Origin of the sequence: Agrobacterium sp. S7/73 (assembly GCF_019355535.1) — a bacterium.
GTDB lineage: Bacteria > Pseudomonadota > Alphaproteobacteria > Rhizobiales > Rhizobiaceae > Agrobacterium > Agrobacterium tumefaciens.
The window spans coordinates 1382501-1439365 of record NZ_CP072137.1; the positions used below are offsets into that span (position 1 = coordinate 1382501).

Here is a 56865-nt window from a genome sequence, read left to right on the forward strand (position 1 = left end):
TGAGCAGGGTTAGCCGGCCCCTAAGACGAGGCGGACACGCGTAGTCGATGGGAACCACGTTAATATTCGTGGGCCTGGTGGTAGTGACGGATCTCGTGTGTTGTACATTCTTACTGGATTGAATGTGCGGCGAAGAGGTTCCAGGAAATAGCTCCACCGTATAGACCGTACCCGAAACCGACACAGGTGGTCAGGTAGAGTATACCAAGGCGCTTGAGAGAACTATGTTGAAGGAACTCGGCAAATTGCACGCGTAACTTCGGAAGAAGCGTGACCCCATTTTACGCAAGTATGATGGGGTGGCACAGACCAGGGGGTAGCGACTGTTTATCAAAAACACAGGGCTCTGCGAAGTAGCAATACGACGTATAGGGTCTGACGCCTGCCCGGTGCTGGAAGGTTAAAGGGAGGGGTGCAAGCTCTGAACTGAAGCCCCAGTAAACGGCGGCCGTAACTATAACGGTCCTAAGGTAGCGAAATTCCTTGTCGGGTAAGTTCCGACCTGCACGAATGGCGTAACGACTTCCCCGCTGTCTCCAACATAGACTCAGTGAAATTGAATTCCCCGTGAAGATGCGGGGTTCCTGCGGTCAGACGGAAAGACCCCGTGCACCTTTACTATAGCTTTACACTGGCATTCGCCAAGGCATGTGTAGGATAGGTGGTAGGCTTTGAAGCAGGGACGCCAGTTCTTGTGGAGCCATCCTTGAAATACCACCCTTATCTTCGTGGATGTCTAACCGCGGTCCGTTATCCGGATCCGGGACAGTGTATGGTGGGTAGTTTGACTGGGGCGGTCGCCTCCGAAAGAGTAACGGAGGCGCGCGATGGTGGGCTCAGACCGGTCGGAAATCGGTCGTCGAGTGCAATGGCATAAGCCCGCCTGACTGCGAGACTGACAAGTCGAGCAGAGACGAAAGTCGGTCATAGTGATCCGGTGGTCCCGTGTGGAAGGGCCATCGCTCAACGGATAAAAGGTACGCCGGGGATAACAGGCTGATGACCCCCAAGAGTCCATATCGACGGGGTTGTTTGGCACCTCGATGTCGACTCATCGCATCCTGGGGCTGGAGCAGGTCCCAAGGGTATGGCTGTTCGCCATTTAAAGCGGTACGTGAGTTGGGTTCAGAACGTCGTGAGACAGTTCGGTCCCTATCTGCCGTGGGTGTAGGAATATTGACAGGATCTGTCCCTAGTACGAGAGGACCGGGATGGACGTATCTCTGGTGGATCTGTTGTCCTGCCAAGGGCATAGCAGAGTAGCTATATACGGAATGGATAACCGCTGAAGGCATCTAAGCGGGAAACCAACCTGAAAACGAGTGTTCCCTATCAGAGCCGTGGAAGACGACCACGTTGATAGGACGGGTGTGGAAGCATGGCAACATGTGAAGCTTACCGTTACTAATAGCTCGATCGACTTCTTCGTTCCCATTGTTCATGCTCATCAAAGATGAGCATCATCTGTTCTGTCCTGACGCGCATAGCGCTCCGGACGGGCCGCGCCACAGGGCGCGACGACCTCTGGTCTGTATGGCAAACATACGGGAAGGGTCGCAGAAAGACGTGTTAAATTAAATGAAGCGCAAGCTTCCCAGCTTCTCGAAACAACACTCATGTGAAAACATGAACTGTGTTGCGTTTTGCCGACCTGGTGGTTATCGCGGGGCGGCTGCACCCGTTCCCATTCCGAACACGGCCGTGAAACGCCCCAGCGCCAATGGTACTCCGTCTCAAGACGCGGGAGAGTAGGTCGCTGCCAGGTCTGCAAAACGCAACAAATATCTTCTCAAGCAAACTCTTCGGCCCAGCCGATACAAAGGGCCGCTCAAAGCGGCCTTTTTGCATTGCGTAACATGAAAACATAAGGAAAACGCAACGTGCGTCCCTTAAAGGAGACAAATCGCCTTCGGCAATTTGCTCCGGAACTATACATCACAGCGTCCCTGTGATGCAGTCGCGATAAATCCAATACGGATTTACGCTGGTCGCGATAAATCCCATAGGGATTTACGCTGGTCGCGATAAATCCCATAGGGATTTACGCTGGTAACGCGGGGTGGAGCAGCCCGGTAGCTCGTCAGGCTCATAACCTGAAGGCCGCAGGTTCAAATCCTGCCCCCGCAACCAATATCTTCAAGACTATCAACAACAAAGCCCTCCCATCCCGGAGGGCACTTTGCGTTTAGAGCCTTGGATACCGCAAATGACTTGCTGGTGGTACAGCCCCGTGGGGCTCTGGTAGCGTGCAGCTAGGCCTTTGTAAAACACGAGCCGGAACAAGCACTTCAAGCGCTCAGAGCGGCATTCACTTTGTGATCAGGGTTTCCGCGTCACCGACGTGGCGTTGTTTCGGCAGATTTGGGCAAGGTCGCAGGCAGGCGTTTTCTCTCGATCGATTTCACTGGAATTTTCTATGTCGCCCTATCTTGGGCCGGGCGGTAGCAGACACGCAGGCACTCTCAAGTCTTCAAGGACATGCTCGCTCGAGGGTGCAAAGGAGCAGGCTCACCCCGTGCGCTCCGCAAGAAAGGTCACCTCTGCCGGTTGCCGCAATCCGCTTGCGACAACGGACACTTTCAGTCGACCCGCAAGCGCATCGTCGAACGTCGCGCCGATCACGACATCGGCGTTAGCGTCGACCTCTTCGCGCACGCGCGTGGCTGCTTCGTCCACATCGAACAGCGTCATGTCCGGTCCACCGGAAATCGAGACGAGGAGCCCTTTGGCACCTTTGACCGATGTGTCGTCAAAAAGCGGATTAGCAATCGCTGCTTCGGCGGCAGCTCTTGCACGTCCTTCGCCTGCCGCTTCTCCCGTGCCCATCACAGCTCGGCCCATACCGCGCATCACTGACCTTAGGTCGGCGAAATCGAGATTGATAAGCCCTTCCCTGACAATCAGATCGACGACGGAGCTGACGCCTGCATAAAGAACCCGATCCGCCATTTCGAAAGCCTCAGCAAACGTCGTTGTGGCATCTGCCACCCGGAAGAGGTTCTGATTTGGGATCACGATCACGGCATCCGCGCTTTCGGCTAAACACTCTACCCCGTGTCGGGCCATTCGCATTCGATGTATGCCCTCAAATGCGAATGGCATGGTTACCACGCCGACCGTCAGTATTCCGGCCTTCCGCGCAGCTCGAGCTATAACAGGCGCGGCGCCCGTTCCAGTGCCGCCCCCCATGCCCGCGGTCACGAAACACATATGCATCCCGGTCAGATGGTCCATGATTTCGTCGATCGTTTCTTCGGCCGCCGCTTGTCCGACCTCGGCGAGTGATCCGGCCCCAAGCCCGCCAGTCGCGATCAGGCCGAGTTGCACAACTCGTGGGGCTTTAGACATGGAGAGAGCTTGTGCATCGGTGTTTGCTGCAATGAATTCTACCCCTTGCAGCTTCTGCGCCATCATGTTGTTGACCGCATTACCACCACCGCCGCCGACGCCTATAACGGCAATCCTCGGTTTGAGGTGCAGTATGTCCGGTGTCGTGCCCAAGGTTTGGTTCATTGACGTTCAAGTCCCAAGCGAAAACAGTTTCAGCGTGTGGTGGCGCGACGGTGATCCTCAGCCAGCGCCGTTTGCCTTCGGCCACCGCCGGAACACTGCGCTCGCATTGACACCGCCAAAACCGAAACCATTGGATATTGCGAATTCAGCGTCTAATTGGCGCGCGTGGTTCGCCACAAAATCGATGCCTTCGGCTTCCGGATCCGGAGCATTCAGGTTGAGAGTTGGCGGCGCAATCTGGTGCTGGAGTGCCAGAATGGTGAAGATTGCTTCCAATCCTCCAGCCGCGCCAAGTAGGTGTCCTGTCGCTGACTTCGTCCCGCTTACAGCGACAGTCTTCTCGGAACCAAAGATACTTTTGATGGCCCTGATTTCGCCGAGGTCTCCGACCGGGGTCGAGGTGGCGTGGGCATTCAGATGACCAATTTCGCGGGGGGAAATGCCTGCCTGCGCAATGGCGATCTCCATGGCTCTTTTGGCACCGTTCCCGTCTTCTGGTCCTGACGTGATGTGATGAGCGTCGGCTGTCGTGCCGTAGCCGACGAGTTCGGCAATTGGTGTAGCGCCGCGAGCAATTGCGTGGCTCAGGGATTCAATGACAAGCATGCCCGCTCCTTCGCCCATGACAAAGCCATCGCGTGATGTGTCGAAGGGGCGCGATGCCTTGTCCGGCGTTTCGTTGAAAGCAGTCGACAGAGATCTGGCGGCTGCAAAACCTCCGAGGCTGACGATGTTCATGCAGGCTTCTGTTCCGCCGCATATCGCAATTTCGGCTTCATTTGACCGAATAAGCCTCGCAGCATCGCCAATTGCCTGAACGCCGGCGGCGCACGCGGTTACCGGTGCACCGAGAGGGCCTTTGAAGCCATGACGGATTGAGACATGCCCGGCTGCGAGATTGACCAGAAACGACGGTATGGTGAAGGGCGAAAGGCGACGGACACCGCGTTGATCGACGGTGCGGACCGCTTCGGTTATCGCAGGAAAGCCGCCGATACCGGACGCGATAATCGTCGCGGTCCTCAGCCGTTCCTCATTCGAGGTCGGCTTCCAGTTTGCTTGTGCAAGCGCTTCTTCCGCGGCTGCCAGTGCAAATATGATAAAACGGTCGACCTTGCGTTGGTCCTTCGGAGCCACAATGGTGTCGGGATCGAAGCCGCCCTCGGGATCTTCCATCAATGAGGGGACAACGCCCCCGATTTTCGATGGAAGGTCCGCCACCACGTCGTCACCCAGCCGTCGAATGCCACTTCGACCCGCGAGCAGGCGCGACCAGGAGATACCGACATTCGCTCCAAGGGGACTGACAGCTCCCATTCCTGTGACAACGATACGACGCATGTTTTACACCTGTTCTTCGTTTAAATTGGCATGCCTTCGGCATCCCGACCGACGGTGCGGTCAGGGCCTGTTCTCTGGATATCCAGTTTCTTCAGTGCCTAAATCGCATCCGCCCGAACCCGACGCGGCGACTGCGTTTGGCTTTTGTTTTCCCTAGCTACCGAGCGCGATCCTCAGGCCGCATGATCAGCGCCTGCGATGCGCCTGATTTCCTCCGCCGCTGCGTCGAGGATTCCTTGAGACGTATTCTCGTCTTCCATGATCCGCGACAGGGTAACGGCGCCGACCATGAGAGACAGGATCGCCATCGCCTTGCCGCTGGGATTGGAGCTTCTGGTGTCATCAAGCAGTTCATTGAGCACCTCGAAGTGAGCGCGTATCCCATCCTCGAATGGACGCCTGACTTCTTCACTCTGCCGAGTAGCGTCCGACCCCAGTGCCACCAGGGGGCAACCTTCTGCCTTTTCTCCACGGTGGTCCTTTGACAGATAGAACGCCATCACTGCTTCGAGAGGATCGGAACTGTCCGCAGCCGCTTCAGACCATCTGCGTGTAGCGCTTTCCATCGCGCGCCTCGAAGCCTGGGCTGCAAGATCGTCCTTCGATGCAAACTGCTTGTAGAACCCGCCTTGAGTGAGTCCTGCACCCTTCATCAAATCTTTCAGGCCAATGCCATCGAATCCGTGCTCGCGAAACAGACGGCTGGCAACGTTGATCACCGTCTCCCGATTTTCCTCGGCTTGTGCCCGGCTCACTCTCATATCGACCTCCGGTTAGATTTCGTTTGACATTTATATCGCACATAGATTTAGATCGCAATCTAAATCATTTGCACCGCTGGTCAAGAAGAGAACTTACAATGAAACGCAAACATGTCCTGACTGTCGTGGGTCTTGTCGCAGCGGCTGGGGCCGCCGCCTTTTTCCTCGTTTCTGAAACCCCAAAACGGGAAGCCGAGGCCGCAGACCCAAGGACGGCTTCACCACTGGTAAGGATTGCGGAGGCGAAAAGGACAGGCAGGGCCGACCGGTCATTCACCGGGACGGTCGCATCGCGCGTTCAAAGCAATCTCGGATTTCGCGTTCCCGGTAAAATCGTGGAGCGGCTGGTCGATGTCGGTCAGCAGGTCAAACAGGGCCAACCGCTGATGCGCATTGATGAGACCGATCTTCAGCTTGCACTGACAGCAAAGCGGAATTCGGTCATATCAGCGCGTGCTATTCTGCTTCAGGCGCAAGCCGATGAGAAGCGCTATGCGGCACTGGTCAAGAATGGCCTGGCGGCCACGCCCCAGCGTTACGAACAGGCAAAGGCGGCTCTCGATACAGCGACGGCACAGCTTGCGGCGGCCGAGGCGGAAGCGGAGGTTGCCGAGAATGCGGCAACCTACACCACTCTTGTTGCTGACTCGGATGGAACGGTCGTCGAAACTCTCGGTGATCCGGGACAAGTGGTCGCCGCCGGCCAGACGGTTGTTCAACTCGCAAAGGCCGGCCCTCGCGAGGCGGTCGTCTGGCTGCCTGAGACACTGCGACCTAAGGTGGGATCGGAAGCACAGGCCAGTGTTTATGGAAGCGACGGGCTTAGTGGAAACGCCAGACTGCGACAAATCTCCGATTCGGCTGATCCTCAAACGAGAACCTATGAAGCGCGTTACATTCTTGAGGGTGATGCGGCCTCAGCACCGCTTGGCGCCACTGTAACAATCAGAACACCGGATGCCGAACGCCAGTCGGAAGTCACCGTGCCCGTCGGCGCCATTCTGGACGACGGTAATCGCACAGGTGTGTGGATCGTCGACGGCGCAACGTCAAAGGTGAAGTTCACCCCGATTAAAGTTCAGCAGATTGGCGAGGAGACGGCATTTGTCACGGGGATCGGCACCGGGGAGCAGGTCGTTGCCCTCGGCGCGCATCTTCTCGACGATGGTGCGACCGTCAGGATTGCCTCGAGCCGAGAGGTGAAAAACTAATGCGCTTCAACCTGTCAGCCATCGCGGTTCGCGAACGCGCTATCACCCTGTTCTTTATCGTGCTGCTGGCCGCAGCCGGCGTCTACGCTTTCGTCAAGCTGGGGCGCGCCGAGGATCCGTCCTTTACCATCAAGACATTGACGGTCACGTCAGTCTGGCCGGGTGCAACAGCGCGAGAAATGCAGGACCTGGTCGCCGAGCCGCTTGAGAAACGTATTCAGGAACTGACCTGGTACGACCGCGTCGAGACCACAACGAGGCCAGGTTACGCTTTCCTGACCGTCACCCTCAAGGATAACACGCCGGCAAGTGCGGTTGCAGAAGAGTTCTATCAGGCGCGCAAGAAGCTTGGCGACGAAGCCCGCAATCTCCCCCCGGGCGTGATGGGCCCATTCGTCAACGACGAATATTCTGACGTGAGTTTCGGCCTCTATGCCCTGAAGGCAAAGGGAATGCCGATGCGCGATCTCGTTCGGCAAGCGGAAGTCATCCGCCAGGACCTCCTGCACGTGCCTGGCGTCAAGAAAATCAACATCGTCGGCGAGCGCCCCGAGCAGATTTTCGTCGAGTTCTCCTATGCGAAGCTCGCGACACTCGGCATATCCGCGCAGGATATCGCTTCTGCGTTGCAGCGACAGAACACGGTCACGCCTGCGGGTTCAATCGACACACGAGGCCCACAGGTCTTTATCCGCTTCGACGGAGCTTACAACAGTGTGCAGGCGATTGCCGACACGCCGATCGTTGCTGCTGGACGAACCCTGAAGCTCTCCGATCTTGCAGAGGTGCGACGCGGTTATCAGGATCCCGCCACGTATATCATCCGCCACGAAGGTGAACCGACAATCATGCTGGGTGCGGTGATGCAGGCGGGATGGAACGGTCTTGATCTCGGCAAGGCGCTTGAGGCTCGCTCTGCCGCCATTGCGCAAACGTTGCCGCTGGGGATGACGCTTACCAAAGTCAGCGACCAGGCCGTCAACATCGATGAAGCCGTCGGCGAGTTCATGCTCAAGTTCGCGATGGCGCTTGGCGTGGTTCTGTTTGTCAGTCTGGTGGCACTTGGCTGGCGCGTTGGTATTGTTGTCGCTCTTGCTGTGCCACTCACCCTTGCGGTGGTCTTTCTCATCATGCTGGAGACCGGGCGCTTCTTCGACCGCATCACGCTTGGCGCTTTGATCCTCGCGCTTGGCCTTCTAGTTGACGATGCCATCATTGCCATCGAAGTGATGGTGGTGAAGATGGAGGAGGGCATGGACCGCATCAAGGCGGCCGCCTATGCCTGGAGCCATACGGCAGCGCCGATGCTGTCCGGCACGCTGGTCACGATCATCGGGCTGATGCCCGTGGGTTTTGCCAAGTCGACCGCAGGCGAATATGCCGGTAACATCTTCTGGGTCGTGGGCTTTGCGCTCATCGTATCCTGGATCGTCGCCGTCACCTTCACGCCCTATCTCGGTGTGAAGATGTTGCCCAACATCAAGCCGGTCGAGGGCGGTCATCACGCCATCTATGACACGCCGAATTATCGCCGTCTGCGCTCCGTCATCGAGTTCGCTGTCCGCCATAAGTTCATGGTCTGCGCCGTGGTCGGCATTTCCATGGCCGTTTCGGTCGTTGGAATGGGCGGCGTGAAACAACAGTTTTTCCCGACATCGGATCGGCCTGAGGTGCTGGTTGAGGTGCGCATGCCCGAGGGCACAAGCATCGAGGCGACGGCATCTGCGGTGAAGAAAGTCGAGGACTGGCTGCAAACTCAGCCTGAGACCAATATCGTCACGTCGTACGTAGGGCAGGGCGCACCCCGGTTCTTCTTTGCCATGGCACCGGAACTACCTGACCCTGCCTTCGCCAAGGTCGTCGTGCTCACACCCGATGCCCACGCACGTGAAGAACTGAAGCATCGCCTTCGTGCAGCTATTTCGGAGGGTCTTGTTCCTGAAGCGTCCGTCCGCGTCACCCAGCTTGTGTTTGGTCCTTACACGCCGTTCCCGGTCGAGTTCCGGATCATGGGTCCCGATCAGGATGAACTCTACAGGATTTCTGAGCAGGCTCTGGCGATCATGAAGACTATCCCCGATGTTCGCCAAGCCAACCGTGACTGGGGCAACCGAACACCCGTTCTGCGATTTGTGCCCGACCAGGAGCGGCTCAATCTGATTGGTCTTTCTCCATCGGAGGCAGCCCAGCAATTGCAGATGCTGCTCTCCGGCATCCCCGTTACGCAGGTGCGCGACAATATCCGCAACGTGCCCGTCGTCGCTCGCAGTGCTGGCGAAAACCGCCTCGATCCGTCACGTCTTGCCGATTTCTCTCTGATGAGCAGGGATGGCCGTCAGGTTCCGCTGGATCAACTCGGGCACTCCGAAATCCGGTTTGAAGAACCTATCCTGAAGCGTCGTGACCGCACGCCTGTCATCACGATCAGGTCTGATATCAACGAGGCGACGCAGCCTCCGGAGGTTTCCCAACAGGTTATGAAAGCTCTGCAGCCACTCATCGCGTCGCTTCCCGTTGGATATCGTATCGAGATGGGCGGCAACATCGAGGAGTCTCTCAAGGCGAATACGGCACTCGCTCAGGTTTTCCCGGTGATGATTGCTGCCATGCTGATCGTCATCATTCTGCAGGTTCGCAGTCTCTCGACAATGACAATGGTGATGCTGACAGCGCCGCTTGGTCTTGCCGGGGTGGTTCCGACCCTGCTCCTGTTCAATCAGCCTTTCGGCTTCAACGCCATTCTCGGCTTGATCGGACTGGCGGGTATCCTGATGCGCAACACGCTTATCCTGACAGAGCAAATCAAGGAGAACCAGGCGGCGGGGCTTGATGACTATCATGCCGTTATCGAAGCGACAGTGCAGCGGACACGACCCGTGATCCTGACGGCTCTCGCGGCGATCCTGGCGTTCATACCTCTGACCCACTCAGTATTTTGGGGGTCGATGGCCTATACCCTGATCGGTGGAACGGCAGCAGGCACGGTGATGATCCTGCTCTTCCTTCCGGCTCTCTATGCTGTCTGGTTCCGGATCAAGCCACCCAAGGCGGGTGCCGAAAAAGAGACGGTCGAGCACGTAGGGCAGCCACTGGCGCTCGCGGCAGAGTAGGGGCGTCCATGCGTGCCGGCTCAAACCTGAAGCGTGATGTGACGGCGGCATTTAAGGGCAGCAGGAGCCGAACAATGCGTGGCCTCACACCATCTGGCCGAGCACCGTTGAAAGGCTGGGATTTTCCATCTTATCCACATCCGGACCGATCTTCCGCCCGGACTAGTAGCACGGATACCAGACCCCGGCAGCCTATGCCGGGATCATCACTGCGCCCGGCTCCAATGCTGCGGGAGATCAAAGCTTCGCTTTGCCACCGATTTGCCACACCGCGCCAAATGGAATGTTGAAAAACGCAGAACCTCCAATCGCATTTGGATGAAGGTTCCGTGGGAGGTCATGCCGGTACGCGTCGTCGTTTTTTGCGGACTAACTGACGCTGTTGTCGATCCATGCGTGCGTCTGTTCCAGAATCTCGTCCGATAGTTCCGGATCGTCGATTGCCCGGGCGAGTATGACCGCCCCAACCATGGCCGCCCAGCTTCCTATCGCTGTGCGCCGGCGATCTGCCGGGTCCAGTTGCGGGAGTGCCTTTTCGATCCGGCTGATCTGCGCACGAAGGCCTTCTGTCATGGCGGAGCGCGCCGGCGGCGTCTGATGGCGAATTGCTGCAGCGAGACCGGCGGTTGGGCAGCCACCGGCAGCGTTGTCGCGATGGCGAGGCGCAAGATAGGATTTGACGAAATCGCTGAAGTTGCCTCCTCCGACGCTATCTGAAGCAAGGGCATGGGCAAGGGTCTCCGCGACCAGATCGTCTTTTGAACTGAAATGTCCATAAAAGCCGCCGTGAGTAAGACCGGCTGCCTTCATCACCTCCGCAACGCTGACGGCATCGAACCCCTTGTCGCGAAACAGCCGGCTGGCGACATCCAGAATCCGGCGACGGTTTTCCGCCATCTGTTCTCGGCTGACCTTCATTTTCACAATTCTCCCAACATGGTCGTTGACATTTACATGATGGCTATCATATTTAAATCCAATCATGACGATTGTCATGAATATAGGTTCCATCACAGAAAAGAGCAATCCCATGAGCACAAATCCTGCAGTCCTCATCACCGGCGCCTCCACCGGTATTGGTGCAACCTATGCCGATCGGTTTGCGCGGCGCGGCCACGATCTCGTGCTGGTCGCCCGTGACGTGGCGCGAATGGAGGCCGTTGCAAGCCGTCTGCGACAGGAAACCGGCGTGGCCATAGACATCGTCCAGGCGGATCTCACGCAACTCGCCGATCTTGCGAAAGTAGAGACGAGACTGCGCGACGATGACAGCATCGGCATCCTCGTCAATAATGCCGGAACGGCCATCGGTGGAACGTTCATCGAGCAGAGCACCGACGACATGGCCCGGCTTGTTGCACTCAACTCGACTGCACTCGTTCGCCTTGCCAGCGCAATTGCTCCTCGACTCGTCAAGAAAGGTGAGGGTGCAATCGTCAACATCGGCTCCGTGGTTGGTCTGGCGCCGGAGTTCGGCATGACGGTCTACGGCGCAACCAAGGCCTTTGTCCTCTTCCTGTCTCAGGGGCTTAGCCTCGAGCTTGGACCGAAGGGCGTCTACGTTCAGGCTGTTCTTCCCGCCACGACTCGAACCGAAATCTGGGACCATGTCGGCGCCGACGTCAATGCACTGAACAACGTCATGGAGGTGGGCGATCTTGTGGATGCGGCTCTGGTCGGCTTCGACCGTCGCGAGCCGGTGACCATCCCGCCGCTTCCCGATGCCGGTCAGTGGGAAGCCTTTGAAGCTGCGCGCAAGACCATGCTGGCCAACTTCGGCAATGCGCTGCCAGCCGAACGGTACCGCACCGTCGCTTGAGCAGACCGCGCAACCCATACCGCTGCGGCGGCAACACATAGGTAAATCATGACTAAAAAGACGCTTTTCGAACCCTATACGCTCGGCTCCTTGACGCTTTCCAACCGGATCGTCATGGCGCCCCTGACGCGCAATCGCGCCGGTTCGGGCTTTGTCGCAGGTGACCTGACGGCTGAATATTACGGCCAGCGTGCTTCTGCCGGGCTCATCATTTCCGAGGCCACGCAAATATCACAGCAGGGGCAGGGATACCAGGACACGCCCGGTATCTATACCCAGGCGCAGATCGAAGGCTGGCGCAAGGTCACCAGTGCGGTGCACGAGAAGGGTGGCCATATATTCCTCCAGCTCTGGCACGTCGGTCGCATCAGCCATGTTGATCTCCAGCCGAACGGCGCAGCGCCGGTTGCCCCTTCAGCCATCCGCGCCGAGACAAAGACGTTCGTCAACAATGCCTTCGTGGACGTTTCGCAACCCCGTGCCCTTGAACTGGAAGAGCTTCCTGGGATCGTCGACGATTTCCGTCAGGCAGCAGCCAACGCCATCGAGGCTGGTTTCGATGGTGTCGAGATCCACGGGGCCAACGGCTATCTGCTTGATCAGTTCGCCAAGGACGGTGCCAATGTTCGCACAGACGCCTATGGCGGCTCTGTCGAAAACCGTGCGCGCCTCATGCTGGAAGTCACGGCCGCGGTTGTCCAGGAAATCGGCGCTGCACGCACCGGCATCCGCATCTCGCCGGTCTCGCCCGCCAATGGCATTTCGAGTACTGATCCGCAGGCGCAGTTCGATTACATCGTCGATCAGCTCGAAGCCCTTGGCATCGTGTACATTCATGTCGTCGAGGGTGCCACAGGTGGGCGGCGCGATGTCGCGCCATTCGACTTCGGATCATTGCGCCGTCGCTTCAGCAAGACCTATATCGCCAACAACGGCTATGACCTCGAACTGGCGACTTCGCATCTTACCGAGGGCCTGGCGGATCTGATCGCCTTCGGCCGGCCGTTCATTGCCAATCCCGATTTGGTTGAACGATTGAAAAGCGATGCGCCGTTGGCAGAGATAAACCCGGCTACGCTCTACGGTGGCGGTGCTGCGGGTTATATCGATTACCCCTCTTTGGCGGCAGCTGCCGGGCGTTGACTACTTTTGGGGTCGCTCGCTGGTGCGGCCCCATCAAATCAGTGTGCTGTGCCTGATCCGTTGCGGATTGGTGCCGGGTCCCGACACTGAAGGGTTACCCTTTCCCTCGCCGTCTGAAAGTCACGCTTGACTTTAATGATGATATATATCATTAAAAATCATCAATGATGACGGAAATCATCATAAAATTAGTGTCGTAAAACCATATGCCTTGGCGGCAATCCATGGTGATACCGAAAAGAGAGAAAGACGCTATGGCGACGTTTGCTACTAAAAGACAGAAGACTGCCTTTGTGACCGGGGCTTCCAGTGGGATTGGCAAGGCGGCCGCCACGGCTCTGGCCCGGGCAGGCTACCGGGTGATTGGCACGAGTCGTAAGGCCGCACCTGGCGAGATACGTGATGGCATTCGGATGATTGCTTGTGACGTGACTTCCGATTTGTCTGTCTCGGATGCCGTGGCGCTGGCGCATCAGGAACTTGGCCGTATCGACCTTCTGGTCAACAATGCCGGTTACGCCCTGTCCGGGGCGGCCGAAGAAAGCTCGGTGGATCAGGTTCGTTCGCTGTTCGAAACCAATTTTCTGGGTGTCGTTCGGGTGACCAATGCCGTGTTGCCGATGATGCGCCAACAGGGCTATGGCAGGATATTGAACATCGGCTCTGTCCTGGGCTTAATACCCGGTCCTTTTGGAGCCTATTACTCGGCCAGCAAGCACGCCATTGAGGGCTATTCGGAATCGCTGGACCATGAGGTTCGCCAGTTCGGCATCCGTGTCGCCGTGATCGAGCCTTGGGCAACGAAAACTTCGATCGAGGCCAACTCTCCGCAAGGCGACCGTCCGGTTGCAGCCTATGGCCAGACACTGGCCAGATACCGCACGGCGTTTGACTTGGCCATGGCGACCGGCGACACGGCGGATGATGTTGCGGCCACCATCCTGATGGCGGCGCAGGACAAGGCGCCGCGGTTGCGCTACCCCTCCGGCAAGGCGGCCCGGCAGACCTCGTTTGCCCGGCGTTTCCTGCCGCGCGCGCTGTTTGATCGAACCTTGCGCAAGCAATTCAACATCGCGTGAGCGAGAATGACGGCCACGGCAGGGCCTTCCAACAACATGCTCAGTTCGCGCTGAAAGCCTTGGCTTTTTTAGCCATCTGAGCCGATAATATTTTTACACTGGAGAACGTCCGTGAAAGCCTTCGTTGTCGACAAATACAAAAAGAAGGGCGCCTTGCGTCTGGCAGACATGCCCGAGCCCCGGATGGGCGCGAATGATGTTCTGGTTCGCATTCAGGCCACGGCGATCAACCTTCTGGATTCCAAGGTAAGGGACGGCGAGTTCAAGCTGTTCCTGCCCTATCGCCCGCCCTTTATTCTGGGTCACGATCTAGCCGGAACGGTTGTAAGCGTGGGCGCGAATGTGCGGCAATTCAAGGCTGGGGACGAGGTTTACGCCCGTCCGAGGGATCACCGGGCTGGTACCTTTGCAGAGTTCATCGCAATTGACGCCGCCGATGTAGCGCTGAAGCCCGCGAGCCTTTCGATGGAGCAGGCTGCATCCATACCGCTGGTTGGACTGACCGCCTGGCAGGCGCTGGTGGAGGTCGGCAAGGTCAAGCCCGGCCAGAAAGTGTTCATTCAGGCTGGTTCCGGAGGGGTTGGGACCTTTGCCATCCAGCTTGCCAAGCATCTCGGCGCCACGGTGGCCACCACGACCAGTGCCGCGAATATTGACCTGGTCAAAAGCCTCGGCGCCGATGTGGTGATCGACTACAGGACGCAGGATTTCGAACAGGTGCTATCCGGTTATGATCTGGTGCTGAACAGTCAGGATGCCAAGACGCTGGCCAAGTCGCTGAATGTTCTGAAACCGGGTGGTCGGTTGATATCGATCTCGGGGCCGCCGGATGTTCCCTTTGCCAGATCTCTGGGGCTGAACCTGTTCCTGCGCTTGGTGGTACGGATGCTGAGCCGGGGCGTGCTGAAGAAGGCGAAAAGCCGGGGCGTCTTGTATTCCTTCCTGTTTATGCGCGCGGAAGGGCAACAACTTGCCCAGATCGCCAAGCTGATCGACGCCGGCGTGATCCGTCCGGTCGTGGACAAGGTATTTCCCTTTGCTCAGACGGCGGAGGCCTTGGCCCATGTAGAGACCGGGCGCGCCAGGGGCAAGGTCGTTGTGAAGGTCGCAGACTGAGTTCGTATTTTGCAGGAGATGGGGCCGCATGGCTGCGGCCCTATTGCTCCCGCCCGCCATTTTCGACAGAGGCCCGGCAATCGGCGCGGCAAATATCGAGAATTTCATCCGCCAGGGCCGATGCGTCCGGGCAGGCCCGCGATAGCACGATGGCCCCGACAGCTTGCGCCATAATGCTGATGGCTTGCGTGCGGGCATTTGAGCCGGCGGGCTGGTTCGCCGCAAGATTGCTCTCCAGTGCGTCAACAAGGCGCTCGATGCCTTCGCCGAAAACAGCTCTGGTTTCGTTTGGCAGCCGCGCTGCTTCCCCGCTCAGTGCAGCGGCCGTGCAGCCTTGGCCACGCGCATCACGATGCGTGCGCGAGATGTAGGCGTCGATCATCTCGCCCAAATCATACCCGGCATAGCGTGCCAACGTTTCGGAAAACCCTTTGGCGGAGGTTTCTGCTATGAGCGCCTCCTTCGAGACGAAGTGGTTGTAAAATCCACCATGGGTCAGGCCCGCACCCTCCATCAGGTCAGCCACGCCAACGCCATCGAACCCTCGTTCGCGAAACATCCCGGATGCAATCGCAACAATCCGGTCATGATTTTCCTGCTTCTTTTCCTTGGTGATCCGCATGTCAGAACCCTTTCGACGGCGCCGTCTCCATGATGTTGGATATTATCATGGATTGAGAGTATTGCTGACGCTTATCATTAATAATGCGCTCAACACAAGGAACACGTCGTATCGGCTACCTAATTTTCCGTCCTTCGCCGCCGACATCTTGTCGCTGGCTGCAACGAAGCTTCTGTTTCTGGGAAGCTGGCCCGGATTGTTTGGTAAAATAAAGCTCGGTTACGTGGATCGGCGTATCCTCACTGGAACGCCCTTATATGCTGGGGTCCCGGATTTCCTGTCGTAGTCTGCGAGGGCAATGACCTGGTTCATTTCGGGGTAATAACCTGCTACCGAGCCGGGCGGAATATTGTAGGCAACGGCGGTAAATCCGGTAGCGGTTTTGGCGCCACTCCCGCAAATTGCTTCGACATCGATGAGGTCTCCGTCTCTTAGTCCCCGCGTTTCAAGGTCCCGCTGGTTCATGAAGATGACGTCGCGGCGACCGTAGACACCACGGTAGCGGTCGTCGAGGCTGTATATGGTGGTGTTGTACTGGTCATGACTGCGCAAGGTGGTCAGCAAAAGGGCTTCGGGGTCGTGCAAGCGTGTGTCCTCATCAAGGCCCGGTGCGACGAGAAATTCGGCCTTGCCGGACGGCGTATTCCACACACGATCAGAAGCCGCGACAGTGAGCCGGAAGCCTCCGGGCGTTTTCACGCGCGTATTGAAATCATGAAAATCGGGAAATACGATTTCGATCTTGTCGCGGATCTGCTCATAGTCGCCGGCCATGCCGTCCCAGTCGATGTCGTGCCGGTTACCTAGCGTCGCCTTGGCCATGCCGGCAACGATCCAGGGTTCCGAGCGCAACTCATCGCTTGGCGGTTTGAGGAAACCGCGCGACGCGTGCACCATCGACATGGAATCCTCTACCGTGACGGATTGGCGCCCTGTCGCCTGAATATCCAGATCCGTTCGGCCCAGAACCGGCAGGAGGATCGATGTCTTTGCCAGCAGCAGATGCGAGCGATTGAGCTTTGTCGCAAGATGAACGGCCATATCGAGTTTCCGCATGCCCGCGAACGTCGCTTCAGGATCGGACATGGCGACAGCAAGATTGCCACCAAGACACACCAACGCTTTCGACCTGCCCTCAATGATGGCCTCGATTGCCTCCACGGCATTATGGCCCTTTTCACCAGACGGGCGGAAACCGAAGGCTTTCTCCATGCCAGCAAGAAGAGCCTCGTTGGGAATTTCAGTGATGCCGACGGTCCGATCGCCCTGAACGTTGGAATGGCCGCGCAGGGGACAGATACCGGCGCCTGGCCGGCCTATATTGCCGCGCAGCATCAGGAAATTGGCGAGTTGCTGCACATTGGCCGTGCCATGGGCATGCTGTGTGATGCCCATGCCATAACAGAGAATGACGTTTTTCGCCTTGAGGTAGACATCCACGGCGCTATCGAGCGCTTCCAGTGACAGGCCGGATTTCTCGATAATTTCCGACCATTGAGTCTGTTCGATATCGGCTTGCAGGGCTTCGAGGCCAATCGTATGCGCCGCGATGAAATCGCGGTCGATGACGCCGGGTCCGCCAGCTTCGATATCGGCCGCGTCCCGCTCGAAGATGCGCTTCATCATGCCCTTGAGTGCGGCAAGATCGCCGCCGGTACGAACCTGATGATAGGCAGACGCGATCGGCGTGGATGACATCGTCGCCATTTCGATCGGATCCTGCGGGGCTGCAAACCGCTCCAGCGCCCGCTCCTTGAGTGGATTAAAGACGACGATCGGCACACCCCTGCGGGAGGCCTCATGTAATGTCGTCATCATGCGCGGATGGTTGGTGCCGGGATTGTGCCCGAACGAAAAGATCGCGTCGGCATGATCGAAATCCTCCAGCGTTACAGTGCCCTTGCCGACACCGATCGACAGGGGCAGACCGACGCTGGTGGCTTCGTGGCACATGTTGGAACAGTCGGGGAAATTGTTGGTGCCATAGGCGCGAACGAAGAGCTGAAAGAGAAACGCCGCTTCGTTGGAGGCACGACCGGACGTGTAGAACTCGGCCATATGAGGGCTGGGAAGGGCGTTCAACTCCGAGGCAATACGCGCGAATGCGGCATCCCATTCGATCGGCACGTAGCGGTCACTGGCATGATCATAGATCAGCGGATGCGTCAGGCGCCCCTGATCTTCAAGCTTGTGGTCGGTCCATTGCCAGAGATCAGTCACCGAATGAGCGGCAAAGAAATCGGGGCCAACCCGCTTGGCCGTCGATTCCCAGGTGATCGCTTTTGCTCCGTTCTCGCAGAACTCAAACGAACTTGTGTGCTTCGGATCGGGCCAGGCGCAGCCGGGACAATCGAAGCCTTCGGGCTGGTTTGCCTTTAACAATGTCGCCGCGCCCTCGGCGATGATCTGCTGGTGAGCAAGGGTTTTGGCAACGGCTTTTAGTGCGCCCCAGCCACCTGCTGGCGCTGTATAATGCTCTATCCCATCCGGCCGCTTCTCGCTCATCACAGTCTCCCTTCAGCGTGTTTCAATAAATCTAGCATCGAACGCATCAGTACGAACCTAGACCGATGTATAGGTCCAGGTAGACGTCTATCGAATGTGCGGCCAACGAGATTGAGCATATTTTGCCCAGATCAAGATTGGCGGTGGAACAGTATCATGGAAAAGACAGGACAGATGCAAGCCGGGGCGGCAAGCGCCACCCACAATGATGCGATCGGACAAGTGGCGCTTCTGGCCATGGCCGTCGCGGGCGGTATTGCCGTCGCAAACATCTACTACAATCAGCCGATGCTCGGGCTCATCGAGGCGGATTTCAGTCGGCAGCCAGTCACCGGCATGGTGCCCACCGCAACGCAACTCGGTTACGCACTGGGGTTGTTCCTTTTACTGCCGCTCGGCGACCTCGTTAATCGCCGCCGGATGATCATCGGGCAATTCGTGGTGCTTGCCGCCGCGCTTGCGCTGGCTGCACTGGCGCCGACGGCCTGGATGCTGGTTGCAGCATCGGTCATGGTTGGAGCATGCTCGACAGTCGCCCAGCAAATCGTGCCCTTTGCGGCATCGCTGGCCGCGCCGGAAAAGCGCGGCGCCACAATCGGCACCGTTATGGCAGGCGTATTGTCGGGCATATTGTTCAGCCGCACCCTCTCGGGCTTTGTGGGCGAACACGCCGGCTGGCGGGAAATGTTCTGGATCGGCGTACCGCTTGCCCTGCTCGCCGCGGGCCTCATGTTTGCGGTCCTGCCGCATCATCGGCCAACCTCGACTTTGCGATATCATCAGGCGCTCCGGTCGCTCGGCCAGCTATGGAAACGCCACCCGGCCTTGAGGGCAGCGACCATCATCCAGGCGTTTCTGTTCGCGTCGTTCACGGCCTTCTGGACCATCCTCGCTCTCTATCTGGCGGGGCCAGAATTTCAGCTCGGTGCGGATGTCGCGGGTCTGTTTGGGATCGTCGGTGCGGTCGGCATATTTGCAGCGCCTCTGGCAGGAGTTGTTGCCGACAGACGGGGACCGCATTTCGTGGTCTGGATGGGCGCCGGATTGACGATCGCCGCCTGGCTTATCTTCGGCCTCTGGGCATCGATCGCTTCCTTGGTTGTGGGCGTCATCGTGCTTGATTTCGGCATACAGAGCGCGCTGATTTCTAACCAGCACATCATTTATGCCCTGGATGCCGATGCGCGTAGCCGTCTCAACACGGTCTTCATGACTGGAATGTTTCTGGGGGGTGCCACAGGTTCGGCGATGGCGACACTGGCCTGGGGGCAGGGCGACTGGCTCGTCGTCAGCCTTCTCGGCGCGGCGTTTGGCCTCGCAGCCTTCGCGGTTAAAATATTTCATCATCGCCGGCATTCGCTGACGGTTGTCGGAAACTGAGGGCGGAACGATGGAAAAACTACGCATAGGAATCGTCGGCGGTTCGCTTGCCGGCCTCTTCGCTGGCATCATGTTACAACAGGCTGGCCACGATGTCCGCATCTACGAGCGATCGAAGAGCGGTCTTGCAGGTCGGGGAGCGGGCCTCGTCGGTCAGAGGGACCTGCTGCACATTCTCCGGCTGATTGGCTGCGAGCATGTCGCCCGTATCGGCGTGGTGGCTAAGGAACGCATCTATCTCGATCAGGATGGCGTTATCGCCCAGACCGTTAAGGCGCCCCAGACCCAGATCTCCTGGGACTACCTGTTCGAAACTGTCGCTTCTCGCATCGCTTCAGGAAGCTATGTGCTGGGTCGGGATGTCGTCAAAGTGCTGGATGGCGAGAGTGGCGCGGAGCTGATTTTTGGTGACGGCACGCGGGTGAATGTCGATCTGGTTATCGGTGCCGATGGCCTTGGTTCGGTGGTGCGCGCAGCGGTCAATCTCGGAGACACGCAAAACCGCTATTCCGGCTATGTCGCATGGCGTGGATTGATCCCGGAAACGAGGCTTCCAACGGCAGCTAATCTGCTTCTCGACCGGTTTGCCTTTCATGTCAGGCCCGGCGTACATGCGCTCGGTTACCTTGTCCCGGGCTCGAAGGGCGAAATGGACATCGGCAATCGCCGATATAACTGGGTCTGGTATCGCAAAGTGCCAGCAAGCGAACTTGCCCACACGTTCACCGATCTAGATGGGCGAACGCATGCATTTTCGCTGCCGCGTGGTGGCTTGTCGAGCGACCATCTGGAGGCGTTGCGCGTCGATGCGCTGCAGATGCTTCCGCCGCAATTCGCCCAGGCGGTCGAGGCGGAGCCAAGCCCCTCTATCCAGGGCATTTTCGACTACGAGTCGCCCCGCATGACGGGCCGTTCGGTCGTCCTCATCGGCGACGCCGCCTTTGTCGCGCGTCCGCACACCGCGATGGGCGTGTCGAAGGCAGCGGGCGATGTCATGGCGTTGAGCGACAGCCTGGAGTCCGAGGTTGACCTTCCCAGTGCCTTGCAGCGGTTCGAGGATGAGCGCATCGCGGTTGGCCGAGAAATCGTTGCTTATGGCCGGCAACTCGGTGCGTCGGCTATCTGAGTATCGACCGGCTGTCTGTCACGGTACTCAAGAACGATATTTTTAACCCGCTGGCTTCTGCCAGCGGGTTTTTGATTTTGAGAAAGGTCGGATGCTTCAGTTTGGGGGCTTTATCAGGCTTAGTGCGGCGTGGATTTGCGAGACGACGGCGGCACCTTCCCCCACTGCTGCCGCGACCCGCTTGGTCGATCCGGCACGGACATCCCCGATGGCAAAGACATTCGGCAGGCTGGTTTCGAGGGGCAATGGCTTGCGGGAAAAACGACAATGCTCATCGAAGGATTGCCCAGTGACGATGAAGCCCTTGTCATCGGTTTGCACCCGGCTGCTGATCCAGCCAGCGTTCGGATCCGCGCCGATAAAAAGGAAGAGATGATGAAGCGGCAAGGTGTTCACGCTTCCATCCAGGCGGTTGCGCAGTCTTGCGGAGGAGATGCCAGTGGCGTTATCGCCATTGATCGCGTCCACTTCGCAATGCATGTGCAGTTGGACGTTCGGCAGGGCCTTGATACGGTCGATCAGATATTGCGACATCGTATCTTCGAGTGCGCGCCGCACGACCAGATGAAGTGTCTTGACCTGAGGCGCCAGAAAAACGATGGCCTGGCCTGCCGAATTGCCGCCGCCAACCAGGACGATCTCTTCGCCGGCGCAAAGTTTTGCCTCGATCGGCGAGGCCCAATAGGAAACGCCGTTGCCCTCGAAACCGTCAATGTTGGTGATGTCCGGTCGCCTGTAGCGAGCGCCGGATGCGATGACGACACTGCGGGCCGTCACCGATTTTCCACCGTCGAGTTCGAGCGCCAGCACACCTGCGTCATCTTTCGGAGGGATCAGATTTTTGACAGCGACGGGAAGAACCATTTCCGCCCCGAACTTGAGAGCCTGATTGTAGGCACGTCCCGCCAACGCCTGTCCGGATATGCCCGTCGGGAAGCCGAGATAGTTTTCGATCCGAGACGAAGCGCCGGCCTGCCCCCCAATCGAGTGTTCATCGATGACAAGGACGTCGAGCCCTTCCGAAGCGGCATAGACGGCGGTGGCAAGGCCCGCCGGTCCAGCGCCGACAACAGCTACGTCATAGAGCTTTCCGGGCTTGAGGTCCGGCGTCATGCCGAGACATGCTGCGGCCTCCGCATCTGTCGGTTTCTTGAGCACGGTGCCGTTGGGGCAGACCATTAGCGGAAGGTCGGAGGCGAGAATACCCAGGCGTTCGATCAGCGCCTTACCTTCACCCTCCATGGCAGCATCAAGTACGATGTGGGGAAAGGCATTGCGGGCTAGAAATCCTTGCAGACGCGAGAGCGCGGCATTGCCAGCGGTTCCAATCAGAACAGAACCTGCGCCTGCATCGATCAGACCGACGCGGCGCAGGATGAAGGCGCGCATGATGATTTCGCCGACATCGGCCGATCCGATCACCAAGGCCCGCAAATGGGCGGCATCAAAGGGAATGGCCGTGCAGCCCTCGGACCCGGCGCGGGCCCCGGCAAGTGTCGGTCGACCCGACAGCTGGTTGACTTCGCCAGACAACTGGCCTGCTCCATGCGTCGTGATCGGCGCCTCGCCGGAAAGACCTTCGTGGCGAAACACGTCCATCGATCCCTTCAGCACCAGCCAGGCGGGCGCTGCGTGGTCTCCTACCTTGTAGACGAAGTCACCACGAGCGAAATATTTTGGCTCGCCGCTGGCAAAACGCTTGGCCGTCTCGACCTGATGGGGGTTGAGCACCGGAAACATCTGGTCCAGGCGCGCGCTGAGATCTGCCATCTGTTACCTCCAGCTGGAAATGTCGTCCGCAGGTCACCGCCGATTTTTCGGCGAAGTTTCAGTAATATCGCGGTATCGGCCCGCGTTGCGGTGTCTGATCAGGCAGGTCCACCATGGTTTCGTCCACATAACACCAGCCCCAGCCTTCCGGCGGGTCATAGCCCTCGATGATGGGGTGGCGGGTGGTGTGGAAATGCGCGGTCGCGTGGCGGCCGGGGGACTGATCGCAGCAGCCGACATGACCACATTCGCGGCAGAGCCTCAAATGAAGCCATATCTGGCCAGTTTCGAGACATTCCTCGCAGCCAAGCGTCATGGGCTTGACCGATCGGATCGTCGGCAGGTGCGAGCATTGATCAGACATGGTTCCACTCCTGAACGTGTTGGAAATTTCAGTGCTTCAGTGCTTCTTCAAGACACAGTATAAGCTGGTTGAAATCGACTGGCTTCCCAAGGAATGCGAATGCACCGCCATCCATTGCCGCTGCTCTCGTTCGCTCGTCGCAATAGGATGTCATGAAGATCATCGGCGGCTTTTGATCACCACGCGAGTTTAACACGTCCTGCATCTGGATGCCGCTTAAGCCTGGCATTTTAACGTCGACCAGCATGCAGTCGATCGCGACGCGATCACCGCGGGCCAGAAAGTCTTCCGCAGACGAAAACAGCCGGCTCTCGTAACCGCAGGACAAAACGAGATCGTCAAGGGCTTCGCGGATCGACCGATCGTCGTCAACGATGGCTATGACAGGTGTTTTGGACAATTTGATTGGGCCTTGCCTCTTAAAATCAACTGGCTTCTATATGCGCCATCGAGACACAACATTGCACCATACAAGGGTCTAGGTTTTGGCCTCAAAGGCCTAGCAGTTCCGCCTTGCGCACCAGTTCGGCTACGGAGCGCGCCTCCATTTTGCGCATGACATTGCCGCGATGCAGCTTGACCGTGATCTCGCTGATCCCGAGGTTGAACGCAATCTGCTTGTTCATCAGGCCTTGCACGACAGCCGTCATGACCTCATGCTCGCGGCGGGTCAATGTCTTGGCCAGTTCCACGACGGCGCCATTTGCAGCAGATTGCTGGCGCATTTCCCGATCTTTCTGAAAAGCGACCGAGACGGCGTCGAGGATGTCCTGGTCCCGAAAAGGTTTGGTCAGGAAGTCGATGGCGCCTGCTTTCATGGCACGGACTGTCATTGGTATATCACCGTGACCCGTCATGAAGATGATCGGCATTCGGTTGCCGAGTTTTTCCAGGTGGAGCTGAAAATCAAGGCCGTTCGCACCGGGCAGGCGAACGTCGAGAAGAATGCAGCCAGGTCGGTCCAGATCGGCATTTTCGAGCAGGTCCTGGGCGCTTTCAAAGGATTTTGCTTCTGTTCGAATTGACAGGAACAGATCGACCAAAGCCTCGCGTATCGCAGTATCGTCATCGACGACGTAGACAACCGGCGTATCGCCGTTCGGCGGTTTGCCGGACTTTCTCGCATCATTCATGGGTTGCCTCCATCGGGACGATCATTTCGAACAATGCGCCACCATTGATGTGATTGCTGGCAGACAGCGTGCCGCCGCGGGCTTCGAGCATGCTGCGGCAGATGGCAAGGCCCATGCCAAGCCCGGTTGGTTTGGTCGTGCAGAATGGTTTGAACAGGTTTTTGAGAACGTCCGGACTGAGCCCGGGACCTGTGTCGAGAACCTTGATGATCACGCTTTGACCATCCCCAGGCTCGATCGTTACCGATATCCGCCGCATCGCTTCCGGGGTTTCGGCCATGGCGTGAAGGGAATTGGTGATCAGGTTGATCAAGACTTGCTGCAGCTCTATCCGCACAGCGTTGACGGTGGGCACATCGCTTGCTTCAGCTATTTCAACAATGACCCCATTTCTGACCAGCTCGCTCTCCATCAGCGCGCGTGTCTCCGTGACGAGATCGGCCAGCGAAACCGACTCGATATCGGGCGGGCGGTTACCAAGCATTGATCTTGCGCTCTGAATGATGTCGCTGGCACGCTGGCTGTCACGAGCGATGCGCTCAGCTGAGCGGGAAACGGCTGCCAGATCCGGCGGGTCGCGATCCAGCCAGCGCTGCAGGGTCTGGGCGTTGACCACCAAGGCGCCGAGCGGCTGATTGAGTTCGTGCGCGAGCGAGGCAGATAACGCACCGACGGTTGCCGCGCGCGACGCCAATGCCAATTCCGCCTGGGCCTCGAACAGTGCTTTCTGGGCGAGTTCCCGTTCCGTAATGTCGAACATACCGACAATGACACGGTTGAAATTGGCAGGATCTTCAGGAAAGCCAACGGTCAGCAGCACAAATTTGCTGGTGCCATCGCTGGTGATGATGCTGCCCTTGCCTTCGAAATGCGTCTCGTTGTTGAAAATTGCCGCGATGAGATCGAGAAAGGTGGCGTCGTCCTGGGCAATATAGCGGCGCATGGCGCCGGGATTGTTGTTGCCCACATGACCCAGCAATTCAAGTGCCGCCGCGTTGGCGGCAACGGTAGGGACGCTGACGATGCATTGCTCCAGAAAATCCGGGTTCTCCCGAGCGTGAGCACTAAGGTCTTTGACACCATCTGCTTTCAACGCCATCAGCATGGCGCGGACCTGCGAATAGTCGCGCTCCCAAAGTGCAACGCGGCTTTGCTCGAAAATCGTCCGGTAGCGCTCTTCGCTGCTCTGCAGGGCGGCATTGAATTTCACAAGATTGAGGCGCGCGCGCTGATTGCGGATGATCAAGGCGCAGGTGATCAACATTGCAGCAACCGCGACCGCCAGGCGTAGGGTTGCGGCGAGGTCGGTTTGCAGCCCATGAGCTGCAAGATACGAGACTGCCGCCAGACTGATACAGATACCGGTCACCAGCATCGTTCCTTTTTCTGTCAGGGTTTCTGCCGACAGAAGCAAGGTGATGACATAGAGCGTGGCAAGCGCGCTGTGAATGTCGGTATAGGTATCGAGATAGAAGATCAGCGCTGCGAGCAAAAATGCGCAGACGAGCACGCAAAGTTCAAAGCGCGCCGGCAGCCGTCTTTCCGGGTTTACCAGGACCAGCGAATGCAAGGAGATTTCCCACGTTGAGATCGACCGCATTATCAAGCCATCCCTGCTGCCAAAACGCAAATGGCAATTCCAATATTCCTATGCAAACTCAATCTCATAACCGCGCAAAAAAGAAAGGCCATTCCAGGACTGGGATGGCCTCAGATGGATCGCGACATCCATGTGAAAGGGCGCGCTTGAAAATTCAGGGTGCATTGGCATCCAGCATCTCTTCAGTGGAGGGCCTGAATTTGTAGCCTCGGTTCGGCAGGCGAGCCACTATACTTAGGTGTCAGTCCGACTAACCAAGCATTGGATACCGCGCGACCAGATCCTCGCCTACAACCATCTCGTCAAACAAACGATGTGGGCAGGAGCTGAAGATGCAGATTTCAAAACATGTTCTTTCTCTCAAGGACCGGCCTGCAGCCTTCGAAAGCCCGGCGGGATCGATCATGCGCCTTGGTCGCGATCAACTGCCAATCCTCAAAGGCCTTTCAATACGCAGGCTGGTGCTCACGGCACACGCGATCAGGGAGCCTCACTGGCATGCGAATGCCAATGAACTAGGCTACTGTGTCCGCGGCCAGGCACTGGTGACTGTCGTCGGCAATCATGGCAGCCGCGATGTCTTTCTTATCGGCATTGGCGAAATGTTCTTCGTTCCGTCAGGCATGGTTCACGCAATTGAAAATACCGGTGAGACGGAGGCGGAGTTCATCCTTGCCTTTTCGAACGAGGATCCGGAAGATTTCAGCCTGTCTGGCGCCTTCGACGTGATGTCCGACGCCGTGCTGCTGAGCACATTCGAGTGGCAACCGCAAAAGCCGCCGAGTTTTGGCAGGCTGAACGCAAACACAGAGATATTCGACCTGCAGGCCCAGCCAGCCATTGAAAAGCAGGCGCTTCATCCAAACAGGCTCAAATTCCGTGTCGAGGAGTCAGCGCCGCACGTATCGTCGCCGGCGGGCTCTGCAAGGACCGCGCAGGCTCCGGCTTGGTCTGCTCTCGATGGTCTTTCGATGTTTTCTGTCCGCATCAGCGAGATTGGCCTGCGCGAACCGCACTGGCACCCCGAGACCGCCGAAATGGGCTATGTGCTCGAAGGGACCGGTCAGATGACAGTCCTTGATCCCGATGGAAGCGCTGACACTTATTCGATCCATCCGGGTGACGCCTATTTCGTGCCGCCGGCTTACCCGCATCACATCGAAAACGCCGGCAGTGGCACACTGCATATCCTGATTTTCTTCAGTCACAGCGCGCCACAAGATATCGGTTACCGAGCAGCGGCGGCCGGTTATTCACGCAATGTGATCGCTAGCCAGTTGGGCCTTTCCGAGCAAGCCCTCCTGCCTCTTCCTGTCGATATCGACGATCCGCTGATCATTGCACAGCTCTGAAACCCTGAAATCCAAACCCAAACCCAAACCCAATGGAGATTACCATGAACCGCACCCTCGCTGAAAAACATCGCAAGTCGCCTCTTGCAACACCGACTGCCCTTGGCACGAACGCAACCGCCGATATTTCCGGCGCGTTGACGGCGCTGCTGGCCGATGTCTTCGCGCTTTATCTCAAGACGAAGAATTTTCACTGGCATATGAGCGGTCCGCATTTCCGTGATTACCACCTGATGCTGGACGAGCAGGGCGAGCAGATCTTCGCCATGACGGATGACATTGCCGAGCGAGCCCGCAAGATCGGCGGCACCACACTTCGTTCGATCAGCCATATTTCCAGGTTGCAGCGGCTTCTCGACAACGACGCCGATTTCGTGACCCCGGCGGATATGCTGGCCGAGCTTCGCGACGATAACCTCACACTCGTCTCGCTGATGAAGGCGACACACAATCTTTGTGAAGACCATGGCGACATCGCAACCGCCAGCCTGATCGAAAACTGGGTGGATGAGGCAGAGCGCCGTGCCTGGTTCCTGTTCGAAAGCACCCGCGGCGCCGAATGAGCGCGCGAAATTTCGGAGAGGCCCATGATCAACGAACTTTCACTGTCCCGTCGGCAGGTCCTGTTGGCCGGCACCACGGTTTCTCTGGCCTTGGCCATGCCGGCGATGGCTTCCGAAAAGAAAATTTCCCGTAACCCAGAAGGAATTGCATCGATGACCACGAATTTCGTCACCACCAAAGACGGCGTAGAGATCTTCTTCAAGGACTGGGGTCCGAAGGATGCACAGCCGATCGTCTTCCACCATGGCTGGCCGCTGTCGTCAGACGACTGGGATGCCCAGATGCTGTTCTTCCTCAGCAAGGGATATCGTGTTGTGGCCCATGACCGCCGCGGCCATGGACGCTCCAGCCAGGTGAGCAATGGTCACGACATGGATCATTACGCTGCCGATGCCTCCGCCGTCGCCGAATATCTTGACCTGCGCAATGCCGTTCATATCGGTCACTCCACAGGCGGCGGCGAAGTCGCTCGGTACGTCGCACGGCATGGTCAGCCACAGGGACGCGTGGCAAAGGCAATCCTCGTCAGCGCCGTTCCGCCGCTGATGCTGAAAACCGCAGGCAATCCTGATGGCACGCCGATGGAAGTCTTCGATGGGTTCCGTAGCGCCCTGGCAGCCAATCGCGCGCAGTTCTTCCTCGATGTTGCGTCGGGCCCATTTTATGGTTTCAACCGGCCGGATGCGAAAGTTTCGCAGGGTGTGATCGACAATTGGTGGCGCCAGGGGATGATGGGCAGCGCCGTGGCGCACTATGAAGGTATCAAGGCGTTTTCGGAGACAGATCAGACCGAAGACTTGAAGGCGATTACCGTTCCCACGCTGGTGACCCAGGGTGATGACGACCAGGTCGTTCCCTACAAGGCCGCCGTGGAGCTTCAGGCCAAACTGATCAAGAACAGCACGATGAAGATCTACAAGGGCTTCCCGCACGGGATGCTGACCACGCATGCCGACGTGATCAATCCAGACCTGTTGGCCTTCATCAAGGCTTGATTGTTTCCCCATCCCAAGACGTATGTGGCGGCTCCCCAAAGGGCCGCCACTACAAATGCGGGGTCAGCGGGTTAGTCAGCAGCTCGTCGCGAAAGCTCGCGGGCCAGATCAAGAAACGCTTTCACTCCAGCCGACAGATTGCGGCGCCCGGGATAATACAGGCAGAGCCCCGGATACGGTGGTGTCCAGTCCTCCAGCACCCGGACAAGGCGCCCCGCTTTGATGTCGGGGAGCACTTCCTCTTCCATGGTATAGCCCAGGCCGGTACCTTCCAGCACCGAAGTCCTCACAAGGCCCGCTTCATCAAGTGTGATCGGGCCTCGCACATCGATTTGCACCGGCTCGTCGTCTTTTTCAAACCGCCATCGAAACAGTGAGCCGTCCGGCAAGCGAACGCGAATGCATCTGTGATTGAGAAGATCCGGAGGAACCACGGGTTTAGGATGTTGTGCGAAATAGTCCGGAGAACCAACAACAGCGTGTCGCTGGGGCCGGCCGAGCGAAACGGCAATCATGTCGCTGGGAACGAGACCTGCCACCCTGACGCCCAGATCAAAACCGTCATTGACGATATCAACCATTTTTCCTTCCGTGACCAGATCGACATTCATCTCGGGATAGCGACGCAGGAACTCAAGCACGAGCGGTGAGATGATGGCGCGTGCTGCAAACGGTGCCGCATTGATGCGTATCGTTCCAGACGGTGTCTCGCGTTGTGAGCGAACCGTTTCCAGAGCGGCATGAAGGTCCTGAAGCGAAGGCGCAACCTGCTGTACAAAGAGCCTGCCGGCATCTGTCAGCGAGACGCTGCGCGTGGTGCGATTGAACAATCGTACGCCGAGCCCCGCCTCAAGCCTGCCGATGGTGTGGCTGAGCGCAGTTGTGGACATACCGAGATCGATAGCCGCTGCGCGAAACGTCCCGCGCCTGGCGATCGCGATGACTGCTTCGAGTTCCCTAAGGTTTAACTGTTCCATTATCCCGATCTGTTCAACATCACGTGCATATTTATCCCACTTATCCATGCAATGGTAGAGCACTAACTTAGGGGCACCTCACAAGGAGAAATAAGATGGATATGCCCCAAGTTGTGAATATGTATTTTGACGCCGACACCCGCAACGATGCCGACGGGCTGTTGCAAACGCTTGATGTCGATGCGGTGGTCGAGGACGAGAATGCCCGCTATCAGGGCACTGCCGCCATCCGTCAATGGTGGGTGGCCGCCAAGAGTTCGGCTCAATACGTTGCCGAACCTGTGGAAACCACGGTTGACGGTGACAAGGTACTCGTGCGGGCGAGGGTGAGTGGCAAGTTTCCCGGTAGTCCGGTGATGCTAATCCATGCCTTCACGATCAAGGACGACAGGATCGTCAGGCTGGAGATCCGGTCATGATCGACTTTCTCAATCTGAAAGGCAAACGCGCACTCATTACGGCTGGAACCAAGGGTGCTGGCGCTGCGACCGTCAGCCTGTTTCGCGAACTAGGCGCAAAGGTGCTGACGACAGCGCGTGCCCGTCCGGAAAACATGCCGGAAGAATTGTTCGTCGATGCGGACCTGAGCACCGAAGAGGGATGTGAAATCGTCGCAGAGGCCACGCGGCGGCGCCTTGGCGGCGTCGATGTCATCGTCCATATGCTGGGTGGCTCCTCAGCATCGGGGGGCGGCTTTTCTGCCCTGTCGGAGGATGACTGGCACAAGGAAATGTCGCTTAACCTTTATCCGGCTGTCCGGCTGGATCGGCAACTGGTCCCGGATATGGTCGCCCGGGGAAGCGGCGTCGTCGTGCATGTGACATCCATCCAGAGAGTCCTGCCACTTCCGGAATCGACTACAGCCTATGCCGCAGCAAAAGCGGCACTTTCGACCTATAGCAAGGCGATGTCGAAGGAAGTGTCGCCCAAAGGTGTGCGTGTCGTTCGGGTTTCGCCGGGCTGGATCGAAACGGAAGCCTCCGTCCACCTTGCAGAGCGCCTGGCGAAGCAGGCCGGAACTGACCTTGAGGGTGGCAAGAAGATCATCATGGATGGACTGGGCGGCATTCCGCTCGGCCGCCCGGCAAAACCGGAAGAGGTCGCAAACCTGATCGCCTTCCTCGCTTCCGACCGTGCGGCTTCGATTACTGGTACCGAATACACAATTGATGGGGGGACGGTGCCGACAGCGTAGGTTCCGAGATGCGCCTGCAGATCAGGCGGGCGCGTCCCACCCGCCGATCTGTGAATAGATCGCGTCGCGGAGATGGCGGACGTCGTGGTTCAGATCGGCCAGCTCCTTTGGAGTTTGCATTGAAGCTGCAAGCAAGGTGTCGCTGAGGCAGCCCGCCCTGTGCTGCAATGCGCGGCCTTCCTCGGTCAAAGCGATGACCACCTGCCGCTCATTGCTGAGGTTTCTGGTCCTGCGCAACAAGCCGGCTGTCTCAAGGCGCTTCAAGAGCGGCGTCAGTGTGCTCGATTCCAATGCGAGGGCGTTTGCAATGGCGCCAACGGTTTGCTCATCTCCGCTCCAAAGCACGTTTAGCACGAGATATTGCGGGTACGTCAGCCCCAGCTCATCCAGAAGGGGCTTGTAAGCGCGCTGGATGGCAATGCCGGCAGTATAAATTGCGTAGCACAGCTGGTCGTGCAAAGGCGGTGGATTGTTGTGACGTATGGTCATTCTAGGCTCCTTCACACATACATATAGCCAATCATATGGCAAAAATAAATATCGCGATAAGAATTATCTTGACGGAAGGGTCAGCATCTGTCAGCTTATGTGTATCGCGATAACAGTTATCGCAAAACAAAAAGGAAGAAGCCATGACACGCAAGTCCGCAACCGCCCTTTCTGCAATTGCCACCGCCGCATTGTCTGCCGCACTGCCGGCAAACGCTGCCGACACCATTTCCCAGAACCAGTCCGTAAAAAACGTCGTGCTTGTCCATGGCGCTTTTGCTGACGGCTCTGGCTGGAAGGGTGTCTACGACAATCTCACAAAGCGTGGTTACCGCGTGACCATCGTCCAGAATCCCCTGACCTCTCTGGCGGACGACGTTGCCGCCACAAAGCGTGCTCTCGAGCGGCAGGACGGTCCGGTCATTCTGGTCGGACATTCCTGGGGCGGCACGGTCATTACAGAAGCGGGCGTTGATGAAAAGGTTGCTGGCCTCGTCTATGTCTCTGCGCTCTCACCAGATGCCGGCGAAACGACAGCCCAGCAATATCAGGGGTTTGCTCCCGCATCGGAATTCGTCATCGAAACCACGAAGGATGGTTTTGGATATGTCAGCCCGGCAAAGTTCAAGGCTGGTTTTGCTCATGACGTTAGCGATGCCGATGTTGCGTTCATGAGGGACGCTCAGGTCCCGATCAACATGTCGGCGTTCGGCACGAAGCTCGAACATGCTGCCTGGCGCACCAAGCCCAGCTGGGCTGTGATCGCTACCGAGGACAAGGCATTCGACCAGGCAATGCTGATCCATATGGCCGAACGCATCAAAGCCAAGATCACCAAGGTCTCAGCAAGCCACGCCCTGTTCATGACGCAGCCGACGGTCGTCGCTGATACCATCGATGCTGCCGCCAAGGCCGTCTCGGCAAAGCAGAAATGATAGATTCCGCGTTATCGGGACAATCCGCACTGTCCCGATAACGACCGGAACGTATTATTTCGAATTTCACAACAAACTATGAATTATTAGTTCAATTGTTGTGCCCGCGACTTGGTAGCAATATCCACGCATCAGACGAGCAACGGCGTCGCCTGAAACACGAAACCATACATTTGCAGGACGTGAGATGACCCAGAACGACTTTTCCATAACGCGCCGTGGCGCACTGCTTTCAGTTGGTGCAGCCGCAGCGGCGATGGCCATTTCACCCGTATTCACCTTCGCAGCAAACGCTGCCCCCACCAACACATCAATCGAAGGAAACAAGACCATGGGTACTATCACCACCAAGGACGGCGTCGAAATATTCTACAAGGATTGGGGCTCCAAGGATGCTCAGCCCATCGTATTTCATCACGGCTGGCCGTTATCGTCTGACGACTGGGATGCCCAGATGCTGTTCTTCCTCGCCAACGGTTACCGGGTCGTTGCCCATGATCGCCGTGGCCACGGACGCTCTGCCCAGGTCTCCGAAGGGCATGATATGGACCACTATGCCGCCGACGCTTTCGCTGTCGTCGAAGCGCTGGACCTGAAAAATGCCGTGCATATCGGCCATTCCACCGGCGGTGGCGAAGTGGCGCGCTATGTGGCGAAGTTTGGTCAGCCGGCCGGTCGTGTCGCCAAGGCCGTTCTGGTATCGGCAGTCCCGCCACTGATGCTGAAGACCGCAGCCAATCCAGAAGGCCTGCCGATCGACGTGTTCGACGGCTTCCGTTCGGCGCTGGCGGCCAATCGGGCGCAATTCTTCCGCGACGTCCCGGCCGGCCCGTTCTACGGTTTTAACCGCGATGGCGCCAAGGTTCAGGAAGGCGTAATCCAGAATTGGTGGCGCCAGGGCATGATGGGCGGTGCAAAGGCGCACTATGATGGCATCAAGGCCTTCTCCGAAACCGACCAGACGGAAGATCTGAAGGCAATCACGGTGCCGACGCTCGTTCTCCACGGCGAAGACGATCAGATCGTTCCAATCGCGGATTCTGCACTGAAGTCCGCCAAGCTGCTGAAGAATGGTTCGCTGAAGACCTATCCCGGCTTCTCGCATGGCATGCTGACCGTGAATGCCGATGTGCTGAACGCCGATCTTCTGGCATTCATTCGATCCTGACGATAAGAGGTGGCCGTGGCGGAACCTGCCACGGCCACTGATGCAATCCTTGCCGTACTACCGATCGAGACGACGATGCAGTTGACGCCCGAGCTTGTAGCCCTGACCATCAGAGACGTCCGTGACGACGGCCCGGAGCCGGGCTGGACGCCGTTATCTGAAACAGAACTTGACGCTCTGGTTGCCGCTATCGAGCGTGAAGCCGATAGCGATCCGATCTGGGTGTTTGCATACGGTTCCCTCATCTGGAATCCTGAGTTCAAGCCAGCCGGCAGGCGACGTGCCACCGCCCATGGCTGGCATCGTTCGTTTTCCCTGAAAATCGAGCGCTGGCGGGCAACGAGCGCGCAGCCAGGTCTGATGATGGCGCTTGAGCGTGGTGGACAGTGCGACGGCGTCATCCTGCAACTCTCGTCCGAGCGGCGGCGTGACGACCTTCGAGCTCTCGTCGCCCGCGAAATCAGGTATCGGGAAGTCATCGACATGGTGCGCTGGGTAAAGGTCAAAACGCCTGACGGCATCCAGAAGGCTCTGACATTCTGGGCGAGCACAAAGCGCGCGGGTCTGACGGCGCCGCTACCGGTGGAAACGACCGCAAAACTGATCGCCAGCGCCTGCGGAGAGGGCGGTTCCTGCGCCCAGTATCTGCACAACACGATCGTCGATCTTCAGGCAGAGGGCATTCGCGATCGAAACCTCTGGCAGTTACAGGCGCGGGTCGCGGCCGAGATCTCCGCACAGCAAGGACGCTGTGGCGGGACAGTCCGGGATATCAATCAAGCATGACCATCTGCGCCGCAACCTGCTCCTCGAAGAATTTGGAGAAGGATGCAATGCGGGGAGGCAGAGCCTGATAGGGCGGGTAGTAGAGGGTCAACCACAGATCGGGTGGAGCCCAGCCCTTGAAGACGTGCACGAGGCGCCCACTCTTGAGGTGTTCCGAGACATGAAAGTTCGGCAGCATGGCAACGCCTGCTCCATCTGCGGCCATGTCGGCCAGAACCTCACCATTATTGGCGCTGAAGGCGCGCCCTGCCGATATCGTCATGCTCGAGCCGCCGTCCGAGAGCACCCAGTTCTCTCGCCGGCTTTCGCCGCTATAGGCGAGGCAATCGTCTGGCGTCAGCTCGTTCGGATGCTGCATCTCGACAAACCGGCTTCCCGGTGCCGCAACCAGAATGCGCGGCACGACGCGGATTTTCCTCCATATCGTGAACTTGTCCGATGGCTGAGACGAGATGCGGATCGCCAGATCGTAGTCATCATCAACGATATTCACCAGTCCGTCGGACAGTGATATCTCGAAGCCCATCTTCGGGTACCGCTCTTTGAAGCCGGAGAGGATCGGTGGGAGCACCGCCTTGCCAAACCACGTCGGCGCACTGATCCTGAGACGCCCTTCGTCGGCTTTGTGAGCGTTCATCACGTCGCGGCGCGCTTCTTCAAGCGTCTTCACCGCCGGCTGAATCTGGGCGGCGAAGATCGCACCGTCTGTTGTCAGCGACACTTGCCGGGTCGTACGGACAAACAGCTGAACGCCGAGTTCGGCTTCAAGTGCCGCAATAGCCCTTGTGACTGCAGCCGGCGTCATGTCGAGTTCGCGGGCAACCTGGGCGAAATTTCGCTTTTCGGCCGCAAGGAGGAAGGTTCGCAGAGCTTTGTAATCGTTCATTGGGATTGTTTCAAAAAGAGCAACGCAGTCGAAATTAATATTGCAATTCTCTGGTGTGATCAATCGGTCTAGATATTCGTCAACAGCCAAACACTAACGGCGACATTGAAAGGCAAGGACATGATCAAGGATATCAAGGGACTGCATCACGTAACCTCAATGGCTTCGGATGCGCGTCAGAACAATCGCTTCTTCACCGACACACTGGGCCTGCGTCGCGTCAAGCAGACCGTTAACTTCGACGACCCGAACGTCTACCACCTTTATTATGGTGACGAGAACGGCTCTGCCGGCACTGTCATGACCTACTTCCCTTTCCCGAACATGATGCTGGGTCGTCCCGGTGTTGGTGAGGTCGGGGAAACCCAGTTCTCCGTGCCAAAGGGCGCATTGAAATTCTGGCAGGATCGGTTTACCGCACACGGTGTCGATGGCTTGAAAACTGACACCGTCTTTGGCGCCAACAGACTTCAATTCATGGGTCCGGACGGCGACAGTCTGGCGCTGATTGAATCTGCCGATGACAACCGCGCGCCGTGGCTGGCGGACGGCATTCCGGGCGATGCAGCTATCCGCGGTTTTGCCGGCGCCCGGTTCAGCCTGCACGATACTGCCGCGACAGAAGAGCTTCTGGGTTTCATGGGGTATCAACGCGCCGAGAAGGAAGGTGACGTGACCCGCTTTATCATTCCCAATGGAAACGGCGCCGATACGATTGATGTCGCAGCACTGCCGAAAACGTCGTTTGCCCGTCAGGGCGCCGGCTCGGTTCACCATATCGCCTTTGCCGTCGAAAACCGCGAAAAGCAACTCGAAGTTCGCAAGGCACTGATGGACACCGGTTATCAGGTTACGCCCGTCATTGACCGCGATTATTTCTGGGCAATCTACTTCCGCACACCAGGCGGCGTGTTGTTCGAGATTGCCACGAACGAGCCGGGGTTTGACCGGGACGAGGACACGGCACATCTGGGCGAGGCGCTTAAGTTGCCGAGCCGGTATGAAGCGTTCCGTGACCAGATCCAGGCAAATCTCGAGCCGCTGACTGCCTAACAACCCCCGCTCACTGGTGTCTGTGGCAACTGATCGGGCTTCTATGGAGAAATGCCAATGGATCAATTGGGAGCAATCAGAGCCTTTGTTCGCGTCGTCGAGGCCGGATCCTTTGCAAAGGCTGCCAGCACGATGGGTGCGCCACGGTCCACCGTGAGCAAGCTTGTTCAGGATCTTGAGGCCAGCTTGAGCCTCAAATTGTTGGAACGAACGACACGTTCACTCACGGTGACACCCGAGGGCGTTGCTTATTACGAGCGCGCCCTCCGGCTGATCGCCGATTTCGATGAAATGAACAACGAGGCGACCCGCGGGCGCCTTGCCACCAGGGGAAAACTTCGTGTTGACGTAGGAGGGACCTTCGCCAATACGATTCTGATCCCTCGGTTGCCAGAGTTTTACGCGCTCTATCCAGAGATCGAGTTGCACCTTGGTGTGACAGAACGTCAGGCCGACATCGTTGAAGAGGGAATAGATTGCGTCATTCGTGCCGGAGATCTGCCCAGCGCATCTCTTGTTGCGAAGAAACTATGCAGCGTCGAGATAGTAACCTGCGCCACCCCGGCGTACCTCGAAAAATACGGCGTGCCAGCTTCGCCATCGGATCTGCAGCGTGATCATGTTTTCGTTCAGTACTTTTTCGCGCGCAGCCTGAAGGCCGCACCAGTGCGATTGATGAATGGTGACGAGAAAATAGAAATCTACAGCCCGATCAAGCTCTCCACCAGTGATGCGACTGCGCATTTGCATGGAATATTGGCGGGGCTGGGTATTGGACAGACATTTGAATTCTTGGCACGCGCCCATATCGCTCGCGGCGCACTGGTCCCCATCCTGCAAGATTGGGCGCCACCACGTTATCCTGTTCACATAGTTAGGCCAGCGGGCCGGTTTCCGAGCGTGAAGTATCGGGTATTTGCAGACTGGGTTGCGGGCGTGTTTTCTGCCTACGATGAGGGCATCGCCACGTCCTGATAGCTTTATCCATATCCATGGATAGTTACTCCACAACGGCGGGCTTCTCCACGTTCTCCTTTGACGATATCCCACGGCTGATGTGAGCCCGTGGCTCTATCCCGAATGGGAGTATGCTTTGACAGGCTTGGCTCCTTGGTCGCACGAACCCACCTGCAATTTGGAATAACGGTTGTTCAGATCAAGTATAAGGCGACGTGATCGCGATATGGGGCGTCAATGCCAACGGTGACCCGCCATCTTGTCGCGTCAATACTCAACGGCAGACTGCCAAGGATTACGCGGCTCACACACCGCGCAACCGTTGTTCACTGGCAGTGCCGCGCAGAGCAAATTCAGCCAAATCGCTTTCCACCGAGCAGCGAAACCAAGGATGCTGCAGAGGTCTTCAAGGCCGACTCTGCGCATCAAATTTCCTTCAGAAGTTTTCGGAACGCGTGGCCGCGTATCGCTGCCCCGTGCGAAGTCCGCAGCTCAGCCGAATCGAGAGATTATTATTGCGATAAAAGCAATTCATTCCCAATTAATATTGCAATTCTACGGGGTCGCAAGTCGCGCTACCTTTTCTTTCAGCAGCCGAGGCAGCAAGCGAAAGAAAGCATCGGTTTCAACCTCCCGACGGTCTTGGAAGCTGTGTCCCAGGGCACGGCATCCGTCCGAAAGGTCCTGCTCATTTCATCACCGGCCGCATTCGCGGTCCAAAACAACCGAAGAGGAATTGACATGTCCAAGCTTGAAGTTCTTACCCCCGCCAACAGCCAGCTCATTTTCATCGATCAGCAGCCGCAGATGGCATTCGGCGTTCAGTCTATCGACCGCCAGACCCTGAAGAACAACGTCGTTGGCTTGGCCAAGGCTGCTAAGATTTTCAACGTGCCAACCACGATTACCACGGTTGAGACCGAGAGCTTCTCCGGCAACACCTTCCCCGAACTTTTGGCCGTCTATCCGCAGAATGACATCCTTGAACGCACCTCGATGAACTCCTGGGATGATCAGAACGTACGCGATGCGCTGGCAAAGAATGCTGCAAACGGCCGCAAGAAGATTGTTGTCTCCGGTCTGTGGACCGAAGTCTGCAACACGACCTTTGCACTCTCTGCTTTGCATGACGTTCCGGAGTACGAAATCTACATGGTCGCCGACGCTTCCGGCGGCACCTCTTCCGATGCGCACAAATATGCAATGGACCGCATGGTGCAGGCTGGCGTCATACCCGTCACCTGGCAGCAGGTCTTGCTCGAATGGCAGCGCGACTGGGCTCGCAAGGAAACCTACGATGCGGTCACCACACTGGTGAAGGAGCATTCCGGCGCTTACGGCATGGGCATCGATTACGCGGTCACTCACGTCCACGGCGGTGCCGAACGCGTCAGCCATGGCAAGCGCATCGGCCCGAACCCCGCGAAGTAAGCCAGATCAACCGCTCCGGTGACGCATCGGAGCGGTTGTCCGTTTTAACGAGGATGACTCTCATGAAAATCTATCTTCTGTCTCTTGGCGCGGGTCTGCTGGTCGGCATCGTCTACAGCCTGCTCAACGTGCGTTCGCCTGCTCCGCCGGTTATCGCGCTTGTCGGCCTGCTCGGCATTCTCGTCGGTGAGCAGATCATCCCGCTCGCCAAATCGCTCTGGAGCAAGGAGCCGGCAGCGGTTTCCTGGCTCCAGCAGGTGAAGCCGCACATGTTCGGTCACATGCCGAAGGGCGGAAATTCTCCGGAGATTGCCCATCGTTCGCAAACCAATTTGGAGGAGCGGAGCTGATGACGACGCGCCGAACCTTCCTTGGAGCGGCCTCGAGCCTGGCGTTTTCGAACCTCTTCTCAAAGGCCAATGCCGCCGATCCCAACCAGACCGGAATAGATACCATGCACCCAGACCTGATCCTCCATAACGGTCGTTTCACGACCCTTGACCGCACCAATCCAAACGCGACCGCGGTCGCCATCAAGGATGGACTGTTTCTTGAAGTCGGTTCAGACAGCGAGGTCATGTCCCTTGCTGGTTCCAACACCAGGATCGTCGATCTCAAGGGCAAGCGCGTTCTGCCCGGCCTCATCGATAACCACACCCACGTTGTGCGTGGCGGGTTAAACTACAATATGGAATTGCGCTGGGACGGCGTGCGCTCGCTGGCAGATGCAATGGACATGCTCAAGCGCCAGGTGGCGATAACGCCAGCCCCGCAATGGGTGCGTGTTGTCGGCGGGTTCACCGAACACCAGTTTGCGGAGAAGCGTCTGCCGACGATCGAGGAGATCAACGCGGTCGCGCCAGATACCCCAGTATTTCTGCTGCACCTCTATGACCGCGCGCTCTTGAACGGTGCTGCACTGCGCGCCGTCGGTTACACCCGCGATACGCCCAATCCACCCGGTGGCGAAATCACCCGTGATGCCAACGGCAATCCGACTGGTCTGTTGCTGGCCAAGCCTAATGCCGGCATTCTCTATTCCACCCTTGCCAAGGGACCCAAACTGCCTCTCGACTATCAGGTCAACTCCACCCGCCATTTCATGCGTGAGCTCAATCGTCTTGGCGTAACGGGTGTGATTGATGCAGGCGGTGGCTTCCAGAACTACCCTGATGACTACGAGGTCATTCAAAAACTCTCTGACGAGAACCAGATGACGGTGCGTCTGGCCTATAATCTCTTTACCCAGAAGCCCAAGGAAGAAAAGCAAGACTTTCTCAACTGGACGTCTTCGGTCAAATACAAGCAGGGCAACGACTATTTCCGTCACAACGGTGCCGGCGAAATGCTGGTCTTCTCCGCGGCGGACTTCGAGGACTTTCGCCAGCCACGTCCGGAAATGGCGCCGGAAATGGAAGGCGAACTCGAAGAAGTGGTGCGCGTTCTGGCCGAGAACCGTTGGCCATGGCGCATGCACGCCACGTATGACGAGACAATCTCCCGTTCGCTTGATGTCTTCGAGAAGGTCAACAAGGACATTCCGCTTGAAGGTTTGAACTGGTTCTTCGACCATGCCGAAACCATCTCGGACCGGTCCATCGACCGCATTGCGGCCCTTGGTGGCGGCATCGCAACCCAGCATCGCATGGCCTATCAGGGCGAATATTTTGTCGAGCGATATGGCCAAGGCGTTGCCGAAGCGACCCCACCGATCCGAAAGATGCTCGACAAGGGCGTCAACGTTTCTGCCGGCACGGATGCGACCCGCGTCGCCTCCTACAATCCCTGGGTCTCGCTGTCCTGGATGGTGACCGGCAAGACGGTTGGTGGCATGCAACTCTATCCGCGCGCCAACTGCCTTGATCGCGAGACGGCTCTGCGGATGTGGACTGAAAAAGTCACATGGTTTTCGAATGAAGAAGGAAAGAAAGGCCGTATCGAGAAAGGCCAGTTCGCCGACCTTGTCGTTCCCGACAAGGACTTCTTCTCCTGCGCCGAAGACGAGATCTCGTTCCTGGTATCGGAGCTGACCATGGTTGGCGGCAAAATCGTCTATGGAGCGGGTGACTTCAAAACGCTCGACGAGAACGACGTGCCGCCTGCAATGCCCGACTGGTCTCCAGTCCGCAAGTTCGGCGGATATGCGGCATGGGGCGAGCCGGAAGGTGCTGGCGCGCGGTCTCTAAGGCGCACGGCTATCTCGACCTGTGGCTGCGCCAGCGATTGCGGCGTGCATGGTCACGACCATGCGGGAGCCTGGACCTCGAAACTTCCGATCGCCGACCTCAAGGGTTTCTTCGGCGCTCTTGGCTGCTCTTGCTGGGCAGTCTGATCGTGCCCTCGCTTGGGCGACTTCTGTTCGTCCAAGCGATCCGACCCTATAATTGCAATATTGGCAATTAAATCGAAACTATTGCTGCAATTGTTGGCAGAGCGATCACCGGCCAATATCGCTCCATCAAACGCGGCCGCTCGATCACGTCAGCGACCAAAAAGGAGCAGGATATGACCTACCAATCCCCTATATCGAATTCGGCCTTGAGCGGACTTGCACGCGTCGTCGGCTCTCCCATTACGAGAACTGTATCGCTGCTTGCTCTCTGCGCTGCCTACATCCAGGGTCCACTCACCAAGATTTTCGATTTCAATGGCGCGCTTGCTGAGATGAATCATTTCGGTCTGCGCCCTGCTGCTCTCTTTGCCGTCGTCGTCATCGTGTTCGAGCTTACGGCCTCCGCGATGGTGGTCTCGGGCTTCCTGCGCTGGGCAGGCGCGCTCGCACTTGCAGGCTTTACGCTTCTCGCAACGTTCATTGCTCTTCGCTTCTGGGAAATGGCGCCCGGCATGGACCGCATGATGGCAACGAACGCCTTCTTCGAACACGTCGGTCTGGCCGGTGCATTCATCTTCGTTGCAGCGGCCGACCTTGCAAAGGGAGCGGGTAAATGAGCGCCGCGAAAACATCCGGGGGCACTTTTGCTCCTCTCGCACAGCCCGTCTTCGCGGTCCTGTGGATTGCAACGGTTCTCGGCAATACCGGAAGCTTCATGCGCGATGTCGCAAGCTCATGGCTGATGACGGACCTCTCGGCATCGCCTGCTGCAGTCGCCATGGTTCAGGCGGCCGGAACATTGCCGATCTTCCTGCTTGCCATTCCGGCAGGCGTTCTCACCGACATTCTGGATCGCCGCAAGTTCCTGATTGCGGTCCAGCTCCTGCTGGCCTCCGTAAGTATCTCGCTGATGGTCCTCTCGCAGACAGGCATGCTTTCCGTGAGCGCACTGATCGGCCTGACCTTCCTCGGCGGCGTTGGTGCCGCATTGATGGGCCCGACCTGGCAGGCGATTGTTCCTGAACTGGTGAAACGCGAGGACGTGAAGAGCGCTGTCGCTCTCAACTCCCTCGGCATCAATATCGCTCGTTCCATCGGCCCAGCTGCTGGCGGTTTGCTTCTGGCAGCGTTCGGGGCGGGGATCACCTATGGCGCAGACGTTGCAAGCTACATCTTCGTTATCGCGGCTCTGGTGTGGTGGCCACGTGCCAAAAACGCCAACGACGCTCTACAAGAGAACTTCTTCGGCGCGTTCAGGGCTGGCCTACGTTACACTCGCTCAAGCCGCCCCCTGCATGTCGTCCTTCTTCGTGCCGCCATCTTCTTCGCATTCGCCAGTGCCGTCTGGGCACTTCTTCCGCTGGTTGCCCGTCAACTGCTGGGTGGTGATGCCAGCTTCTACGGTATTCTGCTTGGTGCGGTCGGCGCCGGTGCGATCGGTGGAGCATTGGTCATGCCGAGGCTACGCGAACGCCTGAGCTCGGATGGTCTGCTTCTTGGCGCAGCGGTGATCACCGCAGTTGTCATGGGTGTCCTTTCGCTCGCCCCGCCGAAGATCGTCGCCATTATCGCTCTTCTGTTCCTCGGTGGTGCTTGGATCACCGCCCTTACGACCCTGAACGGCGCAGCCCAGGCTGTTCTGCCCAATTGGGTGCGTGGGCGTGGCCTCGCTGTCTATCTGACCGTATTCAACGGAGCCATGACGGCGGGCAGCCTCGGCTGGGGTGCTGTGGGCGAAGCCGTTGGAATTCAGACGACATTGCTTATCGGTGCAGCTGGCTTGCTCGTTGCAGGGTTCATCATGCACCGCGTAACGCTCCCGGCTGGTGACGCCGACATGGTGCCGTCCAACCACTGGCCGGAACCGCTGGTCGCCGAGCCTGTTGCTCATGACCGTGGTCCTGTCCTGATCCTCATCGAGTACAAGGTCGAGAAACAGCATCGTTCAGCCTTCCTGCGTGCTCTCGACCACCTGTCTCAAGAACGCCGCCGCGATGGTGCCTATGGGTGGGGTGTGACGGAAGATTCCGCCGATCCGGAAAAGATCGTCGAGTGGTTCATGGTGGAATCCTGGGCTGAGCACCTCCGCCAGCACAAGCGGGTTTCCAACGCCGATGCAGACGTGCAGGGAAAGGTTCTGACCTACCATGTTGGTCCGGACAAACCCGTCGTTCGTCACTTCCTGACGATCAATCGGCCAGGGGCGGCGTAAATATTCCATAAAAAGGGCGGCTCTGGCCGCCCTTTTTTTATGCCATTTGACGCAGGAAACTTGGAGCCGACTAAACTTTTCTCATTCATCCGTTGTCGTGATAAGGTACCAGATGGATGTCGGCCATCATGCAAGCGGCATCTCAAAACACGAGCGCTATCGCGCCAATCGATTTGGTTTTCTCGCCCATCCTCCCCGCCAGAAAAGCCTGACCAAACGGCGCATATACGGATCGATTAACCGGCTCCTGCTGCATTCGAAGCGAAAAAGCCGCAATCCAGCTTTACAACTGTCTGAAAGACGTGGAGGAGCGTGGCACCGTGAAACATCCTATCCCAGCGCTGTTTGTATGTATGGCGTCGCTCGTCGCCTCAACCGCCCCCGTTTTCGCAAATTGCTTTTCTCTGGTTGGGCGGCCTGAATGGCCGCTCATTGCAGGGGCAGTTTCCTCAGCACAGGTTTGTGAGCAGCTCCCAGCCGGGCCCAACCAAACTCGCAGTTTCCGCGTGCAATCCGCAGAACTTTGCCGTGGCGTGGATAAAAACTCCACTCTCAGAGCTACGGCCATAGTTACTTGCGAAAGCCCTCCCGACGCGCTTTTCGAGATGCCACCGATGCAGTCGGAGATTGCGGTGATCGTTTCAGTCAACGAAAGAGCATGCAAAATCACCGATGCTCAAATTCAGATCGGCGGTGAGCTGGGAAGCCTGCTGCCCGGCACGGTGGATGCCAGCGAACTCGCGAGGCGCTGGACGGGGTCGCAATTGTCGCAACTCTGCCAGATGCGTTAGTTTTATGAGCGCGTGGTCTACTCCATCTCTCGAAAGACGGCCTGGGTGACAGTGGGCGGCTGACGGTGGCTGCCCCATGGATCGCGTATGCCGATTTATGAGCCTCGCTAATAAGTGTTAGCGAAAAGGCGCATCTAATCATCTTCTTTTGCTTCCCTATGTTGAGATATGGCGTTTCTCCGAGTGCGCCAGGCCATCAACAACGAATGGAGCTGGAGATGAGAGATCACTCACATTTGGAACTTTCGCGGCGGGACTTACTTGTTTCCTCGGCGGCGGCAATTGCTGTCACGGGAGTTGCGGCAAAAGGAGCCGCAGCACAGTCCTCGGGGGAAGAAATGAATTTCAAGACAAGTGTTTCCTTCAAAGTGAACGGCGAGATGCATGATCTCGAACTCGACAATCGCACGAGCTTGCTCGACGCCTTGCGCGAGCACCTTCATCTAACCGGCACAAAGAAAGGCTGCGATCACGGACAGTGCGGCGCTTGTACCGTGATGGTGGATGGACGCCGGATCAATTCGTGCCTGACGTTGGCTGTGATGCACGACGGTGACGAGGTCACCACCATCGAGGGCCTCGGACAGCCTGGAAACCTGCACCCCATGCAAGCCGCGTTCATCAAACACGACGGTTTTCAGTGTGGTTACTGTACTCCCGGACAAATCTGTTCCTCCGTGGCGGTCTTGGAGGAAATTAAGTCGAATATCCCAAGCCACGCCACTGCAGACATTTCCGCAAAGGTGGAAGTCACCGCGGCAGAAGTTCGGGAACGAATGAGCGGAAACATCTGTCGATGCGGCGCCTACTCGAACATTCTCGATGCAATTGCCGAAGTCGGGGGGATCGAAGCATGAGAGCCTTCACATACGAGCGAGCCACAACGGCTCAGGCGGCAGCGAAAGCGGCAGCAGCCAATCCGGAAGCCAAATTCATCGCCGGCGGGACAAATATCCTGGACTTGATGAAGCTGGAGATCGAGCACCCGGCGCATCTCATCGACATCAACGGAGTTGGTCTCGACAAGATCGAAACCACCTCTGATGGCGGTCTGCGCATAGGGGCTCTGGTCCGCAATACCGATCTGGCAAGCGACGAGACTGTCCGTCGCGACTATGGTTTGCTTACCCGCGCCCTGGTCGCCGGGGCGTCTGGTCAACTGCGAAACAAGGCCACCACCGCGGGCAATCTCCTACAGCGCACGCGCTGTCCGTATTTCTATGACACCAACCAACCGTGCAACAAGCGGCAGCCGGGAAGCGGATGTTCGGCCCTTGGCGGTTTTTCGCGACAGCATGCAGTCGTTGGAAGCAGCGAATCCTGTATCGCCACTCATCCCAGCGACATGGCTGTTGCGATGAGGGCGCTCGACGCAACCGTCGAAACGGTCAATGGCGACGGCCGTAGCCGCGCAATCCCGATCGCAGACTTTCACAGGCTTCCCGGCGATACCCCACACATCGAGACGGTCCTGGAGCCGGGCGAGTTCATAACTGCGGTCACGCTGCCGAAGCCAATTGGGGGCAAGCATATCTATCGCAAGGTGCGCGATCGGGCCTCCTACGCGTTTGCGCTCGTATCCGTCGCTGCGGTGATCCAGCCGGATGGCACCGGCCGCGTGGCTGTCGGTGGCGTCGCTCACAAACCCTGGCGAACAGGCTCAGGTGACCGGGAGCTGAAGAGCGGTGCAAAAGCCGCAAGCGCGGCACTTCTCGGCGACGCTCGCCCGACGGAGCAAAATCGCTTCAAGATAACCCTCGTGGAACGAACGATCGGTGCGGTGATCGCAGAGGCAAGGGGATAACGACCATGAAATTCGACACACCTGCAATCAACAATCCCATCGACCGGATGAAAGTCGTCGGTCAGCCTATCCCACGCATTGACGGCCAAGAGAAAACGACGGGCCGAGCAATGTATGCCTACGAATGGCACGATCCGAATATTCCTTACGCCTACGGGTATCCGGTCGGTGCCGCGATTGCGAAGGGCCGTATCCGGTCGATATCGACCGACGCCGCAAAGCGGTCCCCCGGCGTTTTGACGGTTGTCACCACCTTGGACGTGGGCAAGCGCGAGAAGGGTAAATTCAACACAGCCAATCTTTTTGGTGGCGATGAAGTCCAGCACTATCACCAGGCGGTGGCAGTGGTCGTCGCAGAAACCTTCGAGCAGGCGCGCGCCGCAGCTTCGCTTGTGACAGTAGAATATGAAACTGCGCCCGGGAGCTTCGATCTCAAGAAGGCCAAGGACAGTGCGGTCAAGCCCGACGAGAAGCAGCAGCCCGACACGGCAGTCGGTGACTTCGAGGGAGCCTTCAAGAGCGCACCGGTCACTCTCGACGAAAGTTATACCACTCCAGATCAGTCACATTCCATGATGGAGCCCCATGCGTCCATCGCTGCGTGGCATGGCGATAAACTGACCGTTTGGACGTCCAGCCAGATGATTGATTGGTGGCGATCCGATCTGGCGACTACACTTGGTATCGACAAGGACAATATCCATTTGATGTCGCCATTCATAGGCGGGGGTTTCGGGGGTAAGCTTTTCTTGCGGGCCGACGCGGTGCTCGCTGCCTTTGCAGCAAAGGCTACTGGACGTCCGGTCAAGGTTGCGCTTCCCCGTCCGTTCATAGCCAACAACACGACGCATCGGCCGGCGACGATCCAGCGTATTCGCATTGGAGCGACACAGGACGGCAAAATCACCGCGATTGCTCACGAAAGCTGGTCGGGTGACCAGCCTGGGGGCCAGCTGGAAACGGCTGTCAATCAGACACGACTGCTCTACGCGGGTGAGAACCGGATGACTGCCATGAGACTGGCCACGCTTCACTTGCCCGAAGGCAATGCGATGCGGGCGCCCGGCGAAGCGCCGGGGTTGATGGCCCTCGAGATCGCCATAGACGAGATAGCCGAAAAGGTGGGCGTCGATCCGGTCGAGTTTCGGATACTCAACGACACTCAGGTCGATCCTGAGAAGCCCGAGCGCGCTTTTACCCAAAGGAACCTGGTCGGCTGTCTCAAGCTCGGGGCGGAACGGTTTGGCTGGAACCAGCGCGGCAAGCCGGGTTCCCGACGAGAAGGAAACTGGCTTATCGGATCGGGTGTTGCAGCCGCTTTGCGAAACAATCTTCTCCTCCCATCCGCAGCAAGGGTTCGGCTCGGCGTGGACGGTATTGCAACGGTTGAAACCGATATGACCGATATCGGGACCGGCAGCTATACCATCATCGCACAAACAGCAGCTGAGATGTTGGGCCTGCCGGTCGATCGAGTAGCCGTTCAGCTGGGCGATTCCCGCTTTCCGGTTTCGGCGGGGTCGGGCGGGCAGTTCGGCGCGAACTGTTCTACCTCCGGCGTCTACGCAGCCTGCGTGAAGCTTCGTGAGGCGGTGGCGCAGAAACTCGGCTTTAACACTGATGACGTCGTGTTCGAGAACGGACAGGTTCGATCTGGAAACCGTTCGGTAGCGCTTACGGAGGCGGCTGCGCCAAACGGCCTTGTTGGCGAGGATGGAATGGAATGGGGCGATCTTTCCGAAGCCCATCAACAGTCAACGTTCGGTGCCCACTTCGTGGAAGTCGGCGTTGACGTGGCCACGGGTGAAACGCGCATTCGACGCATGCTGGCCGTCTGTGCGGCCGGACGGATCCTGAACCCGATAACAGCGCGCAGCCAGGTGATTGGTGCCATGACAATGGGTGTGGGTGGAGCGCTGTCAGAGGAGTTGGCGGTCGATACGAAGCAAGGCTTCTTCGTCAACCACGATCTGGCTGGCTACGAAGTTCCGGTGCATGCCGACATTCCCCATCAGGAAGTGATTTTCATGGACGAAGCAGACCCCATGTCGTCGCCGATGAAGGCCAAGGGCGTTGGCGAGCTTGGTCTCTGCGGGGTTTCTGCAGCTGTCGCCAACGCAATCTACAATGCCACCGGGGTGAGGGTGCGTCACTATCCTGTGACGCTCGACAAGATCATAGGCGGGCTGCCGGATGTTGCATGACGAAATCGCCGCCCTCACGGATATCTGTCCTCAGGAGGATATCCAAGCTGCGACAAAGCCGACGCCGGTCAGGTCGTTGCTCACCGATGATACGGAAGAAATATTTGGCTTTGCGATAAGGGAGCTTGCAAAGGGGAGGGTGGCACTTGCCACCCTTGTCGAAATTCGCGGGGGAGCGGCGCGCGCGCTTGGCTCCCATGTCGCCGTTGCGGCCGATGGTCGTTTTTGTGGTTATGTGTCTGGGGGCTGCATTGAGGCGGCTGTCGCTTCCGAGGCGCTCGACGCAATGGGCGAGAACAGAGATAGGGAGGTGAAGTTCGGATTAGGCTCCCCCTTTTTCGACATTTCCCTGCCGTGCGGTGGTGGGATTACAGTGTCGATCCACGTGCTGCAAAATACCGAGATGTTGAGCGGCGTTCTTGAACAGCTTCATCAGCGCCGGACCACGGGCCTGTGCTACACGAGGCAGACCCAACAGCTCGAGATCGTCGAACCGCCATCGCGGGCCGGTTGCGCCGACGACCGCTTTTTCACGGTCTATCGGCCGCGCACGCGTGTCGTGATTTCCGGTCAAAGTATAGAGGCCGAGAGGGTCGCTGATATAGCCCAATCCTCCGGCTACGAGGTGGTGGCCTGCACAGCGAACGAAAAAGTTGTGCCCGATATCGATCAGTACACCGCTGTTGTTCTTCTCCATCACGACCTTGATGCGGAGCAGGCCGTTCTGCAAGCCGCGTTACGGTCACCCGCATTCTACATCGGCGCCTTGGGGAGCACCCGTACACACCGTAGACGGGTCGATTTCCTTGTCAGCTCCGGTTTCTCCCGGGCAGATACTGATCGGATAAGGGCACCGATCGGACTTTTCGGGCCAACCCGCGATGCGAACTCCCTTGCCCTGTCCATCCTTGCCGACATCGCGGCGAGCCGCTTGTCCCTTTATGCGTGAGGTTCGGTGTGGAAGCGGCAGGAGATAGACGAGTGTCAGTTGCCGTGGTTGTCCTGGCCGCTGGACGATCGAGCAGGATGGCGGGTGCCGGGCACAAGCTTCTTGCGCGTTTTCGGGAAACCAGCCTCGTTCGTCGGGCCGCATTGGCAGCTATTGGGGCCGGCAGTCGTTCTGTGGTTGTTGTGACCGGATACCGAAGCTCGGACGTCGAGGCCGAAATTGCAGGGCTCGACGTGATCATCGCGAGAAATTCCAACTTCAGTGACGGAATGGCAAGCTCGATCGTGCTCGGCGTCCAGCGCGCCGCGTTGCAAGCTCCCGACGGGATTATGATCATGCTTGCGGATATGCCGTTGCTTGAACCTGCGGATATTGACGCACTCATCGGCGCTTTTGCGGAGAGAAACGGAAAGGCGATTATTCGCGCGGTGTGCGAAGGAAATCCGGGAAACCCGGTTGTCTTTCCTCGCGCCGCATTCCCGCAGCTCATGGCGCTTATAGGCGACAGCGGCGCGCGCAAGATAATCACCCAATCTGGTCTCGACGTCATCGACATAGAGATTGGCGAAAGCGCCAAGGTGGACATAGACAACACAGAGCAGCTCGTTGCTTTAGGTGGCCATCCAGAAATCGACTGATCATCGAAACCTCATGTGTGCAGAGGCGTGGATCGCATTTTTACATCGACACCCCTTTTTATTGTCCATCACCGAACATTTGTCGTGCTTAACGCGTTCCTTCAGTTGCGGCACAATGATGTGCCCATGGAGGTGGTCATGACCAAATTCGCGCTTTACGTTCCGCTCGAGGCAATGCCCGGCAAAGAACAGGAGGTCGCCGAGTTTCTGCGATCAGCCTTACCGCTGGTCAATGCAGAGCCCGGCACGATTTCCTGGTATGCGATACAGGGAGGCCCAACTTCGTTTGCAATCTTCGATAAGTTCGACGATGAGGACGGTAGGGATGCGCACTTAAATGGCCAAGTCGCTGCAGCCTTGATGGCGAAGGCAGAGGCAGGGGACCTGTTCGCCAAGCCGCCGCAGATACACATGCTGTCTATCCTCGCCGAAAAGCGTTCATAGCCCAGACTATTCGGACCTCATAATGTCGAACAGATGGGCTCAGATCGGCAACAAAATGAGATAATATCTCGTTCACCAATGGCTGGCGGCTGGGATTGCGGTAGCAATCATAAAAGCATCCATTAGTGGTCGGCAGTTCGAACAAAGTCAGCGCGTGCAGAGTTCTTCCGTCGCTTCGAGCTAATACCTTTGACTTTGACGGACCTTCAGCATTGTGCAACCGTCGCCACATAGACCGGCGTCGGCGCGTAGATCCTCGTCGAGAGCTTTGAGTCATTTGTGCAGGGAAAGATACTCTCATGCGGATCGTGATCTTCGTTCCAAAGGACGTGCATTCTCTGGAGCTTGCAGGGCTAATGGACGTGTTTGCCGAAGCAAATGCCCGTGTTGAAAAGTTATTCTACGAAGTTGCTGTCTTGGCAGGGCACGAGGGGACGATCCGCTGTGCATCGGGGCTAAAAATCCTGACCGACTGCGCTTTCGATGCGTACCTTGGTAGCCCCGATACATTGCTTGTAGCCGGCAGCGTCGGAGTTCCGCAAAGTCCGGGCGGGCGTGTTGTCGACTGGATTGTTAAAATCGCGGCTCAGGCGCGGCGCTATGGCTCCGTCTGCACAGGGGCATTCGTGCTTGGCGAGGCAGGTCTACTGAAAGACCGGCGTGTTACGACGCACTGGCAGTTCGCGTCACTGTTGGCCGAGCGCTTCCCCGAGACGCGGGTGGAAAGCGACCGGGTTTTTGTCCGTGATGGCGCGATGATCACGTCGGCCGGTTCCAGCGCGGCTATAGATCTCGGCCTTTCCCTCGTCGAGGAGGACTTGGGCCGGGAGATTGCGCTCTACGTTGCTCGCCGACTCGTCGTGTTTCTGAAGCGACCAGGCGATCAGTCGCAGTTCAGCGTGCATCTGGCGGCACAGGCTATCGACCGCAGCCGTCTACACAACGTCCAGCAATATGTTCTGAACCATCCGGCGGCTGACCTCTCTGTCAGCGCCTTGGCGAAGATCGCGGCCATGAGTGTGCGGAACTTTACGCGTGTTTTTTCGCAGGAGGTCGGTATATCGCCATCAGACTATGTCGACCGGACCCGTATCGACGTTGCGCGCTTCCTTTTGGAGGGGAGCCGCCTGCCAATCGCTTTGGTGGCAGCGAGAAGTGGTTTTGGATCGACACGCGCGATGCGCCGTGCCTTTGTTTCGCACGCTGGAGTGACGCCGTCCGACTACCGTGATCGCTTTCGGACGTCCGGCGATGGCGCGAGAATCAGTTTGTCCGAAAACGGCTGACGCTTGTCTTGGAACCGCCTCGGCTGCGGGTTGCCCCGCCCGTGTTCGCCGTCCATGGTTCTTGTCATGGAAGAATTCGAAAAACGCATGCAGTCGCACCTCATGCAGCCCGCGCCGGTCATTTCGGACAATGCGCTTCTCAGCTCCGACGCTATCAGGCCAATTCTTGCGACGCTGGTCGAAGAACTAACCGATGGGATCGCGATCGCACAGCGTTTGGGCGCCAATTCGCCTTTGCTCTATGTCAATCAGGCCTTCGAGCATCTGACTGGCTACGCTCGGAACGAGGTCGTCGGGAAAGATTGCCGCTATTTGCAGGGCAACGAGCGCGACCAACAAGAGGTCGTCCACATTCGCGCTGCGATCGATGCGGCGGAGCCTCTGGACTCAACGCTGCGTAACTATCGAAAGGACGGGTCGGCGTTCTGGAACAGTCTCAGTCTCCGGCCTGCCTGGGTGGGCGAAGAACTATTCTACGTCGGCATACTGCGCGACGTCTCGGCGATTCGCCAGGCGCACACCGCGCTGGATCGTGTCGCGAACCTCGACGCGACCACGGGTTGCCTGAACCGTCAAGCATTTATCCTGGCTACCGAGGAGCGTTTCGCAACCAATGCCAAAGCGACGCCCTTGGTCGTGAAGCTGGATGTGATCGGTTTTCACGATTTCAACACGGGATACGGTTTCGAAGTCGGGGATGCCCTGCTTTATGAAACAGGGCGGCGGCTGCGGGACGTGGGCGCTGCCCAGGTGGGACGCATGGGCGCCAATGAGTTCGCTTTGGCTTTTGAGCTCACGGATGGATCAAGTGCGGATACTATCGTGGCAGCGGTATTCGCTTCGCTTGCCGCTGACTTCGTCGTGCCAGGTGCAAGTGTCTCACTGCGTTTCGCCATCGGCTATGCGGTGGGCCAGCCTCGGGCGAGACCCATTTCGCTGATCCGCAATGCCGGCATCGCCCTGTGGGCCGCCAAGTCCGCCCCTCTGGGTGGTCCGCGACGGTTTCGAGACTCGGATCACGAACAGGCAAGCCGACGCGTGCGAATGACTCGCGAATTGAAGGTCGCGGTCGCGAATGACGAATTTGTGTATCACTTCCAACCCCAGGTAGACCTTGCAACCGGCGAGTGGGTGGGTGCGGAAGCTCTGATACGCTGGAATCATCCTCTGTTTGGCAGCCAGCTCCCCGGAAGTTTCGTCGAGACTGCCGAGCGATCAGGTCTGCTGCTTGATCTGACCGAACGAAGTCTGACGACCGTCGCAGCTTATGCACGGCGCATTAACGCGCATCGCGGCAAGGCTTTGCGCTTTGCGGTGAATGTATCCGCCGGGGAGTTCCTGCAGCATGACATGGCCGAAATGCTGGATCGGGTCCTGTGCCTGACCAAGGCCGACCCGGCATGGTTGACGCTTGAGATCACCGAAAGCATGTTTCTCAGCGATACACCCGGCGTGATGGACGCATTTCAGCGGCTGCGACAGAGCGGCGTCGGCCTTTCCGTCGATGACTTCGGCACGGGCTATTCAAACCTGCGATCGCTCGAAACCTTTCCGGTTACCGAGATCAAGATAGACCGCACCTTTATCAGCGAACTCGCAACGAGGCCGTCCAGAAGGGTGATTGTCCAGGCCGTTATCGATCTTGGACGCGCCCTTGGGTTAACTGTGGTTGCAGAAGGCGTGGAGACCGAGGCCCAGCGCAAAATGCTTCGCGAAATGGGCTGTCCGGTCGGCCAAGGCTACCTTTTCAGCCGTCCCATCGACGCCGAAGTTTTTGCATCCGGCTTGGCACGGATCGGGAGCGACGGGATGGAAACAGCCTAAGGTCAGCGGGAGTCAGGACCGATTTGGCCCCGCGAGTAATCGCGGAGCCAAGAGACGCTGATCAGATGAGGCTGACGTTCTCGGCCTTGGACTTTCCAGTCTTGCGGTCCTGTCCCACATCGTAGCTGACCTTCTGGCCATCCTGAAGAGAACCACCAAACCCTACGGCGGAGATGTGGACGAAGACGTCCGGGCCGCCGTTGTCCGGAGTGATGAAGCCGAAGCCTTTGTCCTGTGCGAAAAATTTGACGGTACCTGTTGCCATGTTATCCTCGTTAATTGAATACGACGCGGTAATACTATTGTTCGATGGCGGTGGCCACAAGGCTTTATGGCCTTCTCGAGCCAAGTCGCCGTGGATGAGTGGTTTTCAAAAACGCCTGTTTTGCGGTCTCAGTCACGATCAGCACGCGATCTGTTGAATTTCAGCACGAATTAATTCGTATTTCCATTCTGCTCCCGCGCACAAAAATTGAAGCAACGAGTTGCTTATGAACAAATTTGTCTCGTTGAGCGGGCCTGATCTTGATCGGCAAAGCAGCGCAGTTTGAAGGCGTAGAGAGTTGCGGCCGCCGAGATCGCTTGCTCTATGTGCATACAGCGCCTCTATAGCGGTCAAAATGCTTAAAGTTTAGTCATTTGCAGGGTTGCGGATATTTTCATCGATCTATCTTGCGGATACGCTATTTGCGTGCTTGTATAGACAACCTAGGCAGTCATCACAGTTGCCGAGCCTGAAGGCGCAGACAGAGCGCAGGAGAGATTTGCATGATCGTCTTCGACAACGTCACCAAGCAATATGCGGGCGCGGCTACTGCCGTAAACGGTTTGTCCCTGACGGCGCCAAACGGCAAGCTGACCGTGTTCGTCGGCCCTTCGGGTTGCGGCAAAACCACATCCTTGCGGATGATCAACAGGTTGATCGTACAATCGTCCGGTTCGATCCTTCTTGACGGCGAACCGACAGATGGCATGGACGTGGCACTGCTGCGTCGTCGTATCGGTTATGTCATCCAGCATGCCGGGCTTTTCCCCCATCGCACCGTTGTTCAGAACATTGCGACCACTGCGCGGCTAAACGGATCGCCGAAGGAAAAAGCACTGCGCACGGCGCATGAGTTGCTTGAGCGTGTAGGGCTAACCGCCGCCTTTGCCGATCGCTATCCGTGGCAGCTTTCGGGTGGCCAGCAGCAACGCGTCGGTGTTGCGCGTGCACTCGCTTCCGATCCCAAATTCATGCTGATGGACGAACCCTTCAGTGCTGTCGATCCCGTCGTTCGCACACAGTTGCAGGACGAATTTCTTCGCTTGCAGCGTGAGATTGGCAAGACCATCATCATGGTGACCCATGATATAGACGAGGCGTTGAAGCTTGGCGATCAGGTTGCTGTTTTGCGTGCCGGCGGAACGCTTGCGCAGATCGCCACTCCAGAGGAATTGCTGGCGCGCCCGGCAGATGCCTTCGTGGCGGACTTTATCGGCCGGGACAGAGGGTATCGCTTCCTGAGTTTTGCAGAATTTGACGGAGCAGTCCCTCTCGGTGCGGAGCCGACAGCCTTGCTCGGCGCAACACCGGACAGCCTTCGTGGCGTTGCAACGGATCGCTGGGTTCTGGTGACTGACGCCGAACATCGTCCCATTGGATGGGCCGATGCGCAAGGTCTCAGGCAGCCACTGCGTGAGGGAGATCTCAATCTCAGTGGCACGCTGGCGCCGGAAGGCAGCAGTTTGCGCCATGTGCTCGATGCAGCGTTGAGTTCGCCCTCCGGCCGCGGGGTCATCGTAGGGTCAACGGGCCAGCTTGTCGGCACCGTCACACTCTCTGATGTCGCCAAAGCCATCGAAGCCGCGCGGGTCGGTCGCTTCGGAGGTCAGCCATGAGGTTTGATTGGCTCTACCGGGAATCCGGGCGGATTTTCGAGCTTTTCATCTGGCATCTAGGCCTTTCGGTCATCCCGGTGGTGATCGGCCTGCTTCTTGCCCTGCCGCTCGGTTGGATTGCGCAGCGGGCCGGTTTATTCCGGTCGACCCTGCTGGGGGTTGCCGGACTTCTTTACACAATTCCGTCGCTTGCGCTGTTCGTCCTGCTGCCGCTGGTGCTCGGCACCCGTATACTCGATCCGCTAAACGTCGTCGTCGCGCTGACGATCTACGCGTTGGCGCTTCTGGTGCGAACAGTGAACGATGGTTTGGAATCGGTTTCGCCAGACGTCCTCCAGGCGGCCAATGCCATGGGCTACAGACAGGTTGCGCGTCTGGTGGTGGTGGAGCTACCGCTCGCGGTCCCTGTGATTGCCGCCGGATTGCGTGTGGCCGTGGTTTCCAATGTCAGCATCGTTTCCGTAGCGGCACTGGTTGGAACGCCGCAACTTGGTCTGCTCTTCACGCAGGGGCTTCAGCTGCGGTTCCTGACGCCGATTATAGCAGGCATCGTACTCTGCGTGCTTCTCGCAGCCTTGCTGGACGGGCTTGTTCTGCTCATTTCACGCCGCCTGACGCCGTGGCAGCCTGGGAGTGCGGCGCGATGATAGAATGGTTTAGCGATCCAGCTCACTGGACAGGGAGTGATGGTGTCATCGTTCTCGTCGGTCAGCATCTGGCTTATAGCTTTGCGGCCCTTTTCCTCGCCTGTCTGATTGGCTTGCCGGTTGGGCTTTATGTGGGACACACGGGACGCGGTGTCGTCTTCATCGCGGGTCTTGCAAATGCGCTGCGCTCCCTTCCAAGCCTCGGCCTGATCGCACTTCTTGTGATTGTTTTTGGCCCCGTTTTCGCATCCGATATGGCTTTTATCGTACCCAGCCTTATCGTGCTCGTGCTTCTGGCCGTGCCGCCGATCATGACTGGCAGTTACGCCGGTATCGCGGCGGTGGATCCCGCTGCGGTGGATGCTGCAAGAGGCATGGGGAAACGTCCGCTCGATATTCTGTTCGATGTGGAACTGCCCTGCGCTCTGCCATTGATCTTTTCCGGTCTGCGCAGCGCCACGCTTCAGATCATCTCGACCGCAACTATCGCCGCTTATGTTTCTCTTGGTGGTCTCGGTCGCCTGATCATCGATGGGCGGGCGCAGAACGATTATTATCAGATGGCCGCAGGTGCCGTTCTCGTCGGTGCGTTGGCCCTGACCGTGGATCTGATCATCGGCGTCATATCGAGGGTCACCGTATCACCAGGCCTGACGCGTCGAGCGAAGCGTTAGAGGTTCTAAAATAACCGGGTTTTCTATTCCACGACTGTTTCAACATAAAGGAGAAGCTCGCATGGCATTCAGGATCATCACTGCCGCCAGCGCATTTGCGCTCATGGCACTTTCCGCTGCTTCGGCATTGGCGCAAAGCAATCCGCTGGCCGCGCCAGCCACTCCGCGAACCGATACGACGACAATCATCGTCGGTTCCGCCGACTTCCCCGAAAGCCAGCTTCTGGCGACGATCTACGCCAAGGCCCTTGCCGCCAAGGGTGTTGCCGTCGAAACGAAGTTGAGCATCGGTAGCCGCGAAGTCTATATCCCTGCGTTGCTGGACGGATCAATCGATCTGTTGCCGGAGTATGCTGGTGCGACGCTGAGCTATCTCGACAAGAACGCCACGGCCCATTCGCCAAGCGATGTGGCCGCAGCGCTCAAGGCGGCTCTGCCGAAAGGCGTCTCGATGCTGACACCCTCCGCAGCACAGGATTCCGATAGCGTGGCTGTGACGCGCGCGACCGCTGACAAATACAAGCTGAAGACGATTGCCGATCTCGCACCCGTAGCCTCGCAGCTCGTACTTGGCGGTCCACCGGAATGGAAAACGCGCAAGGAAGGCATTATCGGTCTGAAGGAACTTTATGGCCTCGAGTTCCAGTCGTTCAAATCGCTTGACGTCGGTGGCCCGCTGACCCTTTCGGCACTCATCAACGGTCAGGTCCATGCTGCAAACCTGTTCTCGACCGATCCGGCCATCGCTGCAAACGATCTCATCGTGCTTGAAGACGTCAAGAACCTCTTTCCCGCCCA

At 57.9% G+C, this 56865-nt stretch carries 52 protein-coding genes, 1 tRNA gene, 2 rRNA genes and 2 pseudogenes (2 of these 57 only partly in view); 41 read left to right on the forward strand and 16 right to left on the reverse strand.

The genetic code is table 11. The annotated features are described in order from the left end of the window. The 3 genes from J5276_RS21345 to J5276_RS21355 all read left to right on the forward strand — a co-directional run. Positions 1-1429 (forward strand): 23S ribosomal RNA (locus J5276_RS21345); it begins 1378 nt to the left of the window's first position. Positions 1430-1650: 221 nt separating this feature from the next. Further along, a 5S ribosomal RNA gene (gene rrf / locus J5276_RS21350) occupies positions 1651-1765 on the forward strand. Between the two features lie 288 nt (positions 1766-2053). Further along, positions 2054-2130 (forward strand) — tRNA-Met (locus J5276_RS21355). 378 nt (positions 2131-2508) lie between these two features. Here J5276_RS21355 and ftsZ read toward each other — a convergent pair. The 3 genes from ftsZ to J5276_RS21370 form a co-directional block, all read right to left on the reverse strand. Then, a complete protein-coding gene (gene ftsZ / locus J5276_RS21360; protein WP_174012249.1) occupies positions 2509-3513 on the reverse strand; it encodes a cell division protein FtsZ in 1005 nt (334 codons plus the stop codon). 57 nt (positions 3514-3570) lie between these two features. Further along, positions 3571-4854 (reverse strand): beta-ketoacyl-ACP synthase II, encoded by a 1284-nt coding sequence (fabF, locus tag J5276_RS21365; protein ID WP_060642809.1) that lies wholly within the window; start codon positions 4852-4854, stop codon positions 3571-3573. Positions 4855-5027: 173 nt separating this feature from the next. Further along, positions 5028-5615, reverse strand: coding sequence for a TetR/AcrR family transcriptional regulator (locus J5276_RS21370; protein WP_003519277.1), 588 nt, complete (start codon positions 5613-5615; stop codon positions 5028-5030). Positions 5616-5713: 98 nt separating this feature from the next. Here J5276_RS21370 and J5276_RS21375 point away from each other — a divergent pair, with 98 nt between their 5' ends. The 3 genes and pseudogenes from J5276_RS21375 to J5276_RS30430 all read left to right on the forward strand — a co-directional run. After that, positions 5714-6826 carry an efflux RND transporter periplasmic adaptor subunit gene (locus J5276_RS21375; RefSeq protein ID WP_174012251.1) on the forward strand — a complete coding sequence of 371 codons (1113 nt, stop codon included), beginning with the start codon at positions 5714-5716 and terminating at the stop codon, positions 6824-6826. After that, a complete protein-coding gene (locus J5276_RS21380) occupies positions 6826-9936 on the forward strand; it encodes an efflux RND transporter permease subunit (RefSeq protein WP_111801726.1) in 3111 nt (1036 codons plus the stop codon). The genes J5276_RS21375 and J5276_RS21380 overlap by 1 nt, the downstream gene beginning before the upstream one ends. Before the next feature lie 172 nt (positions 9937-10108). After that, positions 10109-10258, forward strand: a pseudogene (locus J5276_RS30430) (IS3 family transposase); the annotation flags it as partial. A 47-nt stretch (positions 10259-10305) separates the two neighbouring features. Here the strand turns inward: J5276_RS30430 and J5276_RS21385 are convergent. Continuing rightward, positions 10306-10854 (reverse strand): TetR/AcrR family transcriptional regulator, encoded by a 549-nt coding sequence (locus tag J5276_RS21385; RefSeq protein WP_065658404.1) that lies wholly within the window; start codon positions 10852-10854, stop codon positions 10306-10308. Positions 10855-10966: 112 nt separating this feature from the next. Between J5276_RS21385 and J5276_RS21390 the strand changes: the two genes are divergently transcribed. The 4 genes from J5276_RS21390 (at position 10967) to J5276_RS21405 (ending at position 15093) form a co-directional block, all read left to right on the forward strand. Next, the gene (locus J5276_RS21390; RefSeq protein ID WP_003519273.1) at positions 10967-11755 is read left to right on the forward strand and encodes an SDR family oxidoreductase; all 789 of its coding nucleotides are present in this window, start codon (positions 10967-10969) and stop codon (positions 11753-11755) included. 48 nt (positions 11756-11803) lie between these two features. After that, positions 11804-12898, forward strand: coding sequence for an alkene reductase (locus tag J5276_RS21395; RefSeq protein ID WP_003519272.1), 1095 nt, complete (start codon positions 11804-11806; stop codon positions 12896-12898). 254 nt (positions 12899-13152) lie between these two features. Further along, positions 13153-13977, forward strand: coding sequence for an oxidoreductase (locus J5276_RS21400; protein ID WP_003519271.1), 825 nt, complete (start codon positions 13153-13155; stop codon positions 13975-13977). Between the two features lie 111 nt (positions 13978-14088). Beyond that, the gene (locus tag J5276_RS21405; RefSeq protein WP_003519270.1) at positions 14089-15093 is read left to right on the forward strand and encodes an NADP-dependent oxidoreductase; all 1005 of its coding nucleotides are present in this window, start codon (positions 14089-14091) and stop codon (positions 15091-15093) included. A gap of 40 nt (positions 15094-15133) precedes the next feature. Here J5276_RS21405 and J5276_RS21410 read toward each other — a convergent pair whose 3' ends face one another. Both J5276_RS21410 and J5276_RS21415 read right to left on the reverse strand, forming a co-directional pair. After that, positions 15134-15715 carry a TetR/AcrR family transcriptional regulator gene (locus J5276_RS21410; protein ID WP_003519268.1) on the reverse strand — a complete coding sequence of 194 codons (582 nt, stop codon included), beginning with the start codon at positions 15713-15715 and terminating at the stop codon, positions 15134-15136. A gap of 219 nt (positions 15716-15934) precedes the next feature. Then, entirely contained in the window at positions 15935-18220 is a 2286-nt protein-coding gene (locus tag J5276_RS21415) for an FdhF/YdeP family oxidoreductase (protein ID WP_111802151.1), read from the reverse strand. A 156-nt stretch (positions 18221-18376) separates the two neighbouring features. Between J5276_RS21415 and J5276_RS21420 the strand changes: the two genes are divergently transcribed. Together J5276_RS21420 and J5276_RS21425 are read left to right on the forward strand one after the other, a co-directional pair. Next, a complete protein-coding gene (locus tag J5276_RS21420) occupies positions 18377-19600 on the forward strand; it encodes an MFS transporter (protein ID WP_038494749.1) in 1224 nt (407 codons plus the stop codon). 10 nt (positions 19601-19610) lie between these two features. Further along, positions 19611-20726, forward strand: a complete 1116-nt coding sequence (locus J5276_RS21425; protein WP_003519263.1) for an FAD-dependent monooxygenase — start codon at positions 19611-19613, stop codon at positions 20724-20726. A 96-nt stretch (positions 20727-20822) separates the two neighbouring features. Here the strand turns inward: J5276_RS21425 and J5276_RS21430 are convergent, their stop codons facing one another. The 5 genes from J5276_RS21430 to J5276_RS21450 form a co-directional block, all read right to left on the reverse strand. Continuing rightward, a complete protein-coding gene (locus J5276_RS21430; protein WP_003519261.1) occupies positions 20823-22496 on the reverse strand; it encodes an FAD-dependent oxidoreductase in 1674 nt (557 codons plus the stop codon). 58 nt (positions 22497-22554) lie between these two features. Next, positions 22555-22860 carry a UBP-type zinc finger domain-containing protein gene (locus J5276_RS21435; RefSeq protein ID WP_003519260.1) on the reverse strand — a complete coding sequence of 102 codons (306 nt, stop codon included), beginning with the start codon at positions 22858-22860 and terminating at the stop codon, positions 22555-22557. Between the two features lie 28 nt (positions 22861-22888). After that, the gene (locus J5276_RS21440; protein ID WP_003519258.1) at positions 22889-23260 is read right to left on the reverse strand and encodes a response regulator transcription factor; all 372 of its coding nucleotides are present in this window, start codon (positions 23258-23260) and stop codon (positions 22889-22891) included. Between the two features lie 91 nt (positions 23261-23351). Further along, entirely contained in the window at positions 23352-23993 is a 642-nt protein-coding gene (locus tag J5276_RS21445; protein ID WP_003519256.1) for a response regulator transcription factor, read from the reverse strand. Next, the gene (locus J5276_RS21450) at positions 23986-25563 is read right to left on the reverse strand and encodes an ATP-binding protein (RefSeq protein ID WP_003519254.1); all 1578 of its coding nucleotides are present in this window, start codon (positions 25561-25563) and stop codon (positions 23986-23988) included. Before J5276_RS21450 ends, J5276_RS21445 begins: the two co-directional genes overlap by 8 nt. Positions 25564-25925: 362 nt before the next feature. Between J5276_RS21450 and J5276_RS21455 the strand changes: the two genes are divergently transcribed. From J5276_RS21455 to J5276_RS21465, 3 genes are read left to right on the forward strand one after another with little or no spacing between them, the layout of a single operon-like run. Then, positions 25926-26945 (forward strand): cupin domain-containing protein, encoded by a 1020-nt coding sequence (locus J5276_RS21455; RefSeq protein WP_174012253.1) that lies wholly within the window; start codon positions 25926-25928, stop codon positions 26943-26945. 44 nt (positions 26946-26989) lie between these two features. Further along, entirely contained in the window at positions 26990-27508 is a 519-nt protein-coding gene (locus J5276_RS21460; protein ID WP_003519251.1) for a Dps family protein, read from the forward strand. Between the two features lie 24 nt (positions 27509-27532). Beyond that, positions 27533-28504, forward strand: a complete 972-nt coding sequence (locus tag J5276_RS21465) for an alpha/beta fold hydrolase (protein ID WP_003519249.1) — start codon at positions 27533-27535, stop codon at positions 28502-28504. A gap of 71 nt (positions 28505-28575) precedes the next feature. Here the strand turns inward: J5276_RS21465 and J5276_RS21470 are convergent, their stop codons facing one another. Then, on the reverse strand, positions 28576-29529 hold the full coding sequence (locus tag J5276_RS21470; protein WP_025595167.1) for a LysR family transcriptional regulator: 954 nt from the start codon (positions 29527-29529) through the stop codon (positions 28576-28578). A 47-nt stretch (positions 29530-29576) separates the two neighbouring features. Here J5276_RS21470 and J5276_RS21475 point away from each other — a divergent pair, with 47 nt between their 5' ends. Both J5276_RS21475 and J5276_RS21480 read left to right on the forward strand, forming a co-directional pair. Beyond that, positions 29577-29900 (forward strand): nuclear transport factor 2 family protein, encoded by a 324-nt coding sequence (locus tag J5276_RS21475; protein ID WP_003519246.1) that lies wholly within the window; start codon positions 29577-29579, stop codon positions 29898-29900. After that, positions 29897-30676 (forward strand): SDR family oxidoreductase, encoded by a 780-nt coding sequence (locus J5276_RS21480; RefSeq protein WP_013762165.1) that lies wholly within the window; start codon positions 29897-29899, stop codon positions 30674-30676. Before J5276_RS21475 ends, J5276_RS21480 begins: the two co-directional genes overlap by 4 nt. A gap of 21 nt (positions 30677-30697) precedes the next feature. Here the strand turns inward: J5276_RS21480 and J5276_RS21485 are convergent, their stop codons facing one another. Further along, positions 30698-31165 (reverse strand): MarR family winged helix-turn-helix transcriptional regulator, encoded by a 468-nt coding sequence (locus tag J5276_RS21485; protein WP_003519242.1) that lies wholly within the window; start codon positions 31163-31165, stop codon positions 30698-30700. Between the two features lie 143 nt (positions 31166-31308). Here J5276_RS21485 and J5276_RS21490 point away from each other — a divergent pair, with 143 nt between their 5' ends. The 3 genes and pseudogenes from J5276_RS21490 to J5276_RS21500 form a co-directional block, all read left to right on the forward strand. Continuing rightward, on the forward strand, positions 31309-32100 hold the full coding sequence (locus J5276_RS21490; RefSeq protein WP_003519240.1) for an alpha/beta fold hydrolase: 792 nt from the start codon (positions 31309-31311) through the stop codon (positions 32098-32100). Between the two features lie 187 nt (positions 32101-32287). Continuing rightward, a complete protein-coding gene (locus J5276_RS21495) occupies positions 32288-33268 on the forward strand; it encodes an alpha/beta fold hydrolase (protein WP_174012255.1) in 981 nt (326 codons plus the stop codon). 75 nt (positions 33269-33343) lie between these two features. Next, positions 33344-33979, forward strand: a pseudogene (locus tag J5276_RS21500) (gamma-glutamylcyclotransferase); the annotation flags it as partial. On the opposite strand, the gene J5276_RS30800 reads toward J5276_RS21500, so the two are convergent. Both J5276_RS30800 and J5276_RS21505 read right to left on the reverse strand, forming a co-directional pair. Further along, positions 33937-34044 (reverse strand): hypothetical protein, encoded by a 108-nt coding sequence (locus J5276_RS30800; RefSeq protein ID WP_370647637.1) that lies wholly within the window; start codon positions 34042-34044, stop codon positions 33937-33939. The pseudogene J5276_RS21500 and the gene J5276_RS30800 sit on opposite strands and share 43 nt — an antisense overlap. Further along, a complete protein-coding gene (locus J5276_RS21505; protein ID WP_003519235.1) occupies positions 34041-34940 on the reverse strand; it encodes a LysR family transcriptional regulator in 900 nt (299 codons plus the stop codon). The genes J5276_RS30800 and J5276_RS21505 overlap by 4 nt, the downstream gene beginning before the upstream one ends. Positions 34941-35060: 120 nt before the next feature. On the opposite strand from J5276_RS21505, the gene J5276_RS21510 reads away from it, so the two are divergent. The 17 genes from J5276_RS21510 (at position 35061) to J5276_RS21590 (ending at position 52865) form a co-directional block, all read left to right on the forward strand. Next, positions 35061-35993: a VOC family protein gene (locus tag J5276_RS21510; RefSeq protein WP_003519234.1), complete on the forward strand. Its 933-nt coding sequence runs from the start codon at positions 35061-35063 to the stop codon at positions 35991-35993. A gap of 57 nt (positions 35994-36050) precedes the next feature. Further along, a complete protein-coding gene (locus J5276_RS21515; RefSeq protein WP_003519232.1) occupies positions 36051-36968 on the forward strand; it encodes a LysR family transcriptional regulator in 918 nt (305 codons plus the stop codon). 723 nt (positions 36969-37691) lie between these two features. After that, positions 37692-38381: a hydrolase gene (locus J5276_RS21520; RefSeq protein ID WP_013762171.1), complete on the forward strand. Its 690-nt coding sequence runs from the start codon at positions 37692-37694 to the stop codon at positions 38379-38381. Between the two features lie 62 nt (positions 38382-38443). Continuing rightward, the gene (locus tag J5276_RS21525) at positions 38444-38731 is read left to right on the forward strand and encodes a XapX domain-containing protein (RefSeq protein ID WP_003519470.1); all 288 of its coding nucleotides are present in this window, start codon (positions 38444-38446) and stop codon (positions 38729-38731) included. Beyond that, on the forward strand, positions 38731-40713 hold the full coding sequence (locus J5276_RS21530) for an amidohydrolase (protein WP_013762172.1): 1983 nt from the start codon (positions 38731-38733) through the stop codon (positions 40711-40713). The genes J5276_RS21525 and J5276_RS21530 overlap by 1 nt, the downstream gene beginning before the upstream one ends. A gap of 173 nt (positions 40714-40886) precedes the next feature. Then, positions 40887-41330: a DoxX family protein gene (locus tag J5276_RS21535; RefSeq protein WP_003519413.1), complete on the forward strand. Its 444-nt coding sequence runs from the start codon at positions 40887-40889 to the stop codon at positions 41328-41330. After that, positions 41327-42925: an MFS transporter gene (locus tag J5276_RS21540; protein WP_174012259.1), complete on the forward strand. Its 1599-nt coding sequence runs from the start codon at positions 41327-41329 to the stop codon at positions 42923-42925. Before J5276_RS21535 ends, J5276_RS21540 begins: the two co-directional genes overlap by 4 nt. A gap of 112 nt (positions 42926-43037) precedes the next feature. Then, the gene (locus J5276_RS21545; RefSeq protein ID WP_141566664.1) at positions 43038-43346 is read left to right on the forward strand and encodes a hypothetical protein; all 309 of its coding nucleotides are present in this window, start codon (positions 43038-43040) and stop codon (positions 43344-43346) included. A gap of 193 nt (positions 43347-43539) precedes the next feature. Further along, complete coding sequence (locus tag J5276_RS21550) at positions 43540-43716, forward strand: hypothetical protein (RefSeq protein ID WP_003518350.1); 177 nt, start codon at positions 43540-43542, stop codon at positions 43714-43716. A gap of 218 nt (positions 43717-43934) precedes the next feature. Continuing rightward, positions 43935-44573 carry an aldehyde dehydrogenase iron-sulfur subunit PaoA gene (paoA, locus tag J5276_RS21555; RefSeq protein WP_003518348.1) on the forward strand — a complete coding sequence of 213 codons (639 nt, stop codon included), beginning with the start codon at positions 43935-43937 and terminating at the stop codon, positions 44571-44573. Then, positions 44570-45520, forward strand: coding sequence for a xanthine dehydrogenase family protein subunit M (locus tag J5276_RS21560; protein WP_003518347.1), 951 nt, complete (start codon positions 44570-44572; stop codon positions 45518-45520). The genes paoA and J5276_RS21560 overlap by 4 nt, the downstream gene beginning before the upstream one ends. A gap of 5 nt (positions 45521-45525) precedes the next feature. After that, complete coding sequence (gene paoC / locus J5276_RS21565; RefSeq protein ID WP_003518345.1) at positions 45526-47724, forward strand: aldehyde oxidoreductase molybdenum-binding subunit PaoC; 2199 nt, start codon at positions 45526-45528, stop codon at positions 47722-47724. Then, on the forward strand, positions 47714-48673 hold the full coding sequence (locus tag J5276_RS21570) for an XdhC family protein (protein WP_003518342.1): 960 nt from the start codon (positions 47714-47716) through the stop codon (positions 48671-48673). Before paoC ends, J5276_RS21570 begins: the two co-directional genes overlap by 11 nt. Positions 48674-48705: 32 nt before the next feature. Next, on the forward strand, positions 48706-49311 hold the full coding sequence (locus tag J5276_RS21575; RefSeq protein ID WP_233284964.1) for an NTP transferase domain-containing protein: 606 nt from the start codon (positions 48706-48708) through the stop codon (positions 49309-49311). 138 nt (positions 49312-49449) lie between these two features. Further along, the gene (locus tag J5276_RS21580; protein ID WP_174012261.1) at positions 49450-49755 is read left to right on the forward strand and encodes a putative quinol monooxygenase; all 306 of its coding nucleotides are present in this window, start codon (positions 49450-49452) and stop codon (positions 49753-49755) included. Between the two features lie 299 nt (positions 49756-50054). Continuing rightward, positions 50055-51041 (forward strand): GlxA family transcriptional regulator, encoded by a 987-nt coding sequence (locus J5276_RS21585; RefSeq protein WP_003518336.1) that lies wholly within the window; start codon positions 50055-50057, stop codon positions 51039-51041. A 66-nt stretch (positions 51042-51107) separates the two neighbouring features. Then, positions 51108-52865, forward strand: coding sequence for a bifunctional diguanylate cyclase/phosphodiesterase (locus J5276_RS21590; RefSeq protein ID WP_236761583.1), 1758 nt, complete (start codon positions 51108-51110; stop codon positions 52863-52865). Positions 52866-52926: 61 nt separating this feature from the next. On the opposite strand, the gene J5276_RS21595 is transcribed toward J5276_RS21590, so the two are convergent. Beyond that, on the reverse strand, positions 52927-53130 hold the full coding sequence (locus J5276_RS21595) for a cold-shock protein (RefSeq protein WP_003518333.1): 204 nt from the start codon (positions 53128-53130) through the stop codon (positions 52927-52929). A gap of 503 nt (positions 53131-53633) precedes the next feature. Here J5276_RS21595 and J5276_RS21600 point away from each other — a divergent pair. The 4 genes from J5276_RS21600 to J5276_RS21615 form a co-directional block, all read left to right on the forward strand. Next, positions 53634-54746, forward strand: a complete 1113-nt coding sequence (locus tag J5276_RS21600; protein WP_111800920.1) for an ABC transporter ATP-binding protein — start codon at positions 53634-53636, stop codon at positions 54744-54746. Next, complete coding sequence (locus J5276_RS21605; RefSeq protein ID WP_003518331.1) at positions 54743-55393, forward strand: ABC transporter permease; 651 nt, start codon at positions 54743-54745, stop codon at positions 55391-55393. Before J5276_RS21600 ends, J5276_RS21605 begins: the two co-directional genes overlap by 4 nt. Further along, complete coding sequence (locus J5276_RS21610; RefSeq protein WP_003518330.1) at positions 55390-56067, forward strand: ABC transporter permease; 678 nt, start codon at positions 55390-55392, stop codon at positions 56065-56067. Before J5276_RS21605 ends, J5276_RS21610 begins: the two co-directional genes overlap by 4 nt. A gap of 61 nt (positions 56068-56128) precedes the next feature. Then, positions 56129-56865, forward strand: partial view of an ABC transporter substrate-binding protein gene (locus J5276_RS21615; protein ID WP_003518329.1) — the 5' portion only. It continues 178 nt past the right edge of the window; 737 of the gene's 915 nt are visible here — the first part of the coding sequence; the start codon lies at positions 56129-56131; its stop codon lies beyond the right edge, outside the window.

Excerpts from the sequence above, each read along its gene's own strand:
- J5276_RS21540 (WP_174012259.1), top strand. The coding sequence starts at position 41,327 with ATGAGCGCCGCGAAAACATCCGGGGGCACTTTTGCTCCTCTCGCACAG.
- J5276_RS21535 (WP_003519413.1), top strand. The coding sequence starts at position 40,887 with ATGACCTACCAATCCCCTATATCGAATTCGGCCTTGAGCGGACTTGCA.
- J5276_RS21550 (WP_003518350.1), top strand. The coding sequence starts at position 43,540 with ATGCAGTCGGAGATTGCGGTGATCGTTTCAGTCAACGAAAGAGCATGC.
- J5276_RS21570 (WP_003518342.1), top strand. The coding sequence starts at position 47,714 with ATGTTGCATGACGAAATCGCCGCCCTCACGGATATCTGTCCTCAGGAG.
- J5276_RS21415 (WP_111802151.1), bottom strand. The coding sequence starts at position 18,220 with ATGAGCGAGAAGCGGCCGGATGGGATAGAGCATTATACAGCGCCAGCA.
- J5276_RS21505 (WP_003519235.1), bottom strand. The coding sequence starts at position 34,940 with ATGAACGATTACAAAGCTCTGCGAACCTTCCTCCTTGCGGCCGAAAAG.
- J5276_RS21385 (WP_065658404.1), bottom strand. The coding sequence starts at position 10,854 with ATGAAGGTCAGCCGAGAACAGATGGCGGAAAACCGTCGCCGGATTCTG.
- J5276_RS21490 (WP_003519240.1), top strand. The coding sequence starts at position 31,309 with ATGACACGCAAGTCCGCAACCGCCCTTTCTGCAATTGCCACCGCCGCA.
- J5276_RS21545 (WP_141566664.1), top strand. The coding sequence starts at position 43,038 with ATGGATGTCGGCCATCATGCAAGCGGCATCTCAAAACACGAGCGCTAT.
- J5276_RS21520 (WP_013762171.1), top strand. The coding sequence starts at position 37,692 with ATGTCCAAGCTTGAAGTTCTTACCCCCGCCAACAGCCAGCTCATTTTC.
- J5276_RS21400 (WP_003519271.1), top strand. The coding sequence starts at position 13,153 with ATGGCGACGTTTGCTACTAAAAGACAGAAGACTGCCTTTGTGACCGGG.
- J5276_RS21395 (WP_003519272.1), top strand. The coding sequence starts at position 11,804 with ATGACTAAAAAGACGCTTTTCGAACCCTATACGCTCGGCTCCTTGACG.
- J5276_RS21410 (WP_003519268.1), bottom strand. The coding sequence starts at position 15,715 with ATGCGGATCACCAAGGAAAAGAAGCAGGAAAATCATGACCGGATTGTT.
- J5276_RS21480 (WP_013762165.1), top strand. The coding sequence starts at position 29,897 with ATGATCGACTTTCTCAATCTGAAAGGCAAACGCGCACTCATTACGGCT.
- J5276_RS21425 (WP_003519263.1), top strand. The coding sequence starts at position 19,611 with ATGGAAAAACTACGCATAGGAATCGTCGGCGGTTCGCTTGCCGGCCTC.
- J5276_RS21510 (WP_003519234.1), top strand. The coding sequence starts at position 35,061 with ATGATCAAGGATATCAAGGGACTGCATCACGTAACCTCAATGGCTTCG.
- J5276_RS21380 (WP_111801726.1), top strand. The coding sequence starts at position 6,826 with ATGCGCTTCAACCTGTCAGCCATCGCGGTTCGCGAACGCGCTATCACC.
- fabF (WP_060642809.1), bottom strand. The coding sequence starts at position 4,854 with ATGCGTCGTATCGTTGTCACAGGAATGGGAGCTGTCAGTCCCCTTGGA.
- J5276_RS21515 (WP_003519232.1), top strand. The coding sequence starts at position 36,051 with ATGGATCAATTGGGAGCAATCAGAGCCTTTGTTCGCGTCGTCGAGGCC.
- J5276_RS21595 (WP_003518333.1), bottom strand. The coding sequence starts at position 53,130 with ATGGCAACAGGTACCGTCAAATTTTTCGCACAGGACAAAGGCTTCGGC.
- J5276_RS21580 (WP_174012261.1), top strand. The coding sequence starts at position 49,450 with ATGACCAAATTCGCGCTTTACGTTCCGCTCGAGGCAATGCCCGGCAAA.
- J5276_RS21485 (WP_003519242.1), bottom strand. The coding sequence starts at position 31,165 with ATGACCATACGTCACAACAATCCACCGCCTTTGCACGACCAGCTGTGC.
- J5276_RS21445 (WP_003519256.1), bottom strand. The coding sequence starts at position 23,993 with ATGAATGATGCGAGAAAGTCCGGCAAACCGCCGAACGGCGATACGCCG.
- J5276_RS21455 (WP_174012253.1), top strand. The coding sequence starts at position 25,926 with ATGCAGATTTCAAAACATGTTCTTTCTCTCAAGGACCGGCCTGCAGCC.
- J5276_RS21600 (WP_111800920.1), top strand. The coding sequence starts at position 53,634 with ATGATCGTCTTCGACAACGTCACCAAGCAATATGCGGGCGCGGCTACT.
- ftsZ (WP_174012249.1), bottom strand. The coding sequence starts at position 3,513 with ATGAACCAAACCTTGGGCACGACACCGGACATACTGCACCTCAAACCG.
- paoC (WP_003518345.1), top strand. The coding sequence starts at position 45,526 with ATGAAATTCGACACACCTGCAATCAACAATCCCATCGACCGGATGAAA.
- J5276_RS21560 (WP_003518347.1), top strand. The coding sequence starts at position 44,570 with ATGAGAGCCTTCACATACGAGCGAGCCACAACGGCTCAGGCGGCAGCG.
- J5276_RS21370 (WP_003519277.1), bottom strand. The coding sequence starts at position 5,615 with ATGAGAGTGAGCCGGGCACAAGCCGAGGAAAATCGGGAGACGGTGATC.
- J5276_RS21375 (WP_174012251.1), top strand. The coding sequence starts at position 5,714 with ATGAAACGCAAACATGTCCTGACTGTCGTGGGTCTTGTCGCAGCGGCT.
- J5276_RS21610 (WP_003518330.1), top strand. The coding sequence starts at position 55,390 with ATGATAGAATGGTTTAGCGATCCAGCTCACTGGACAGGGAGTGATGGT.
- J5276_RS21390 (WP_003519273.1), top strand. The coding sequence starts at position 10,967 with ATGAGCACAAATCCTGCAGTCCTCATCACCGGCGCCTCCACCGGTATT.
- J5276_RS21590 (WP_236761583.1), top strand. The coding sequence starts at position 51,108 with ATGGAAGAATTCGAAAAACGCATGCAGTCGCACCTCATGCAGCCCGCG.
- J5276_RS21460 (WP_003519251.1), top strand. The coding sequence starts at position 26,990 with ATGAACCGCACCCTCGCTGAAAAACATCGCAAGTCGCCTCTTGCAACA.
- J5276_RS21435 (WP_003519260.1), bottom strand. The coding sequence starts at position 22,860 with ATGTCTGATCAATGCTCGCACCTGCCGACGATCCGATCGGTCAAGCCC.
- J5276_RS21585 (WP_003518336.1), top strand. The coding sequence starts at position 50,055 with ATGCGGATCGTGATCTTCGTTCCAAAGGACGTGCATTCTCTGGAGCTT.
- J5276_RS21495 (WP_174012255.1), top strand. The coding sequence starts at position 32,288 with ATGACCCAGAACGACTTTTCCATAACGCGCCGTGGCGCACTGCTTTCA.
- paoA (WP_003518348.1), top strand. The coding sequence starts at position 43,935 with ATGAGAGATCACTCACATTTGGAACTTTCGCGGCGGGACTTACTTGTT.
- J5276_RS21525 (WP_003519470.1), top strand. The coding sequence starts at position 38,444 with ATGAAAATCTATCTTCTGTCTCTTGGCGCGGGTCTGCTGGTCGGCATC.
- J5276_RS21465 (WP_003519249.1), top strand. The coding sequence starts at position 27,533 with ATGATCAACGAACTTTCACTGTCCCGTCGGCAGGTCCTGTTGGCCGGC.
- J5276_RS21605 (WP_003518331.1), top strand. The coding sequence starts at position 54,743 with ATGAGGTTTGATTGGCTCTACCGGGAATCCGGGCGGATTTTCGAGCTT.
- J5276_RS21475 (WP_003519246.1), top strand. The coding sequence starts at position 29,577 with ATGGATATGCCCCAAGTTGTGAATATGTATTTTGACGCCGACACCCGC.
- J5276_RS21430 (WP_003519261.1), bottom strand. The coding sequence starts at position 22,496 with ATGGCAGATCTCAGCGCGCGCCTGGACCAGATGTTTCCGGTGCTCAAC.
- J5276_RS21530 (WP_013762172.1), top strand. The coding sequence starts at position 38,731 with ATGACGACGCGCCGAACCTTCCTTGGAGCGGCCTCGAGCCTGGCGTTT.
- J5276_RS21470 (WP_025595167.1), bottom strand. The coding sequence starts at position 29,529 with ATGGATAAGTGGGATAAATATGCACGTGATGTTGAACAGATCGGGATA.
- J5276_RS21420 (WP_038494749.1), top strand. The coding sequence starts at position 18,377 with ATGGAAAAGACAGGACAGATGCAAGCCGGGGCGGCAAGCGCCACCCAC.